At 37.5% G+C, this 57,671-nt stretch carries 56 protein-coding genes, 1 tRNA gene, 1 other RNA gene and 1 pseudogene (2 of these 59 only partly in view); 20 read left to right on the forward strand and 39 right to left on the reverse strand.

The features are described from left to right. Both NITER_RS06595 and NITER_RS06600 read left to right on the forward strand, forming a co-directional pair. Window positions 1-1,451: the 3' portion of an ATP-binding protein gene (locus NITER_RS06595; RefSeq protein ID WP_084275295.1), read on the forward strand. 484 nt of this gene lie to the left of the window's left edge; the window shows 1,451 of its 1,935 coding nt (coding positions 485-1,935); its start codon lies off the left edge, out of view; it ends in the stop codon at window positions 1,449-1,451. After that, window positions 1,369-1,860, forward strand: a complete 492-nt coding sequence (locus tag NITER_RS06600) for a hypothetical protein (protein ID WP_084275294.1) — start codon at window positions 1,369-1,371, stop codon at window positions 1,858-1,860. The genes NITER_RS06595 and NITER_RS06600 overlap by 83 nt, the downstream gene beginning before the upstream one ends. On the opposite strand, the gene NITER_RS06605 is transcribed toward NITER_RS06600, so the two are convergent. The 3 genes from NITER_RS06605 to trpA all read right to left on the reverse strand — a co-directional run bounded on the left by NITER_RS06605 (window position 1,857) and on the right by trpA (window position 5,346). Continuing rightward, window positions 1,857-3,968: a serpin family protein gene (locus tag NITER_RS06605; RefSeq protein WP_084275293.1), complete on the reverse strand. Its 2,112-nt coding sequence runs from the start codon at window positions 3,966-3,968 to the stop codon at window positions 1,857-1,859. The two genes, NITER_RS06600 and NITER_RS06605, sit on opposite strands and share 4 nt — an antisense overlap. A 244-nt stretch (window positions 3,969-4,212) precedes the next feature. Then, window positions 4,213-4,586: a transfer-messenger RNA gene (gene ssrA, locus NITER_RS06610) on the reverse strand. A 19-nt stretch (window positions 4,587-4,605) separates the two neighbouring features. Further along, entirely contained in the window at window positions 4,606-5,346 is a 741-nt protein-coding gene (gene trpA, locus NITER_RS06615; RefSeq protein WP_084275292.1) for a tryptophan synthase subunit alpha, read from the reverse strand. Between the two features lie 74 nt (window positions 5,347-5,420). On the opposite strand from trpA, the gene panB reads away from it, so the two are divergent. The 3 genes from panB to NITER_RS06630 are packed head-to-tail and all read left to right on the forward strand — an operon-like array spanning window position 5,421 to window position 8,254. After that, complete coding sequence (gene panB, locus NITER_RS06620; protein ID WP_197685292.1) at window positions 5,421-6,200, forward strand: 3-methyl-2-oxobutanoate hydroxymethyltransferase; 780 nt, start codon at window positions 5,421-5,423, stop codon at window positions 6,198-6,200. Then, window positions 6,200-7,207 carry a Holliday junction branch migration DNA helicase RuvB gene (ruvB, locus tag NITER_RS06625; protein WP_084275290.1) on the forward strand — a complete coding sequence of 336 codons (1,008 nt, stop codon included), beginning with the start codon at window positions 6,200-6,202 and terminating at the stop codon, window positions 7,205-7,207. The genes panB and ruvB overlap by 1 nt, the downstream gene beginning before the upstream one ends. A 9-nt stretch (window positions 7,208-7,216) precedes the next feature. Next, entirely contained in the window at window positions 7,217-8,254 is a 1,038-nt protein-coding gene (locus NITER_RS06630) for an AI-2E family transporter (RefSeq protein ID WP_084275289.1), read from the forward strand. On the opposite strand, the gene NITER_RS06635 is transcribed toward NITER_RS06630, so the two are convergent. From NITER_RS06635 to hemB, 13 genes are all read right to left on the reverse strand, one after another. Further along, window positions 8,251-9,423 carry a glutathionylspermidine synthase family protein gene (locus tag NITER_RS06635; RefSeq protein ID WP_084276568.1) on the reverse strand — a complete coding sequence of 391 codons (1,173 nt, stop codon included), beginning with the start codon at window positions 9,421-9,423 and terminating at the stop codon, window positions 8,251-8,253. The genes NITER_RS06630 and NITER_RS06635 overlap by 4 nt on opposite strands. After that, window positions 9,401-9,529, reverse strand: a complete 129-nt coding sequence (locus NITER_RS06640; protein WP_269456997.1) for a hypothetical protein — start codon at window positions 9,527-9,529, stop codon at window positions 9,401-9,403. The genes NITER_RS06635 and NITER_RS06640 overlap by 23 nt, the downstream gene beginning before the upstream one ends. Window position 9,530: 1 nt before the next feature. Continuing rightward, complete coding sequence (locus NITER_RS06645; RefSeq protein WP_084275288.1) at window positions 9,531-10,133, reverse strand: UPF0323 family lipoprotein; 603 nt, start codon at window positions 10,131-10,133, stop codon at window positions 9,531-9,533. Further along, on the reverse strand, window positions 10,108-10,938 hold the full coding sequence (gene lgt, locus NITER_RS06650; RefSeq protein WP_084275287.1) for a prolipoprotein diacylglyceryl transferase: 831 nt from the start codon (window positions 10,936-10,938) through the stop codon (window positions 10,108-10,110). The genes NITER_RS06645 and lgt overlap by 26 nt, the downstream gene beginning before the upstream one ends. A 44-nt stretch (window positions 10,939-10,982) precedes the next feature. Next, a complete protein-coding gene (locus NITER_RS06655) occupies window positions 10,983-12,455 on the reverse strand; it encodes a methyl-accepting chemotaxis protein (protein ID WP_231988932.1) in 1,473 nt (490 codons plus the stop codon). A 69-nt stretch (window positions 12,456-12,524) separates the two neighbouring features. After that, the gene (locus NITER_RS06660) at window positions 12,525-13,274 is read right to left on the reverse strand and encodes a carbonic anhydrase (RefSeq protein WP_084275285.1); all 750 of its coding nucleotides are present in this window, start codon (window positions 13,272-13,274) and stop codon (window positions 12,525-12,527) included. Between the two features lie 49 nt (window positions 13,275-13,323). Then, entirely contained in the window at window positions 13,324-14,625 is a 1,302-nt protein-coding gene (locus tag NITER_RS06665) for a heterodisulfide reductase-related iron-sulfur binding cluster (RefSeq protein ID WP_084275284.1), read from the reverse strand. Then, the gene (locus NITER_RS06670) at window positions 14,600-17,179 is read right to left on the reverse strand and encodes a RecB-like helicase (RefSeq protein WP_084275283.1); all 2,580 of its coding nucleotides are present in this window, start codon (window positions 17,177-17,179) and stop codon (window positions 14,600-14,602) included. The genes NITER_RS06665 and NITER_RS06670 overlap by 26 nt, the downstream gene beginning before the upstream one ends. Continuing rightward, complete coding sequence (locus tag NITER_RS06675; RefSeq protein ID WP_084275282.1) at window positions 17,176-19,371, reverse strand: PD-(D/E)XK nuclease family protein; 2,196 nt, start codon at window positions 19,369-19,371, stop codon at window positions 17,176-17,178. Before NITER_RS06675 ends, NITER_RS06670 begins: the two co-directional genes overlap by 4 nt. After that, on the reverse strand, window positions 19,368-20,735 hold the full coding sequence (gene hemN, locus NITER_RS06680; protein WP_084275281.1) for an oxygen-independent coproporphyrinogen III oxidase: 1,368 nt from the start codon (window positions 20,733-20,735) through the stop codon (window positions 19,368-19,370). Before hemN ends, NITER_RS06675 begins: the two co-directional genes overlap by 4 nt. A 2-nt stretch (window positions 20,736-20,737) precedes the next feature. Beyond that, complete coding sequence (locus NITER_RS06685) at window positions 20,738-21,232, reverse strand: DUF2603 domain-containing protein (RefSeq protein ID WP_084275280.1); 495 nt, start codon at window positions 21,230-21,232, stop codon at window positions 20,738-20,740. Further along, entirely contained in the window at window positions 21,233-22,159 is a 927-nt protein-coding gene (gene argF, locus NITER_RS06690) for an ornithine carbamoyltransferase (RefSeq protein ID WP_084275279.1), read from the reverse strand. Window positions 22,160-22,191: 32 nt separating this feature from the next. Further along, window positions 22,192-23,157 (reverse strand): porphobilinogen synthase, encoded by a 966-nt coding sequence (hemB, locus tag NITER_RS06695; RefSeq protein ID WP_084275278.1) that lies wholly within the window; start codon window positions 23,155-23,157, stop codon window positions 22,192-22,194. 66 nt (window positions 23,158-23,223) lie between these two features. Between hemB and ribA the strand changes: the two genes are divergently transcribed. The 4 genes from ribA (at window position 23,224) to NITER_RS06715 (ending at window position 24,954) form a co-directional block, all read left to right on the forward strand. Continuing rightward, the gene (gene ribA, locus NITER_RS06700) at window positions 23,224-23,787 is read left to right on the forward strand and encodes a GTP cyclohydrolase II (RefSeq protein ID WP_084275277.1); all 564 of its coding nucleotides are present in this window, start codon (window positions 23,224-23,226) and stop codon (window positions 23,785-23,787) included. A 72-nt stretch (window positions 23,788-23,859) separates the two neighbouring features. After that, window positions 23,860-24,399, forward strand: coding sequence for a 16S rRNA (guanine(527)-N(7))-methyltransferase RsmG (rsmG, locus tag NITER_RS06705; protein WP_084275276.1), 540 nt, complete (start codon window positions 23,860-23,862; stop codon window positions 24,397-24,399). Continuing rightward, window positions 24,389-24,589, forward strand: a complete 201-nt coding sequence (locus NITER_RS06710; RefSeq protein WP_084275275.1) for a PP0621 family protein — start codon at window positions 24,389-24,391, stop codon at window positions 24,587-24,589. The genes rsmG and NITER_RS06710 overlap by 11 nt, the downstream gene beginning before the upstream one ends. After that, complete coding sequence (locus tag NITER_RS06715) at window positions 24,586-24,954, forward strand: hypothetical protein (protein ID WP_084275274.1); 369 nt, start codon at window positions 24,586-24,588, stop codon at window positions 24,952-24,954. Before NITER_RS06710 ends, NITER_RS06715 begins: the two co-directional genes overlap by 4 nt. Here NITER_RS06715 and NITER_RS06720 read toward each other — a convergent pair. The 7 genes and pseudogenes from NITER_RS06720 to NITER_RS06750 form a co-directional block, all read right to left on the reverse strand. Beyond that, window positions 24,931-25,935: an alanine racemase gene (locus NITER_RS06720; protein WP_084275273.1), complete on the reverse strand. Its 1,005-nt coding sequence runs from the start codon at window positions 25,933-25,935 to the stop codon at window positions 24,931-24,933. The genes NITER_RS06715 and NITER_RS06720 overlap by 24 nt on opposite strands. Window positions 25,936-25,937: 2 nt before the next feature. Next, complete coding sequence (locus tag NITER_RS06725) at window positions 25,938-26,360, reverse strand: type II toxin-antitoxin system VapC family toxin (RefSeq protein ID WP_084275272.1); 423 nt, start codon at window positions 26,358-26,360, stop codon at window positions 25,938-25,940. Then, complete coding sequence (locus tag NITER_RS06730; protein ID WP_084275271.1) at window positions 26,357-26,596, reverse strand: ribbon-helix-helix domain-containing protein; 240 nt, start codon at window positions 26,594-26,596, stop codon at window positions 26,357-26,359. The genes NITER_RS06725 and NITER_RS06730 overlap by 4 nt, the downstream gene beginning before the upstream one ends. Before the next feature lie 140 nt (window positions 26,597-26,736). After that, the gene (gene istB / locus NITER_RS06735) at window positions 26,737-27,525 is read right to left on the reverse strand and encodes an IS21-like element helper ATPase IstB (protein ID WP_143779667.1); all 789 of its coding nucleotides are present in this window, start codon (window positions 27,523-27,525) and stop codon (window positions 26,737-26,739) included. After that, window positions 27,518-28,594 carry an IS21 family transposase gene (gene istA, locus NITER_RS06740; RefSeq protein ID WP_281847534.1) on the reverse strand — a complete coding sequence of 359 codons (1,077 nt, stop codon included), beginning with the start codon at window positions 28,592-28,594 and terminating at the stop codon, window positions 27,518-27,520. The genes istB and istA overlap by 8 nt, the downstream gene beginning before the upstream one ends. A gap of 236 nt (window positions 28,595-28,830) precedes the next feature. Further along, a pseudogene (locus tag NITER_RS06745) lies at window positions 28,831-29,411 on the reverse strand (transposase); the annotation flags it as partial. Next, window positions 29,404-31,152 carry a DUF262 domain-containing protein gene (locus NITER_RS06750; protein WP_084275268.1) on the reverse strand — a complete coding sequence of 583 codons (1,749 nt, stop codon included), beginning with the start codon at window positions 31,150-31,152 and terminating at the stop codon, window positions 29,404-29,406. The pseudogene NITER_RS06745 and the gene NITER_RS06750, both read right to left, overlap by 8 nt. Window positions 31,153-31,401: 249 nt before the next feature. Here NITER_RS06750 and NITER_RS06755 point away from each other — a divergent pair, with 249 nt between their 5' ends. The 6 genes from NITER_RS06755 to NITER_RS06780 are packed head-to-tail and all read left to right on the forward strand — an operon-like array spanning window position 31,402 to window position 36,003. Further along, a complete protein-coding gene (locus tag NITER_RS06755) occupies window positions 31,402-32,340 on the forward strand; it encodes an agmatine deiminase family protein (RefSeq protein WP_084275267.1) in 939 nt (312 codons plus the stop codon). Between the two features lie 10 nt (window positions 32,341-32,350). Then, window positions 32,351-33,184 (forward strand): metal ABC transporter solute-binding protein, Zn/Mn family, encoded by an 834-nt coding sequence (locus tag NITER_RS06760; RefSeq protein WP_159445309.1) that lies wholly within the window; start codon window positions 32,351-32,353, stop codon window positions 33,182-33,184. Continuing rightward, on the forward strand, window positions 33,165-33,896 hold the full coding sequence (locus NITER_RS06765) for a metal ABC transporter ATP-binding protein (protein ID WP_231988931.1): 732 nt from the start codon (window positions 33,165-33,167) through the stop codon (window positions 33,894-33,896). The genes NITER_RS06760 and NITER_RS06765 overlap by 20 nt, the downstream gene beginning before the upstream one ends. Further along, window positions 33,862-34,680: a metal ABC transporter permease gene (locus NITER_RS06770; protein ID WP_281847539.1), complete on the forward strand. Its 819-nt coding sequence runs from the start codon at window positions 33,862-33,864 to the stop codon at window positions 34,678-34,680. Before NITER_RS06765 ends, NITER_RS06770 begins: the two co-directional genes overlap by 35 nt. Further along, window positions 34,677-35,576, forward strand: coding sequence for a carbon-nitrogen hydrolase (locus tag NITER_RS06775; RefSeq protein WP_084275264.1), 900 nt, complete (start codon window positions 34,677-34,679; stop codon window positions 35,574-35,576). The genes NITER_RS06770 and NITER_RS06775 overlap by 4 nt, the downstream gene beginning before the upstream one ends. Continuing rightward, a complete protein-coding gene (locus NITER_RS06780; RefSeq protein WP_197685288.1) occupies window positions 35,548-36,003 on the forward strand; it encodes a globin domain-containing protein in 456 nt (151 codons plus the stop codon). Before NITER_RS06775 ends, NITER_RS06780 begins: the two co-directional genes overlap by 29 nt. A 2-nt stretch (window positions 36,004-36,005) precedes the next feature. Here the strand turns inward: NITER_RS06780 and NITER_RS06785 are convergent, their stop codons facing one another. From NITER_RS06785 to NITER_RS06795, 3 genes are read right to left on the reverse strand one after another with little or no spacing between them, the layout of a single operon-like run. Continuing rightward, a complete protein-coding gene (locus NITER_RS06785) occupies window positions 36,006-36,548 on the reverse strand; it encodes an NUDIX domain-containing protein (protein WP_084275262.1) in 543 nt (180 codons plus the stop codon). 1 nt (window position 36,549) lies between these two features. Continuing rightward, window positions 36,550-37,908, reverse strand: coding sequence for a magnesium transporter (mgtE, locus tag NITER_RS06790; protein ID WP_084275261.1), 1,359 nt, complete (start codon window positions 37,906-37,908; stop codon window positions 36,550-36,552). Then, window positions 37,895-39,070, reverse strand: a complete 1,176-nt coding sequence (locus NITER_RS06795) for a peptidoglycan DD-metalloendopeptidase family protein (protein WP_084275260.1) — start codon at window positions 39,068-39,070, stop codon at window positions 37,895-37,897. Before NITER_RS06795 ends, mgtE begins: the two co-directional genes overlap by 14 nt. A 144-nt stretch (window positions 39,071-39,214) precedes the next feature. Between NITER_RS06795 and NITER_RS06800 the strand changes: the two genes are divergently transcribed. From NITER_RS06800 to NITER_RS06810, 3 genes are all read left to right on the forward strand, one after another. After that, the gene (locus tag NITER_RS06800) at window positions 39,215-39,898 is read left to right on the forward strand and encodes a plasminogen-binding N-terminal domain-containing protein (protein ID WP_159445308.1); all 684 of its coding nucleotides are present in this window, start codon (window positions 39,215-39,217) and stop codon (window positions 39,896-39,898) included. Then, window positions 39,895-41,271: an FAD-linked oxidase C-terminal domain-containing protein gene (locus NITER_RS06805; RefSeq protein ID WP_084275258.1), complete on the forward strand. Its 1,377-nt coding sequence runs from the start codon at window positions 39,895-39,897 to the stop codon at window positions 41,269-41,271. The genes NITER_RS06800 and NITER_RS06805 overlap by 4 nt, the downstream gene beginning before the upstream one ends. Window positions 41,272-41,337: 66 nt before the next feature. Beyond that, window positions 41,338-42,162 carry a YihY family inner membrane protein gene (locus NITER_RS06810; RefSeq protein WP_084275257.1) on the forward strand — a complete coding sequence of 275 codons (825 nt, stop codon included), beginning with the start codon at window positions 41,338-41,340 and terminating at the stop codon, window positions 42,160-42,162. Here the strand turns inward: NITER_RS06810 and NITER_RS06815 are convergent. The 4 genes from NITER_RS06815 to NITER_RS06830 all read right to left on the reverse strand — a co-directional run bounded on the left by NITER_RS06815 (window position 42,088) and on the right by NITER_RS06830 (window position 45,994). Then, entirely contained in the window at window positions 42,088-43,329 is a 1,242-nt protein-coding gene (locus NITER_RS06815; protein WP_084275256.1) for a ComEC/Rec2 family competence protein, read from the reverse strand. The two genes, NITER_RS06810 and NITER_RS06815, sit on opposite strands and share 75 nt — an antisense overlap. Further along, complete coding sequence (locus NITER_RS06820; protein WP_084275255.1) at window positions 43,329-44,747, reverse strand: replicative DNA helicase; 1,419 nt, start codon at window positions 44,745-44,747, stop codon at window positions 43,329-43,331. The genes NITER_RS06815 and NITER_RS06820 overlap by 1 nt, the downstream gene beginning before the upstream one ends. Before the next feature lie 48 nt (window positions 44,748-44,795). Beyond that, on the reverse strand, window positions 44,796-45,881 hold the full coding sequence (gene ispG / locus NITER_RS06825) for a flavodoxin-dependent (E)-4-hydroxy-3-methylbut-2-enyl-diphosphate synthase (protein WP_084275254.1): 1,086 nt from the start codon (window positions 45,879-45,881) through the stop codon (window positions 44,796-44,798). A 36-nt stretch (window positions 45,882-45,917) separates the two neighbouring features. Then, a tRNA-Arg gene (locus NITER_RS06830) sits at window positions 45,918-45,994 on the reverse strand. Between the two features lie 52 nt (window positions 45,995-46,046). Between NITER_RS06830 and NITER_RS06835 the strand changes: the two genes are divergently transcribed. Next, the gene (locus NITER_RS06835; RefSeq protein WP_084275253.1) at window positions 46,047-46,697 is read left to right on the forward strand and encodes a phosphoribosyltransferase; all 651 of its coding nucleotides are present in this window, start codon (window positions 46,047-46,049) and stop codon (window positions 46,695-46,697) included. Here NITER_RS06835 and mqnP read toward each other — a convergent pair. Continuing rightward, window positions 46,665-47,522, reverse strand: a complete 858-nt coding sequence (gene mqnP, locus NITER_RS06840) for a menaquinone biosynthesis prenyltransferase MqnP (protein ID WP_084275252.1) — start codon at window positions 47,520-47,522, stop codon at window positions 46,665-46,667. The genes NITER_RS06835 and mqnP overlap by 33 nt on opposite strands. Before the next feature lie 54 nt (window positions 47,523-47,576). Here mqnP and miaA point away from each other — a divergent pair, with 54 nt between their 5' ends. Further along, window positions 47,577-48,470: a tRNA (adenosine(37)-N6)-dimethylallyltransferase MiaA gene (gene miaA, locus NITER_RS06845; RefSeq protein WP_084275251.1), complete on the forward strand. Its 894-nt coding sequence runs from the start codon at window positions 47,577-47,579 to the stop codon at window positions 48,468-48,470. On the opposite strand, the gene nuoN is transcribed toward miaA, so the two are convergent. The 8 genes in view from nuoN to NITER_RS06885 are tightly spaced (at most 12 nt apart) and all read right to left on the reverse strand, a layout consistent with a single transcriptional unit that may run on beyond the window. Continuing rightward, window positions 48,467-49,954: an NADH-quinone oxidoreductase subunit NuoN gene (gene nuoN / locus NITER_RS06850; RefSeq protein ID WP_084275250.1), complete on the reverse strand. Its 1,488-nt coding sequence runs from the start codon at window positions 49,952-49,954 to the stop codon at window positions 48,467-48,469. The genes miaA and nuoN overlap by 4 nt on opposite strands. Continuing rightward, complete coding sequence (locus NITER_RS06855; protein WP_084275249.1) at window positions 49,951-51,477, reverse strand: NADH-quinone oxidoreductase subunit M; 1,527 nt, start codon at window positions 51,475-51,477, stop codon at window positions 49,951-49,953. Before NITER_RS06855 ends, nuoN begins: the two co-directional genes overlap by 4 nt. A gap of 11 nt (window positions 51,478-51,488) precedes the next feature. Further along, on the reverse strand, window positions 51,489-53,378 hold the full coding sequence (gene nuoL, locus NITER_RS06860) for an NADH-quinone oxidoreductase subunit L (protein WP_084275248.1): 1,890 nt from the start codon (window positions 53,376-53,378) through the stop codon (window positions 51,489-51,491). 9 nt (window positions 53,379-53,387) lie between these two features. Further along, window positions 53,388-53,690: an NADH-quinone oxidoreductase subunit NuoK gene (gene nuoK, locus NITER_RS06865; protein WP_084275247.1), complete on the reverse strand. Its 303-nt coding sequence runs from the start codon at window positions 53,688-53,690 to the stop codon at window positions 53,388-53,390. After that, window positions 53,687-54,247 carry an NADH-quinone oxidoreductase subunit J gene (locus tag NITER_RS06870; protein WP_084275246.1) on the reverse strand — a complete coding sequence of 187 codons (561 nt, stop codon included), beginning with the start codon at window positions 54,245-54,247 and terminating at the stop codon, window positions 53,687-53,689. The genes nuoK and NITER_RS06870 overlap by 4 nt, the downstream gene beginning before the upstream one ends. 12 nt (window positions 54,248-54,259) lie before the next feature. Further along, complete coding sequence (gene nuoI, locus NITER_RS06875) at window positions 54,260-54,871, reverse strand: NADH-quinone oxidoreductase subunit NuoI (protein WP_084275245.1); 612 nt, start codon at window positions 54,869-54,871, stop codon at window positions 54,260-54,262. 11 nt (window positions 54,872-54,882) lie between these two features. Next, window positions 54,883-55,875 carry an NADH-quinone oxidoreductase subunit NuoH gene (nuoH, locus tag NITER_RS06880; protein ID WP_084275244.1) on the reverse strand — a complete coding sequence of 331 codons (993 nt, stop codon included), beginning with the start codon at window positions 55,873-55,875 and terminating at the stop codon, window positions 54,883-54,885. Window position 55,876: 1 nt separating this feature from the next. After that, window positions 55,877-57,671, reverse strand: the 3' portion of a protein-coding gene (locus NITER_RS06885; RefSeq protein WP_084275243.1) for an NADH-quinone oxidoreductase subunit G. It continues 692 nt past the right edge of the window; only the last 1,795 of its 2,487 coding nucleotides appear in the window; its start codon lies off the right edge, out of view; its stop codon occupies window positions 55,877-55,879.

Below are 57,671 nucleotides of genomic sequence, written 5' to 3' on the forward strand. Positions count from 1 at the left end.
CACCAAGCAAAGAGATACGTGATGATATCGATAGCTATAGCTATCTCCTCTCATCAAGTGCCAGCTCACTCCTTGCACTCCTTGGCAAAAATCAAGAAAAAGCTTCAAATGAATTCATACTTCTATGCAATATTCTCGATTTTTACTGGAAAAAAGGGGCAAGTATAACTCTTGAAGAGCTTATCGCCAATATCATTAATCCCCCTTTTAAAAAGATAGGAGTCTTACCTCTCGAGGGATTTTATCCAGTAAGGGAGCGCACGCAATTGGCTTTACAGCTCAACAATCTCATCTCTAGCCCTTCTTTTAGCAACTGGATAGTGGGAGAGCCTCTAGATATTGCAAAACTCCTCTACACTGATGAGGGAAAACCGCGTCTGAGCATTATGTATATTTCCCACCTCAATGACAATGAACGTATGTTTTTTGTCACTTTCTTGCTCAATAAACTCATATCCTGGATGCGCACGCAAAGTGGAACATCTACCCTTCGAGCGCTTCTCTATATGGATGAGATTTTTGGCTATTTCCCTCCAAATGCAAATCCTCCATCCAAAGAGCCGATGCTGCTTCTTCTCAAGCAGGCACGTGCTTTTGGTATAGGAGCAGTGCTCTCTACTCAAAACCCAGTAGATATCGACTACAAGGGTTTGGCAAATATCGGTACATGGTTTTTGGGAAGATTGCAAACAAAACAGGATATTGCCCGCGTCATTGATGGACTTTTAAAAAATAGTCCTGATGCACTCGATAAGCAGACCATAGAAAAGATTTTATCCAATCTTCCAAAACGCACATTCTTGCTGCGCAGTATCCACAAAGAAAATCTTGAGATATTCAAAACTAGATGGGTGCTCAGTTACCTCAAAGGACCACTGAGTAAAGAGGAAGTGGCAAAACTGATGGCTCCTAAAAAAAAGCAAACAGACAGAACCACACAACAGCAAAAACAAAAAATCACTCATACCCCTTCTCTCTCTCTCAAAGCCTTAGTACCTCAAGGAGTTACACAACTCTTTGAGATCTACAATCCAGGTGTAGCATCTTTTAACTTTTTACCCTTTATACGTACACAAGCAACACTGCACTACTATAGTGCCCCAAGAGGTATAGATTTTACTCAAGAGCTTTGCTATGAGTTTGAGGCAGAAAATATCAGCCTTGCAGATACAGAGCCATGTGATGCAAAAGAGTTGAGCACACAAGCTCCATCAAATGCTATGTATGCAGATCTTCCATCAGAACTTTTACAAAAAAGTGGGTGGACAGCTCTTAAAAAAAGATTGCGCGATGAGCTCTATCTCAAAAAACGCCTTACTCTTTACAAAATACCCAAACTTGGTATCGAATCACATCTGGATGAATCTCTTGAAGATTTCCAAGCAAGAGCAAGAGCACTTTTACGCGATTTACAAGAGCAAGAGAGAAAAGATCCAAAAACGCTACGATAGTAAACTCAAACGCCTCCATCAAAAGCTTGATCGCCTCTATGAGAAACTGCAAAAAGAGAAAGAGGAGGCAAAAAGCAAAACAACAGATACTATCATATCCCTTGGAATGACACTGCTTGATTCTCTCTTTGGGCGCAAAAGAGTAAAAAGTTCAACCATCTCTAAAGCTGGCTCAACACTCTCTAAAGCAAAACGGGCATACAGTGAGTATGATGACATAAAGATAGTAGAAAAGCGTATAAAAGATCTAGAAGAGGAGATAGGAACGCTTCAAGAAGAACTTGAAAAAGAACTAGATAAGCTTGAAGAAAAATATACGCTGCAAAACTATTCACTCAAAGAGTTCTACATCAAACCACGTAAAAACGAAATCAAAATTAATCTGCAGCTTGTGTGGAAACAGGCCTAAGGCCTGCTCACTACACCCATAAAAAGAGGTGTAAGGGTTTTATTGTGCACAATCATAAAAACAAAAGGTTTGTCGCAATAGAAAGTATAAACAGGTGGTATCTGCGCTGATGTCTCTACTATAGTAGTGGCTGTGGCTGCTGCGGCTTCACTTCCCTCTTCTGTTACTTCAATGAAAGTTTTGTGAAAGATACCACTTACAAAAAGATTTGCATTTGGATTGATAGGCTTGCCAAGTAAAGAGAGGTCAGCACGTACAGGATCAAAAATATCTACAATACCCAATGCTTGCAACTCTTCAACAATATTTTTTGTCCCCCAAGTGAGTTTAAATTTTGGCATTTTAAACAGTACATCAAACATCTCTCTTTTTGTACTATTAATTTGCTGCATAGATGTTTTGGAGAGATTTTCTAAAAGTCCTTGTATATTAAAATCTTCATTTGGCAAAAAGAGCCACATGCTCAGCTCTGCATTTTTATAGGGCAACTCTAGCGCACGAAATCCATCCATTTCACTAACATTAAAATCACCCTCCATATTCATCATATCCACTTGGATACTCTCTTGCGATGCAACATAAAAAGGCTCTTTTTCTGTTTTTGTTTTATTGAACTCCTTTTGCCATTTGCCATAAAAATAAAGGGCATTGACAAGCACCATTCTTGTATCTTGTTGTACTGATCCTTGTGGTAAGAGGTCTTTGATCTTCTCATGCGTCTTCTCTTCAACCCAACTATTTATCTCTTGGCGTACCTCTTCGCTTTTTTCTAAAAAGTTTGCACTATAAATGGAAGCATCAAAGAGATCCTCTATCAAATAGCGATAACTTTTATAAAGATGAAATTTTTGCTCTACCCATGCAGCATTTGCAACAGCCAGTGTAGCATCACGAACCTGCAGCTGCTTTTGCAGCTCTTCATACGAATCGCCAATGGCAAGATTTGATGGATAGTCTAAAGCTTTTCTTATTTGCGTGCGACTCTCATCATGAGCTCCAAAGTAGAGCATATCCAACACCCCTACAATACTAAAAGGAGAGATAAAAAGATTTTGCCCATCGTAAAGCTTTTGTGTTAGATGCATGCCAAATTGATAGATAGATGTTGCAAGTTTTGTTCTGTTTGTCTCTTTGATATTTTCACATGATCCACTATGCAAAAAGCGAGCCTGTGAATCTGCTTTGAGTACACAGTAGTTGGGATATGTCTGTTGTAGCGGTTCACAAGGTGTTGTAATGCATTCAATCTGCTTCAACCCACATACTGGTGCTTGCGGTTCATCATCACAAGAAGTTATTTGCTGCAGTAAAGCTACATCTTCTCTGTTGCCATAATCAAAGACCACTTTTTGTGTATCTTTACTCACTGCAAAAGCAGCTATGTAATATGCCATGTCGGCAGTGCCAATCTCTGGTCGTATAATTTTTACTGGGATCTTTATCACACCACCAAAAAATTGTGGATCCTTAAAAATAATGCGATTTGAACCGCTTGTTTGCACTATTTTATACAAAAGCAGCTTGTAACTTGTAAAATCGATAGGATAATCAAACCCTGCATCTTTTGCCTCTTGGTAGTGAGTAAATACCTGAAACTTTGGCAGATTTCTATATTCGTGATTGCGTTTTAATCCCAAATATTTAATAAAGCCTTGAGAGAAACTTATCGAGTTTGGTAAAAGCGTGTAATTAAAAAATCCTAAATCTTCATAGCGAAAAAAGTCTCCTGGCTCCACTGGAAGCAATCTATATACTCTCTTGTTTTTTGTGTCTGCAGAAATAGCAATAAAATCAAACCGCGTATCCCCATCATTATCAAGATCTCCAATGTAGTAAAAAAGCCACACTGGTGGAGTATCGCAAGAGAGATTTATCTTTTTCCAGCCAAAAACATTAGTTCGGCTTGGCGTTACACCATGCAATCTATAGCAGTTTCCTCTGGGTGTCTCATAAACCCAGTTATAGGCACTATTTTGAGAAGTTTCGGGATAAAAAGCAAAATATTTGAATTTCCCAGAAAGATTAAAACTCCTATATTGTAAACTTAAAGGATGAAATTCAGCAAATAGCGAAAAAACCAGCACAAACAGTAACCATAAATGTCTCATGGAAGATCCTTCTTTGGTAGGGTATACAAGATTATAACTATATAACTGTTAGTGGAGAGTTATAAGAGAGACAAATAGTGAGATTTGGCATTGGGAAGCAACCCAACACCAAAATCTGCAGCACCATTACAGAAGTAGCGACTCAAAAGAGTTACACTTCCTTGAAGTAAATAATAGCAAAAATTTTGTTAAAAGTATGTTAATGAAGGGAGATTTGGATAGTATGTGTAGATTCGATACATTCTGGTGGAGGTGTCGGGAATCGAACCCGAGTCCGGAAACAACCGACCATAGGCCTCTACGTGCGTAGCAGCGCTGATTGATCTCGACTACTACAGGCTCAGCGCCCGAAACCTGCAGTAGTCCAGCCTCAAAGTGTCGATAAGCGGCTAGGCAACCGCTTATCCAAGCCCTCTTGCATGTGACCCCACAAAATCCTATCCCAGAGGGCAGGGATAGGTGCGAGGGACCGTAAGTTTCTTAACTTACGCAGCTACTGCGTAAGCCGGTCTGTAATCTGTATTGTTTGCGTCTATTTTTTTGAGGAGTTTTTACGGCGTTCCTCAAGCCGGCACGCAGCCTATGACCGACTGCTCCCGTCGAAGCCATGTCACCCCCATACTATGGGGCAACCAGCCTAGGAGTTGATTAATTCCTTAATCTTTCCTGAAAGCTCGGCTATTTTAGCAATTTTTTGGCTATTTGTCAAGGCTTCATCTAGTAAAATTTTTACAAAAGCACTTCCAACAATAACCCCGTCTACATCTTTTGCTTTCTCTTTTGCTGTCTTTTCATTCACGCCAAACCCTATATAGACTGGAGTTTCGGTAGTCTCTCGGATCCATGCAATTATTTGAGAGAGATCTTCACTCTTTTGTGCTCCAGTAATTCCAGCATATGCAACAAGATAGATAAATTTCCTCGCATCTTTGCAGATAATTTCAATACGCTCTTTTGTATCTGTTGGTGCAACAAAATCAATAAGTGCAATACCCTTTTCATCAAAAAGTGGTTTATATGCAATCGCCTCTTCATAAGGAAGATCTGGAATAATAAAACCACTTGTTCCCAACTCTTTTGCTTCATCTATGCTTCTTTGCACACCTCTATGGTAAAAAGGATTGAAATAACCCATCCACAATGTATCCACCTCGTTGGCTACAGCGCGTGTAATATCGAGTACATCAGCAAATTTAAACCCCTTTTGCAATGCCCTCATATTTGCCTCTTCGATCACAGGACCATCGGCGACAGGGTCGCTAAAAGGAATACCCAGTTCCACACTATCAAGCCCCTTTTCTTTCATGGCCAAAATGAGATCGATAGTAAAATTCTTATCGGGATATCCACTTGTTATGTAGCCTACGAGTCTCTTCACTGCAATCCTTTGCTTTTTGATTGTAATTATACACTTTTTTTGATAAAATGAATTTAGTTCACAAAGGGGAGGATATGGCGAAAAAGCACACAATTGATACTATCAAAGCTGCTAAAAATAGTGAAAAACTCGTCATGATTACTGCATACGATGCTCTTTTTGCAAAGCTTTTTTCACCTTTAGTAGATATGATCTTAGTAGGTGATAGCCTCAATATGATTTTTGCAGCCAAACCAGATACCCTCTCTGCTTCAATGGAGCAGATGCTCTATCATACCCAAGCTGTATGTGCAGGCGCGCCTGAAAGTTTTACTATTTTTGATATGCCTTATGGCAGCTATACGAACAAAAAAGATGCGCTCAAAAATGCTATAAGAGTCTATCAAGAGAGTTATGCTGATGCAGTAAAACTAGAAGGCGGTAAAGAAAAGTGCCATATTGTCTCCCATCTTACCAAAAATGGTATTGCTGTCATGGGTCATATCGGGCTCTTACCACAGCATGTGCGAGGAGCAGGCGGATACAAAGTAGCAAACAATAAAGATAAACTCATAGAAGATGCAAAAGCACTCGAGGATGCAGGAGTATTTGCCATTATTTTAGAGGGCGTTAAAGCTGACATTGCCAAAGATATCACTGCAAGTGTAGAAGTTCCTGTCATTGGTATAGGAGCTGGAAAAGATGTCGATGGACAAGTACTTGTATGGAGCGATATGCTAGGATTTTTTGAAGATTTCAAGCCAAAATTTGTCAAGCGCTACCTCAATGGGGCAAAACTTGTCAAAGAGGCTGTAGCGGCGTATGCGCAAGAGGTCAAAAACGGTAGATTTCCTACAAAGGATTATAGCTACTGATGGAACGTATAATAGAAGTAGAAAAATTTAGTGAAGAATCAAGCTTTGAAAACAGACTGCGACCCGCTACGTGGAATGAATATATTGGTCAAGAAAAGATCAAAAAAAATCTCAAAGTTTTTATTGAAGCAGCAAAGAAAAGAGGTGAAAGCCTCGATCATATCCTCTTTTTTGGTCCGCCTGGACTTGGTAAAACCACACTTGCTAATATCATAGCAAGCCAGATGCAAAGCAATATTAAAATCACAGCTGCCCCGATGATTGAAAAGAGCGGTGACTTGGCAGCAATCCTTACCAATCTTGAAGAGGGAGATATCCTCTTTATTGATGAAATTCATAGACTCTCGCCAGCAATTGAAGAGATCCTCTATCCAGCTATGGAAGATTTTAGACTCGACATTATTATTGGAAGTGGTCCTGCAGCACAGACTATCAAAATCGATCTACCTCGTTTTACTCTCATAGGTGCAACAACACGTGCAGGAATGCTTAGCTCTCCTTTGCGCGATCGTTTTGGGATGCATTTTCGCTTAGAGTTTTATACTCCCGAAGAACTCTCTCGTATCATTGATAATGCTGCAAAAAAACTTGGCAAAAGTATTGAAGAAGACGCTGCAGTTGAGATAGCAAAACGTAGCCGGGGTACTCCTCGAATAGCTCTACGCCTCCTCAAACGTGTAAGAGATTTTGCAGATGTAGCCGATGAAGAGAAAATCCTCCATAACCGTACACTTGAAGCACTGGAGGCTTTAGGAGTAGATGAGCGTGGATTTGATGAATTGGATCTGCGCCTTCTTAAGCTGCTTGCAGAAGCAAAAGGCAAACCTTTGGGTCTTAGTACTATTGCAGCAGCTTTAAGCGAAGATGAAGGCACTATTGAAGATGTGATTGAACCATTTTTGCTAGCCAATGGTTTTATTGAGCGTACAGCAAGAGGAAGAGTAGCAACTCTCAAAACCTATGAGCTACTTAAGCTCTCACCAAATATCCAATCAACACTTTTTTAGGTGGAATATATGAAACCTATCCATTTTCTTGGAATTTTAATTGTTGTCATAGGCTACTATCTTTTTAAAGTCTTCTCACCCTTTATTGGCAATATCACCATAGCCACTCTTCTTGCACTCGCTACGTACAAAATACATCGCTTTTTGCTATTAAAATTTCCAGGGAGAATCTTACCAGCACTTTTAAGCACTATAATACTTGGTGTGCTCTTTTTTGCACCACTTATCTACATCATTACAAATGCTGCTACTTTTGTGGCACAAATCGACTTTACTCACCTCAAACAAACAATCACAGAGACAAAAAAGTTGATAGAGTCAACTATTGCCTCCCAAAACTGGCTCTCCTCTATTAATATGCACGAGTATACCGCGCAACTTGATGTCAATAAAATTATCAATTGGCTCATCTCTACTGCTACATTTTTGGGAACCAAAAGTGCAAATTTTATAAAAGATACGCTTTTGATACTTATTTTTTACTTTTTTGCAAATCTCTATGGAAAAGATCTGCTCCAATATTTTCAACGCATTATCCCATTGCGTTCTGAAGACAGCATTACCATCTTTGAAAACCTTACGGGCGTAATGGGGGTCGTATTCAATTCAATCATTGCTACTGCTATTTTTGAAGGAGCACTTTTTGGAATTATTGCCCACATTTATGGATACAACGGTCTTCTTTTTGGGATCCTCTATGGCTTTTCATCTTTGATACCGGTAGTTGGCGGGATGCTGATGTGGCTGCCTGTGAGTATAGATCTCTACTTTAGTGGCAACACCTCTGGAGCTATAGTGTTGGCACTCTACTCCATCATAGTTATATCTGTTATTGCAGATACATTTATAAAACCTATCATTATTAAATATATTGATGATATCATGAGTGAAGAGGAGCACACCCGCGTCAATGAGCTTCTTATATTCTTCTCAATTATTGCAGGGCTCTCTAGCTATGGCTTTTGGGGCATGATTATAGGACCTGCAGTTATTACACTTATGATAAGTGTACTTAACCTCTATCCAAAACTTGCCCTGAAGAGTTAATTTTCTACCATATGCGCTACAAACTTGCTTATATTATCAATGATTTCGCCACCCCTGCGAAATCCTACACCGCACGCCTCAAAAGCAAAAAAGACTCCAGCTTGATATTTTCTACCTAATGAATCCTTAGGAAGTTCAACATACTCTTGATAGATAGATGGGAAGCTTTCATAATCTCCATCTCTTTTAGCCACTATATTTCCATTGGCATCGTAAATTGTAGTGTTTGCTCCCTCTCTTCCAAAACATTTTTTCTCTACATAGGAACGATCTTGTAAAGGCTCAAAAGATGTCTCAAGCAATAAAGGGTGATTGGGAAAGAGATCCCAAAGGATTTTGAGCATTCCTTTGCTTTGAAAAAGAAGCGTATAGGCAGGATTGAGAATAATTGCTTGATGATGCTTTACAATTTCAGTAAGCAAAAGGGCAAGTTCTGGCTCTTCGATAGCGATATTTTCCCAAGGAATAAGCTTAAACCAGTATTCATAACCCTTGTCTTGACAAAAAATCCCATCCTCCGAAAAGCCGACCTCATCTGCATAGCAAAAATGCGTAGCAAATCCAGCTTCAGCTGCAATAACTTCAAGAAGTCTTGTAGTGTTTTCATCCTCTAAACTTCCTCTAATAGAGCTAAAAAGAATCTTCCAACTCTGATAGAGCTCCTCAAATTGGCTTACATCCAATGTCACAAGTCGTTTAAAATTGTCACGCAAAGCCTCATAGATAAAATTAAACTGTTTTGCTTCTTCAAGTTGGTTGTATTTAAGCATTGCCCATTGCAAGATTGCAGTCTCAAACAAAGATGTTGGGGTATCTGCGTTAAATTCAAGAAGCTTAATAGGTTTACCATCTATGCCACCTGCAAAATCAAACCTTCCATACAGATGCCAGTGCACATCCTCTTCCCAGCTCTGCTTGATAAGATCCACTAAGTTAAAAGGGATCCCTATCTCAAAGAAAAGATTGTTTTTTATTACATACTCTCCAGCTTCAACAAACATATCATAGAGCTCATTTGCCGCATCTGCATACCCTTTTGCCTCTTCCTCAGTGATTACAAGCACCTCATCAGCTACATAATCACTCCCATCACTATCAGTATGCCAGACAAAGCCAATACTTTCTAGATACCCTTTATCAAGAGGCTTAATCTTTTTTAACTTCACTATCTCTACCACACTTTTTCATATATTTAATGACCACATAGGGCATAATAGCAAGAATGATCATGAAAAAAAATGTAGCATAAAGACCTATCATATGTGTATCATTCATCTTAGCCTCCAAATCCAAAAAATGATCGTTTTGTAGATGGAGTAGACTTTTTGAAAAAGCCACTTTTTACATTAGAACTCTTTTTAGGTGTCTGCGCCTTTTGAAAACTTTTCACGCTTCTTTGGTAGGCACTTGGATTTTTAAAAGTCTGCTCTCTTCTTTGCTGATATGTAGGATTGTTAAAAAGTTTGTTTCCAAGCCAGCTTCCAATAATAGCTCCTGCAGCACTTGCCAATATCACCTCACCTAAGCTCATCCCACTATGAAGCTCTGGATTAACAAGAGGACTTTGGTTTGCTTCAATCTTTTTTGCTTCTTGGGCAACCAGTTTATCAAGCTCCTCTTCACTTAAGATTCGCTCTTTGCCATTGAGTTCACGCAATATCACTCGCGTTGTACTGCTTGGATACTCTTCAGCTATCTTATACTCTCCAGGAGCTGTCTCTTCAATAACAACAAAAGCCCCCTGCTTCTTCGCAGCTTCGCTAAAAGCGTTAGTCTCTTTATGCTGCTGCTTCTCTTCACACCCTGTAAGTCCTAAAACTAGTAGAGCACCCAATCCTCCCACCATAGCATAACTAGAAACTTGTTTGAGTAACTTCACCTCTCCTCCTCAAATAGATATAAAGAATTATGGCTGTACCCATCATCGCAAGGCACAGCAGTTGTCCCATTGTCATCCAGCCACAACAGATAAATCCAAGCTGCATATCGGGCTCCCTGAAAAACTCTATTAAAAATCGAAAGAGTCCATAGAAAAATCCATACAACGCTATCAGCTCTCCATCGAAGTGTTTATGTTTTCTATACCAAAAAAGAATAACAAAAAGTACAAAACCTTCAAAAAATGCTTCATAGAGCTGTGAAGGGTGCCGCAAGACATCTCCTACGTAGATACCCCAAGACACATCAGTAGCACGTCCTATAAGCTCTTGGTTTAAAAAGTTGCCAATACGGCCAAAAATATATCCTACAGGAACAGAAACTGCAGCCAAGTCAAGAAGTTGCCAAAAGTTTTTGTGATACTTCTTTGCATAGAAATATGTTCCTAGTAAAAACCCTATTATTGCCCCATGGTAGCTAAATCCTCTAATTCCTACAAAATGACCGTTGAGAAATGGATTGAAAATTTGCCAGGGATGGGTAAGGTAGTACGATGTATGAGGATCGTAAAAGAGAATAAAGCCAAGTCTTGCACCTAAAATCACTCCCACTTCAACCCAGATAAAATAGATATCAAGCTCTTTTTTGGAAAAAGGGAGACGATCATGCTTTACAAGCCATTCAGCAAAGAAAAGTGCTGTGAGGAGTGCAAGCACATACATGATCCCATACCAATGAACAGGAAAACCAAAAATATGAAATGCTACAGGATCGAAATGCTCGTAAATATGCTGCCAAAACTCCATCTACTTCCTTGAATGAAAATTCAAGGAATTATAGCGAAAAATATTTAGGCAGCAGCTTGCTGTATCTCTTCCTCGCTCATCACTTTTTGCTCATAACTCTCCAACAATTTATCGAGCAGTTTGAAAAGTGTCTCTGAAGTAGTTTCAAGCTCTTGAAACTCTTTATAAATCTGATCTTGATGCTCAATAAGATACTCTTCAAAATCTGGTTTTTGCACAAGATCTATAATACGTTTTGAGTAGTCATGAATAGTTTTATGCGGTTTTTCTATCTGTTTATAGACGTCTAAAATACCATAGAGTTTTTTACCCTCACCGTAATACCATTTACCAAAATCGCAATGATGTTCATCTGTATATGGAGTCTCAATTTGTGCACTAAAGAAGTTGCGATATACCACTTTATTTTTATAAATAATGTGATCTAGCTTGAACTTCGTAATTGTCAGGATATTTTGTATTAAATTCGCTAGCGTGGTTGTTTTGAGGGCATTTTCGGTAAACTCATCAATGGATGTGCGAAATTTTCCAAGCACAACAGCAGACTCATTAGCAATACGCTCCATTTTTGCAGAATTATTCATACTATTTTGACTCTCTACTTGCAACTCATTAAGTACACCTCGTACCTCATCAGTAGATTGCTGGGTCTTTTCTGCTAATTTGCGTACCTCTTCAGCAACGACCGTAAAACCTTTACCCATCTCTCCTGCGCGGGCTGCTTCTATAGCAGCATTAAGTGCTAGGAGATTGGTCTGATCTGCAATATCATCAATGAGTTTAATAATATTATTAACATTTTCCGTCTTTTGATTGAGCTTTTCTATAACAGTATGGGACTCTTTTACCATATCAATGAGATTGTTAAGCTTTGTTACAATCTCATCAAGTGCATGTGAAACCTCTTTTGAATTACTTGATATCTCGTTACTATTTTCTACAATATCTTTTACCTTATCGATTGAACCCAAAAGATCTTGTTTAATAATAGATAAACCTCCAGCAACTCCTCCTCCAAGCTGCCCCACTTTGGAGTTGAGCTTCTCCTTTTCAACAAATTTCTCTTTTACCATCATATTATCTACAGAGGTATTAATTGATTGAGCAATACTTTTGAATATTCCTTGATATTTTTTTTCATCGAGTTTCGTAAAATGCTTCTGCTCTAAGCTTTTCAATACACCATTAACATCTGTCAAGAAGCCTTCCACCTGGTGCATAAATCCCATAAGATTTTCAAACATATTTTTGAGTGTTCCTGTATCATTGATGCTCACATCATATTTGAATATCCCTCCTTTGGCTTTTTGTAAAACCAAGGATATGGTATTGAGGGATTTACGAATATTTATCACACTTAAAAATATGATAATCGCACAGATGAAATTGACAATATTGAGTACAAAAATGGCATTAAATCCATTTTTGTAAACTTCAAAACCCAGCGAAATAGAAAACAGAACAATAGATATTATATTTGCATATTGGATCTTCTGTAATGAGGATATCTGTTTCATTGCCCAACCTTTTTCGTTTTTTACCATTATCGAAAAGGTTGGACAAAAATTTAAGATAAATTATGAAAACTATTTGAGGATGACTCTAGCATGAAGTGGCTGCGTAGGACGATTATTGCTTCCCATGATTTTGTGCATTTTCGCAATCTGCTCTTTTGATGCTTCAACTGCATTTTTGAGTACTATCCAGCGTACACCTTCTGTACATGGAGGGGTAGTAAAAGATCCATCATAGCGGTAGTAGTCAAGCTTTTTTGGAAAAAAATCACCAGGATTGAACATCTCTTTAAGAGGCTGCTTATGTCCTACTTTTGGATCAAGATATGTTAAAACCTTCTCTAAAGCTCTATTTTTCTTTCCTTCTTTAAACATCAAAGCAATAACAAGATACTCACCATCTTTACTTTTGTGTACAAAATGCGCCTCCATTGGAAAATGCTTTCCATTTATTGTATTTTCGCTTGGAGTATGGAAATGGTACTGCAAAAGTACAAAAGGTATTCCATCTACCACTACTTCATTTTTCCCTTGGGTTGTCACTTTTATAGTATGCCCATTGTTCACTACATTTTGGCTAATGCCTGCATAGATGATTTGAAGCTTTGGAAGCTTAGCTTCAATAAATCTTGTCATATCTACTGGTGATTGATTAACACCAAATTTACACATACGAAATTTGGGATCTATTTCACCCCAGTGCTTTGGTCCTTCGCTTCCACTATATCCCCAATGCTTATGTTCTGCATGATGCCCTTCACCACTTACTCCTGCAAAGAGCAGTCCCGTTAGAATTCCTGCTATGACAAACACTTTTTTCATTATCACTTCCTTTTTATTTTTTACAGCAATAATTATATATAGTTGTAATTTAATCCTCTTTTAAAGCTTCGGCTATGAGCTCAATTGGATTTTTAAAAATCACATCACTTCTAGCTTGTACTAATGCATTACTTAGTTGTACGCGACAGGCACTACACTCTGCAGCTACAACATCTGCTCCACTTTGCTCTATCATAGCAGCTTTTGGCTTTCCTGCAGCCTCGGCTAAATGATACTTCTCAGACTGTATGGTCACACCTCCAAAGCCGCAGCAGCGGTTAGGATCTTCCATCTCTTTGATAGTAAAGTTTTGTGCCAAAAGTGCTCTTGGTTCCCTCCAGATACCTTGCACTTTGCGCGCATGGCATGGATCGTGATACGTCACACTTGTTGGCAGCTTCTTCCCACGCTCTTGTAAAATTTGCAAAAGTGGCGTTTGCTCATAGAGCCATTGAGTAGCAAGAAAGATTTTTTCATTAAGTTTTGCTGCCCTCTTAGCCCACTCCTCTTCACCTCTATTGCGAAAGTAAACCTCCCAATCGTGTTTGATCATTGCACTACAGGTAGCTTCTGGAACTATTATTGCTTCCACTTCATCTATAAAACTCTCAAAATACTCAATATTTCTTTTTGTAAGATACCCTACTGTATCAAAATCACCAGTAAAATATGCTGGAGCACCACAGCAAAGCTGCTTTTTGGGGATAAAGATCTCATAATCTAAAGCTTTGAGAATAGCAACAAGGCTATCTCCAATTTCAGTATAGTTATAGTTTGCTAAGCACCCAATAAATATTGCTACTTTTTTCTTCTTCCCTTCATTGAGATGCTCTGGATATTTATTAAGAAAACTTACACTCTTCATAGAGGGCAACAAGCGCCCTTTTTTAAGCATCGGAAGATTAAATTTCGCTAGTAACCCCCGCCCTTTTGGATCAGGAGCTAAAGCACAGCTTTTAAAGACAAATCCAAGTTTACTAAAAATATCCATCATCGTGCGGTGGCGCAGCAGCCAAAAAAAGGCTCTTTTATACCATGCAATTCCATATTTTTTGGCGATATCGGCGCGCACCTCTTCTATTACCATATCTGTTGGCAAGGAGTTAGGGCATACATCGACACAGTTTGTACACAAAAAGCAGCTCTCAAAGATATCTTTTGCGGTCTTGTCAAGCTCTAGTTGCCCTTTTTCATAATCGCCCAAAAGCTCGATAAATCCCCTGGGACTTGTTACTTCATCTGGATTTACTTGGTGGATAGTACACGTAGGAATACACTTTCCACACTTGATGCAATCCTGGCTTACTTTAGTAAACTCAAACACTTTATACCTTTTTGAGAATATTTTCATCGAGATAGTAGAGAAATCCTTGCACCTTTTTACCAGTAATCGCAGCTACCGCATCTTTATAAAATGTAACCTGCTTTATATAGGTGCTCTCATCTGCTGGTTTAGTGCTTTTATAATCGATAACAATAAAGCTATCCTCATCTTCAATCAAGAGATCAATTATACCAAGCCTCTCTCCATGCACAAAGGGGATCTCTTTGTAAAAATCTCCTTTAAACAATTTTTCAATCTTCTCTCTTGCTTCTTTTACTCGCTTTTCCAAATCATCTAGCTCATGAAAAAGTGCATACCTACTCTTGACATAGTCACACCCGATCTCAAAACTTTTATGGTAGGCCTCTCCTTTGTATATTGCCTCATAGTCGTTTGGCTTATACTCTTGCTCTTCTAAAAACTCCTGCTTGCCAAAAAACTGGAGTGGGTATGCAAACGGCTCTACTTCTAAAGAGTCTTGCGAAGATGATGCTACCTCGATTGCACCTCTTTTAGTAGTATGCAAAAATCCAAAACGTCTGCTTTTTGGTTTTTTAAGTACAATGAGTGAATTTACTGCCCGCGTAAGCGCAACATAGGCCACATTGCGCAGCTCTGCTTTCTCTTTTTCTTGCACCTTTTCTAAAACTTTTGCATACTCCTCATCAAAATACTCTCTTCCTTGCTGGCGTAACCGCAGTCCCTGCAACTTCACCCCATCATACTCAAATATAACACTCTCGCTTCTTGGTCTATCTACACCTATGACATCAAGCACAATAGTGTGGGCAAAATCGAGCCCTTTTGATTTATGGATTGTCAAAACCTCCATACCGCTACTGCTATTTGGCATCTGTGTGGTTGAGCCTTCAATACCAAGCAAAAACTCTTCAATATCTTTATACATGAGAGCCTCTTGCATCAATGCTACAGTCGATGCATCCCATAACCCGTAGCGATCACAGATTTTGCGAATAAGATGTACTGGCTTATCAAGCTCCATCTGCTCAATATCACTCACTCCAGCTACTGCGCAAAAATGAAAGTGAGCAAGAGTGTTTTCATTATTAGCAAGGTACTTGATAGCTTCAATAACCGCTCTTGCAAATGGTTGGTGAATAATGAGTTTCGATGTGCTTGTAAGAGGACGTATCCCAAAGGTTTCTTCTATAAAATCTGCTACTTTTAAAATATCCTTATTTGTAGGCACCAAGATGGCAATATCTTTACTCGCAACTCCTGCATCAAAAAGCATCTGAAGTTTTTCTTTGAGTGTTTGGAGTATATCTTCACTTTCACACACCTCTACATAGCCACCATCTTTTTTCCATTTTTGATGAAGTCCGAACTCCTCATTTACATAGGCTACAATCTCTTTTTTTGAGCGATAATTGACATTAAGCTCTTCTATATCCATACTGTAGCGCTGCGCTACATAATCAAAAAGCTCTGGCATCCCACCACGAAATCCATAAATAGACTGTTTCGTATCTCCCACATAGAAAAAACTGCGAAAATCTTTAGCTCCCTCTCCCGCAGCTATCTCATCTACAAGAGGTTCAAATATTTCCCAATCCTCCACAGAAGTATCTTGAAACTCATCAATCATAATATGTGCTAAGCGGCTATCAAGACGAAAATAGAGAAAATCTTTTTGCAATGAATGCTGCAAAAGATCATAAGTGATATGCTTAATATCGGTAAAAGAGAGGATGTTCTCTTTTTTGATAAATGATAAACGCATAGCGCGAAAACGCCAATAAAAATGAAAGAGTTGCGCGAGGAATTGAGACTCTTTATAGGCAAAATAGTCTCTGAGCTCCCTTTTGAGATCTTGAAAAACTGTTTCAATCTCTTCACATTTTTTTACTCCTGGGATCTTGCAACTATTCTCTTTGAGCCACGAACGAATACCGTTAGAGGTTTTTACAAATTCATCGATACTCTCTACCTGCTTAAAAAGCCTCTTTTTTGCATCACTTCCAAACTCTTGCACATGCGCAGCTATTTTGTGGTAAAGCTGCAGTACTTTTTGTGTATTGTCCTGTAAAGGCTTAGGAGCTTGTAATGGTAACTCTTTATCTTTTTCATAAAGTAATGAAAAAAACTGCTCCAGTTTACTGCCGTGCCATAGAGTAAAAGAGATGAACTCTTTTAATTCATTCTCATCCATCGATTCAATAAACTCTTCAAAAAGATCAATCTTTTCTGTTACTTCAAAATCGGTTGCAACTCCTCCATAGTAGGCAAATTTGCGTAAAATCTTTTGCACAAAAGCATCAATTGTCATGATCAAAAGATCTTCATGCATAAATTTTTGCAAAACTTTTTCTCTGCTTTTTAGTAGCTCCTCTTGCGCAATGCCAGCTACTTTGGAGAGATTACAAAGAAGCTCTTCATCCATGTTTTTTAAAAACTCTGCCACACGCTCTCGCATCTCGTTGGCTGCTTTATTAGTAAATGTAATTGCTAGCACATCATAGGGTGAAGATCCCTGAAAAAGCCGTGCGAGATAACGCAAAGCCAAGGCATAGGTTTTCCCTGTTCCTGCACTAGCTTTTAGTGCCAATAACTCTCTCATACTTCACCCTTGCAGCCAAATTTATATGGACAGTAGCGGCATACATCTCTCTCTTGGCTCTTTACTGTCTGCGTGCAGATTTTATCGAGTGCATTTTTGAGTTTCTCTTTGCTGTGCGTAGTATCGAAACGTTGAAGTTTCGTATTGCGCAGATCCCAAAAGTAGACTCTCTCTGTTTGCCAGATATAGGCATAAAACTCCGCTTGAAGCTTTGCAGCATCCTTGTTGTAATCATTGAGATAGTTTGAGGTTTTGTTTGTTTTATAATCAAATATATAGACTCCATCATCCTTTTTTACAACCCGATCTGCTCTAGCAAAAAGCTCTACGCCCTCCAATACTCTACTTTTTTGCACCTCTGTCTCCACTTCACCTTGCAAGTGAATAAAATCCTCTTGGGCAAATTTCTGAAGAGGTTTATACCACTCAGTAGTGAGCCTATATCTCTCGTACTGCGAGACTCCTCGTACAAGCGCTTGCCAAATGAATGCAAAATACTCCTGCGGATTTTTTGGAGATCGTTTGATAGCCTCTTCTATTGCACTGTGAATAGATATGCCTCGATACCCCACTTGTGGAGCTTTTATAGCTTTATGATAGTGAAGATAGTAGCGCAAGGGACATTTTAAAAGAATTTCTAGCATTGTAGGAGAGAGCTTAGTTGGTGGTGCGAAATCCTCTACTATTTCAAATACTGAGGGCTGTCTTGTTTGGCGGTAAAGCACATGTGCAAAGCGCAAAGGAGGTTCTTCCTCTTTTATAAAAGGCAGCTCCCATAAAAATCTGCTTGCATCACTTACATCACTTTTGACAAAACTTACCGCAGCTCTCTTTGCACCCATAAGCAATCTATAGTAGTAGTGCTTTTGCAACGACTTTTTCTCTGCAGTTGTAGGCAGTTTGGCATGTTTTCTTGTAGCTGTGTTGAGAAAAAGATCCTCTTGGGAAATTTGCGGGACAAACTCTTCATTGAAATCAACGATGATTACTCCATCAAACTGCGTTCCTCTGCTCTCCAATACCTCCATAACAGTGACTTTTCCACCTCGTATATCATCAAAGCTCAAACTTTGCAGTCTTTGGAGCAGCAACTTTACAACAAACTCCAAAGAGATATCGATCTTTTGCATAAATCTATCAAAACGGAAGAGATCCTCTTCAATGACTCTCTTCTCTTTATCACTGGCTTTTGCAAAAAGATAGCTTTGCAGTTCGCTCCAGGAGCTTATCTTTTTAAACTCCTCAATATCTTCATCTGTAAGTTTTGCACCATACTCCTCTTCATAAAGATAGATATATCGATAGAGTGCTTCAAGCTTACGATAGAGTGGAGAGTAGATAAAGCTCTCTCCCATACTGAAATTGAGGTTTTCCAATCTATCAAAACTCTCTAAAAACTCCTTAAAATCTGCCTGTGGTAAAATGACAACAATATTTTCTGGCTTGATACCACTGCGTACAAACTCTTCAATCTTTGCAAAAACATAGTTACACTGCTCAATGCGCTCACTAAATGCAGAGTATTCGATCTTTTCTAACTTTGGAAGCTCTTTTGAAGAGTGTATTACACTCTCTTTTGTAATAGTGTATCTTCCTGGCTTTTGAATAGCAAACATCTTTTTAGCCAAAGGGAGATTAAATGGACTTACCAAGAACTCAATACGCCAAGGAGTTGTAATTTTTGCTAAAACCTCCCTATCAAAACGGGTAAGATAGCCACTAAGATGTATCTCTATCTCTTCAAACTCATTGAAATAATCATTATTTATCCAGTACTCATCAAGCACAATAATATCTGTTAGCCCCTGAGAGTGCAAAATATTTTTATAGTTACTGCGGATCTCTTGGAGGATCGCAAGATGCTCACTATATTCTGCATAGGTATCACTGCTTTGAAGCGAATCAAAATCGACTCTTTCTAAAAACATCTCTTTCAAAAAAGCGTAAAGCAGATCCCCTTCATGCAAAAACTTCTCAAAACTCTTCTCAATACCCAGTTTTTCTAATTCAACATCCTTACATGCCTGGTAAAAATAGTAGCTGCGTAGCTCCTCTTGAACAAATACATACTCACTCAGTATCGCTCTATCAAGGAAATCACCGATTGTCAGCAGCTTTGGCAAAAGGCGCTGCGGATGCTTAGCAGCATATTGACGTAGCTCCCTTTGAGTAGTAAAGACGAGAAGTTTCATACTGTCTTGCTAAAAACCTTCTTGCCTTCGCCATGCTTTTTCATATAAGCATCAAAAGGCATAACGATATTGCGTATGAGTAATGTTCCCGTTGGACTTACTTCAATTGCTTTGTCACTTACTTTTACAAGATCTTGTTCTTCAAACTCTTTGAGTTCTTGTAAAGCATCAGCAAAGTACTCTTGAAAATCGATATTAAACTCTTTTTCTATGCGAGGAATATCAAGCTTGAAGTTTGCCATGAGCTCCATAATAACAGCTTTGCGTACTCTATCATCAAATGTGAGTTTTACGCCTCTATGGTAAGGAAGCTTTCCGCTATCAACCGCTTCTTCATAGAGCTGCATCTCTTTATAATTTTGTGCATAGTAGTCTTCACCCTCACCAATACTAGTAAGCCCTATTCCTATTAAATCTGCTCCCCCTTTTGTGGTGTAACCTTGGAAGTTTCGATGAAGCTCTCCTTTTTCAATTGCTTGAAAGAGCTCATCTTCAGGTTTTGCAAAGTGATCCATTCCAATCATCTTATACCCATGCGTTGTAAAAAAGTCGATTGTATATTTGAGGATGGCAAGCTTTACTTCAGGAGTTGGGAGTGTGGTCTCATCAATTTTGCGCATTGTCTTTTTGAGCCAGGGCACATGGGCGTAGTTAAAGACTGCAAGGCGATCGGGATCGAGCTCCAAAGTCTTTGCAAGTGTCTCTTTAAAGCTCTCAAGAGTTTGATAAGGAAGCCCATAGATAAGATCGATATTGACGCTTTGCATACCATATTTTCGAGCAAGATCTACTGCGTTTTTTGTTACCTCAAAACTTTGCAGGCGATGAACTGCTTGCTGCACCTTTTCATTAAAATCTTGCACACCAAAACTGACTCTATTAAATCCCCCTGCTGCAAGGGTTCGCATATGATCTTCGCTGAGGAATCTCGGATCTATTTCGCAGCTTACCTCAGCCTCTTTGCTCCAGTGAGGGAATACCTTTTTTATCTCTTCAATAATGATTTGGAGTTGCTCAGGTGAAAAAAAGGTAGGCGTCCCTCCTCCAAAATGGAGCTGAATGACCTCTCTTGAGGTATCGAGATGACGCTGCAATATTTGTAGCTCTTTTTTGAGATACTCTATATAGCGATCTTTTTTCTCCTCTTTTGATGTGAACACAACATTGCAACCACAAAAGTAGCAAGCACTGCGGCAAAATGGCAGGTGAAAATAGAGTGAAAGAGGTTTTTGCGAGTCTTGATTTTCTAGGCTTTGTATATACTCTTCATAAGTAAAATCTTCACTAAACTCCACAGCAGTGGGATAGCTTGTATAGCGGGGACCTGGACGAGAGTATTTGACGAATTTCTCAAAATCTATCATTATTATCCTTGCATTGGTGGAAATTGGAAATCTTTAAGTCGCATAAAGAGATTAGGATGGTTTTTCTTGATATCTTGTACAAGCTTTTTGATATCGATATCAAGGAGATTTTTGTTTTTAGATTCTGCAAGACGCTTTTGGATCTCATTCATTGCTACCACCCACACATCATTAAAATCTATCGGAAGATTTTCTAAGATCGCTTTTTCTAGTTTAAGATTGAAATTCTCATACTTTGCTTCATTGAGGGATTTTATAAGATGCAGCATCGCTTCAAGACTTGAGAGTACAAAGACTTTATTCTCTTTGCCAATAACAAACCATGGTGCATTATTCTCCCAACTTCCTTGTATCAACTCAAGTGTTTTTTTGTTAGGGTCTTCTGTATCTTCAAGTTTAACTACTGTTACGTTTGCAGGATTTTCAATACCAAGTTGTCCTGCCATCTTATTTATCTGACTCAGCAGATTTTCACCCGTTATTTTTACCGGATCCATTTATCCTCTCCTTTTGCGATCAAGCCATACCATAACACCCTTTTGGGCATGGAGCCTGTTTTCCGCCTCTGTAAAAATCTCTTCAGCATGTGCTTCAAAAATCTCTTCACTCACTTCATATCCCCTATATGCAGGGAGACAGTGCAAAAAGATTGCATCAGGTTTTGCTAATGCCATCATCTGCTTATCTACCATATATCCTTGAAAATCTTTAAGTCTCTTCTCTTTCTCATCCTCTTGTCCCATACTAATCCAAGTATCAGTGGTTACAACATCAGCATTTGCAACAGCCTCTTTGGGATCGTTTGTAAATTCTATCTTCGCTCCACTCTCTTTGGCAAAACGCAATGCATCTTCTACCACATTTTTTGCTGGCTCATACCCTTTTGGCGTTGCGATACGGAGTGTAAATCCTAGTTTACTTACTAGCATGAGCCATGAGTGCGCCATATTGTTCCCATCGCCCACATAAGCAACTACGGGATTTTCGGCTTTTCCAAACTCTCTCATAGTCAAATAGTCAGCCATGAGTTGCACAGGATGGTACTCGTTTGTAAGACCATTAATAACAGGCACTTTACTATAGGCCGCAAACTCTTCAAGTTTTGCCTGCTCGAAGGTGCGGATCATAACCATATCACACATACGGCTCACTACCCGCGCGGTATCTTTCATAGGCTCGCCACGCCCTAGCTGCAAATCGTTTTTACTCAAAAAAAGACCAATACCTCCAAGCTGATAGATCCCCACCTCAAAACTTACTCGCGTACGTGTAGAGCTCTTTTCAAAAATCATTGCAAGAGTCTGATTTTCAAGATATGGCACAAACTCTTTGCGTTTTGTCTCTGTTTTTATCTGCTCGGCTAATGTAATAATTTCTAAAATCTCTTCTTTCGTAAAATCTTTGAGTGTCAAAAAGTGTCTCAAAGGCCATCCTTTTAGCAAAATAGAAACAGTTATTATAGCAGTTTTGCTGCCTCTTTGGCATGATAGGTAATAATGATATCTGCACCAGCCCTCTTAAAGCCTAGAAGCGTCTCCATCATCACCCGTTCATAATCGATCACACCAGCGCGCGCTGCCATTTTGAGCATCGAGTACTCGCCACTAACATTATAAACCGCTAAAGGAAGCATACTTGCTTCTCTAATATCACGCACAATATCAAGATATGCTAGAGCTGGCTTTACCATCAAAATATCTGCGCCTTCTGTTTCATCTTCGATACTTTCCAAAATCGCTTCTCGTCTATTTGCAGGATTCATCTGATAACTGCGTCTATCTCCAAAGCTAGGAGCCGACTCAGCCACATCGCGAAACGGACCATAGTATGAGCTGGCAAACTTTGTTGAATAACTCATAATAGGAATATGGCTAAAACCAGCTTCATCAAGTCTAGCACGAATAGCTGTAATCATCCCATCCATCATACCACTTGGAGCTATCATATCGGCTCCCGCTTTTGCATGGACAATTGCCTGCTCAGCTAAAAGAGTGAGCGTTGAATCATTATCTACCGTTTGCAACTTTGGATCAAGCACACCACAGTGCCCGTGATCGGTGTATTCACAAAAACAGAGATCTGTCACCACAAACATATCAGGATGTGTTTCCTTAATTGCTCTTACAGCTCGTGCAATAATACCATGCTCACAGAGCGCTTCACTCCCTACACTATCTTTTGTATCTGGGATACCAAAGAGGATAACTGCTTTGAGTCCCAAAGATTTGAGCTCTTCACACTCTTTGAGGATCTCATCAATACTCATCTGATAGACTCCTGGCATAGAAGCTATCTCATTTTTTACCCCCTCACCGTTTCTTACAAAAAGAGGATAGATAAAATCGTTGATATCGAGCCTTATCTCTTGGACAAGATCGCGCAATACTGGATTGATGCGAAGCCTTCTAAATCTTTTAAACATTTGCATTTCCTTTGCATATAAGTTCTTTTGATATAATTTCATTACATTTTACCAAAAGTAGGCTAAATGGATATAAAGGTAAGCGAAAAAGCCAATCTCCCAACAAAATATGGTGATTTCACAATACAGTGTTTTGCCCAAGGGTGCAAAGAGCATCTTGTGATTATGAAAGAGCCTCTCGGCGATGTACCGGTAGTGCGGGTACATTCAGAGTGTCTCACAGGAGATACCCTCGGCAGCAAAAAATGCGATTGCGGCGAGCAGTTAGAGTTTGCCCTTAACTACATCGCAAAGCATGGTGGTATGGTGATATATCTTCGCCAAGAGGGGCGCAATATCGGGCTTCTCAATAAAGTAAACGCCTATGCGCTCCAAGATAGAGGCTATGATACAATTGAAGCAAACCATCAGTTAGGTTTTAGTGCAGATGAGCGCACCTATGAGATGGTAGAGTTCATTCTCGACTTTTACGGCATCAAAAAGATAAAGCTCCTTACCAACAATCCAAAGAAGATCGAAAGCCTTAAAGATGTGGAGATTATTGAACGCATACCTATCAAAGTAACACCCAACCCCCACAATGAAAAATATCTTCAGATTAAAAAAGAGAAGATGGGGCATCTCCTATAATTTCGCTAAAAGCTTGGCAACTGCCGGCACATTGCACGCTATAATTATAAAAAGCTTGTATAAAGGAACAATTTGCAAGATAAGTTGGAGCTCTTTTCACAAAAATTGCTTGAGTGGAATGCCATTCACAATCTCACAGGAGCAAAAACTCCACAAGAGGTACAAAACAATATAAATGATTCGCTCTATCCTTTGCAGTTTTTAGACTCTACACCCCAAAAAGCCCTCGATATTGGCACAGGGGCAGGATTTCCTGGACTTGTGCTTGCAATTGCCATGCCACAGACTCATTGGATCTTGGTTGAGCCGCGAAAAAAACGTGCATCCTTTTTGCACTACATCAAAACAGCATTAAAGCTAGACAATGTCACAGTTATACCCTCTCGCATAGAAGAGATTGCGCCAACAAAAGTAGATCTCATTACATCACGAGCTGTAATGCCAACAAAAGATCTGCTACAATTGGCAAAAGATTTTATCGATAAAGAGACTACAATCCTTTTGTATAAAGGGGAGGAAGTAACAAGAGAGCTTGATGATATTACAAATTATCAAATCAAGCAAAATGGCAAACGCCGCTATCTTTTTTTAAAGGGAAAAGATGTTATTTAAAATTCTACTTTTAGCAGCTATTATTGGAGGAGTCTACTACTTCTTTATCAAAAAAAAGCCACTGCCAGATAAAGAGACAGATGTGATGGTCGAGTGTGATAAGTGTGGTACATATTTTAGTAGCAAAGAGGCAATTATCAAAGATGGTAAATACTACTGCTCTAAAAAATGCGCAGGAGTAAAAGAGTGATAATCTTTGGTCATCCCAAAATACCTAGTCCACCGATTATCACAATCAAAAGCAAAGAAGAGATCGCACAAATTCCAGCCAATGCAATTGTAGCTTTTGCGTTTGATTTCGATCTTTTGCACTACTGCCGAGACAACAACATCACTTGTGCAGTGTGGATCTCTTCTACCACTGAAGCAGTCTATGCAAATGCTCTGGAAGCAAAATTTTTGCTCTGCAACCTCCCTTTAGCAAAAGAGGTACAAAAAGTAGCTGAAAATTATCTTTTCGATGCGAAAGTGATAGCCAAAATCGATGAGAGACTCATAGAAAAAGCAATAGAAGCTGCAATTGATGGAGTACTACTCACAAACTATACGCGCTAAGTTGGGGCTTAGTTTCACAAGCACTTCGTAACTGATTGTACCAATCTCTTTGGCTACTCTTTTTGCATCATCAAAAATGCATATCTTATCTTGCTTGCCCTCTACGATAATATTATCCATACTCACACGCCCTAAAATCTTTCCATCTACAATGCTTTTTTGAGCACGAAAAATTCCATCACCATAGCCAATATCATAAGCTGAAACCACCATATCACGATCAGCTTCAAACACGCCTCCATACCCTACCCTCTGCCCTTTTTTAAGCACTCTTGAAGAGAGCCTCCTTGCCCAAAGAGAAAGAACCGGTTTTAATGGAGGAGATTTAAAAATCTCATCAGTTTCCAAATAGCCATACGCTGCAATACCGACTCTAGCAAAATCATCCTCTATTCTTTGCTTTCGAAAGAGCGCTGCTGAGTTGCAAGAGTGAAAGAGTGGCTTTGGTAATTCATACCTTTTAACAAGCTCCAAACTTCTCTTTTTTACCTCATCAAAATTTCTCTCTTGCCAAAAAAGCTCACTGCTTAGCTCATCTGCACTGCGAAAATGGGTAAAGACGCCTTTGAGATTGAGCGCTCTTTTTTGAATAATTTTAAAAGCCTCTTCCAATTCATCTGGCACAATACCGTTGCGGTGCATCCCTGTATCGATTTTAAGCTCAATATGAGAGCCAGTGGGAAATCTTTTGAGATCTTCTAAGCTATTGATGGTATAGTGGAACTTCTCTTTTTGCTGTGGAGCATCAGCTAAAATGAGAATATAATCAAAAAGATTTTCTATTTCTTTAGCTTCAGCGGTATTCCTTACCACAGCCCTTTTGATGCCATACTCACTTGCCAACTTGGCAATCTCCAAAAGCCCATGCCCATAGGCATTATCTTTTAAAACAATAGCAACCTTCTCATTGCCACCCGCTTTTTTGGCGATAAGCTCTAAATTGTGAAAAAAGGCGTTTTTACTAAGTTTTATATATGCCATATCTACTCTTTGATAAATCTATTAAAAAATTCTTTACTATTTAAAATCTCTATATCTTTACTAACAAAATTTTCATCATTTGATATGATCATATTACAATTTTGTTTTTTTGCCATTATATATTGAAGTGTATCTTCTAAATCTTTAAAATCCTTATCTCTTAACATCAAATCACACGCCTTTTCTACATCTTCATTTGAAAATTCAATCAATGTTAGTGTTTTTATAATTTTTTGAATGTTCAATATTGCCTTTTCTTTATCAATTTTTGCATTAATATAATATATTGTAGTAATTAAATCACAAGATGTAAAAATTTGATGATTTAAAATTAAATATTCATACGTTTTTACACTATATTCATGAAATTCTCTTTTAATATCCAAAATATCTAAAATAATATTAGCGTCTAAAAATATTTTCATATATTATTACCCATCTCCTCTTTTACAGATTGAATAGTTTTTCCAACTAAACTTCCAGGTTCAACTTGCATAATAGATTGAAAAGCTCTTAGTTTTTCCTCTTTGAGATACTCTTGATATTTTTCTTCTATAAGTTTTCTAATAACTTCCGATTGTGTGGTTTTTTCTTTTTTTGCAATCTCTTCCAAATGTTTGGCTATGATTTCATCTAATAAAAAATTTTTCCTCACAGTCATATTCTCTCCATATGTACAAGTTTATATGCATTATAGCATACATATTGCATACTACATATAATATGTATTATAAGCTATTATGTGTCAAGTGCAACCTAAAAATGTACCAAGATGCGAAGTGAAAATGTACCACTTTGAAACTAAAAATTGTTATCGAGTCTAGTAAGGACACCAGCTTTTCTTTTTTGCTTAAGCCTGTAGCTTTCACCTTGGATATTGAGTATATGGCTATGGTGAATAAGTCTATCAAGAACAGCAGTAGTTAACGCTTCATCATTGTTTAACACCTCCTTGAATTTTGTAAAAGATAGATTGCTTGTAATGATAATTGAACCTGTTTCATATCTTTTGTTGATTACCTGAAAAAAGAGATTGGCCTGGTTTTCATTGAGCTTGATATAGCCAAATTCATCGATAATCAAGAGTTTTACTGTATTGATAACCTTTTTGAAATAGTACTGCAATCTGTTTGTCTGCTGGGCTATCTCAAGTTGCAATAACAGATCTGCTGCAGTGATGAATTTTGTTTTTATTCTTGCTTGTGTAGCCAAATATCCCAAAGCTATGGCCAGGTGGGTTTTCCCAACACCGCTTGGTCCAATAAGCAGGATATTTTCGGCATTCTCTATAAATCTTAAAGTAGAAAGTTCATTAATAATATTTCTATCTACCGCAGAAGATGAGAAATCAAACATCTCCAGAGTCTTTACTTTTGGAAAGCCTGCCATTTTTAGTGTTGTTGCTTTTGAACGCTCTATCTTCTTTTGATGTTCATATCTAAAAAGCTCAAGCAAAAAGTGACTGTATGAAAGATTCTTTTTAGCTGCTTCTTGAGCTATGGATGAAAAGCTCTCTTTAATGGCAGGAAGTTTAAAAAGCGCAGCATACTCTTGTATCTGTTCATTTATACTGTGTATCTCTTTATGCATGGCAAACTCCCAAAAGCGCATCATACTCCTCTAAAGAACTCTTAGCTGTATTATGTATGTTTATGCTGTTTTTATACTTTTTATTTGACAAGGAAAGCTTTTTGTCTATGCAATTGTCATATTCATTTTTGTTATGCAAGCTTTTTGGCTTGGCTGAAATTATTAGCGGCAGCAGAGCTTTTTGCTCTTTTATAAAGAGCTCTTTTGGTTTTTGCTTCGTTGTTGCGTGCACTCTATTATGAACGATTTCAAGCCACTGAAATATCTGGCTGTTAAGAAGCTTTGTATCTATAACAAGCGAAGAGTTTTTGAGTCTTGCTTTCAAAGGAATATAGAAGTTTCCTTTCATATAGCCTATAACTCTCTCTACCTTCCCTTTTGTTTTTGCCCTGTAGGGTTTACAAAGTTTTGGAATAAATCCATACTCTTTGGAAAAATCCAAAAACCTCTCATTAAATCTGTGTTTTGCATTCCCGTAAGCGTTATGCTCTATCACCACGCTTTTGAGGTTGTCGTAAAGAATGGTTCTTGGCACTCCCCCAAAGAAGGCGAAAGCCTTTTTATGACAATTTATAAAACTATCAAAGCGCATATTGTCTGTAAAGCAGATAAATGCGTATCTGCTATAGCCCAAAATCATCGCAAAGGCATAAACGGGATTCTTCCCTCTTCGTATCACCGTCCAGTCAGCTTGCGCCTGCTCGCCCGGATCTGTCTCAAATCGTACTACCTCTTCCTCTTTTACGTTCATATGCTCTTTATAAAGCCCGCTCATAAACGCCTGCAATATTCTTATCTTCCCCTCATACCCTTTGGCTGTAATCTCCCGGTATATTACCGTTGAAGGAATTTTATCCGGCAACCCTTGAGCTATTCTCTTTTTTATATACTCTTTGTATGGATCGAGCTTCGATTTGTAAACTCTCGGTTTTCTTGGCAGAAGCTTATCCTCTTTGAGTCTTTTGGATACGGTTCTTCTATCAAGTCCTGTCATCCTTGCAATAGCTCTTATGCTGTATCCTTGTCTGTAAAGTGTATGTACCATCACAAACTCCTCGTATGTAATCACTATTGCCTCCAAATATTTTTGGAAGCGATTATATTCTTTTATATTTCCTCATCTCATGGATGGTACATTTTCATCTTGCGTCTGTGGTGTATTTTAACATTGCAGGTGACAATTATGACAAAAAACTCCTCTTTCGTAATAGCCAAAAAATGGATGATACCAAGTTTAGTTTTCTAAAAAGTTTTTAATCGTTTACACAGTACTCAATTAACCGTGAACAACTCACTTCCATGAAATTATTTAAATACTAAATTAAACTTGATTTTTGCTCTAATTGTTTGGATAAATGGAAATAAGAGTACAAATAGAGTTGCAAAAAAATAAGAGAGCAGTTTTTTATATGCTTTCTTAAACTTATTGTAAATCTTTTTAAGATTGTATCTATAAGTTGAAAATATTATACTGACTAGATTGCCATGCAATCCTTTTAAAAAGTTTCTTCCCATTCTATAATACTGTTTTGTATGAGAAAAAACACTTTCAATTGAAGAGCGTATTTTAAGATGTTTGTATCTTTTTTATTGTTGGGTGTTTCAATAAGCACTGTAGTTTCTGCTTTGTAATCGTGTCCTCTAAATCTTTTATCTGCCAAAAAATTGATTGTTTTATGAAAGATAGTTTGTGTCGTTTCATTTGCTTGATTGAGGACTTCTTTTAAAATACGATCATCATAAGGATTGCCCTTATACGTATCAGCATGGAGAATAAAGCACTCTTTTGCAGTTGTAATGAAAGTGGATTTATTACCAAATTCATGCCGTTTATGGGCTTTACCTTACGAAATACAGACAACTTCTGCTTCATGAAAGCTATAGAGTAAAATGGCCTCCTTTATCAAGAAACATCGCTCTTGTATTATAATTCCATTCTTCAAAAATAAATTCCTTTATTTTCTCTCGTCTAAATTCAATAAATCTTTTTACATCACCTAAATTATTCCAGTCAAAACTACCATATTTTTTTGATAACTCTTCAACAATTTTATCTATTTCATTATGTGAAATAAGTGGGGCTAAATTATACGCCTCGATTTTCTTATCAACAACATTATTGCCTTTTGATGAGTTAGAAGCAACTGTATCAATAACAAGATTACCTATATTATGTAAATATGACTCTTCAAATTCCTCTGTAAACTTTAAATTTTTTGCTTTTTTAGCAGTAATATGCTCAATTGATAATTTAAGACGTGAGTCATTTTCAAAGAAGGATTTTTTAGTTAATACAGGAAATCCTTTCTGCTTTCTTAGATAATTTTCATATTTGAAGAGTATATACTTCGTCACACCGTCATAGAAATCTATATTTGGCACATTTTCTTTAAATAAAGTAATTATCCTCCACCAGTTGTCACGAAAAATTATTTTTATATCGTTGTATAGTTGAACAAAATCTCCTTTAAAATCCCTTGCAAGTTCATAAAAATATTTAACTCCCGTATCAGCTCTTTTTCCTGCAACTAATGAAATAAATGCATAAAGTTCTGCTAGACTAGCTATCTCTCTAAAATTTCTTTTGTCATCATACTTATCATATTTAAAAGAACCCATCAGTAATGGATAAAAATTAGCTATTCGATTAAGCATAAATAGATCGTCTATTTTAGGAGCATTAATACTATTCATGACTATTTTTTCAATTATTTCAAAAGATTCCTTTAATTCTTTACTTATTTTTTTTATTAATTTTATTTTGTTATCGCTTGAATATGTTTGATTTATGATTTCTTTTATAAAATCTTTAGGATTTCTAAATTCCTGGCCTGTCCAATTTAGGCTCGAAATGACATAATACATAATAATTTGCTCTTCTTTTATCAAACCTTCAAGGGATTCGCTTTTTCTGTAGATTTTTGCGAAATTGTTTTCAATATCTCCTAATAATTGTTCTGATCTATTTAAAGTTATACTTACTTGGTACATCAAAAAGCTTTTAATAGCCTCTAAATCAGTTAATCTTTTCCCTCTATCATTAATCAATTCGAAAATCTGTGCTGCATCAGATTTATTGTTAACTGTATGGACCAGAACAAGAGAGTTTTCCAGTTTTTGCAATAGTTGCTCTGCAATTTCTGTGTTTAGTTTGTTTATTTCTTCCTCAAAGAATCTCTTTGCATTGAATAATCTAATTTGTGATTTAGTATCGAAATCAGTAGGCATATTATGATTAATAATATATGTATGAAAAAAGGAATTATCGTTGTTTGAAGTATTTAACTTAAATACTCCTTCATCTTCGATATATCGCCTATATATTTTCTTTTTTAATTGACCTCTACTATTAAGAAAATCAAGGATGGCTTTTATAAATATAACTGAGGTTGTAATTCTCTGTTGTCCATCTACAATATAAATCTTAGTAAATTCATCCATTTCTCCTGCTTCATGAAATAAGAAAGTACCAAAAAAATATGGCTTATCTATCCGTTGATTTTTTAAATCATGCAGAAAGTCAACTAATTGTTTTTCCTCCCAAGTATATGCCCTTTGATATTCGGGTATTTCGAAAATTTTATCACCATCGAATATATCTTTGAATTTCAATTTGCCTTCTTGCATAATTTTTTCACCTCAATTATTGCATAACATTTTAATATTATTGTACTCCAAAAACTTTAAGTTATAATATTGAAAAAGACTTTTATAGCAAGAAAAAACCTAACCTATTTTACGGTTAATAAAAATTTTTCATTAACTACACAAAATTAATCTTTAAATACAATTTTTTGCATAAAGCAGTAATAAATTTCATTTTTTGATTTTATTAATACCCCATTTTCGCTACCATAACAATTAAAAAGGCTTGGCATGAGACTCCCTGCAGAATGGGAAGAGCAAAAGGCGCTTTTGCTTGCCTATCCGCACGAAAAGAGTGATTGGCTACCCTATCTGGATGAGATAAGAGAGTTTTACAAAGAGTTTATCTCTATTGTAGCTCACTATCAAGATGTCTATTTAATCACACAAAAAGCTCTTAATTTCCCTCCAACAAAACATAATATACACATCTTCAAAGCCCAAACAAACGATACATGGGTGCGGGATTTTGGGGCCATCACTGTTTTTGAAAACAATAAAACAAAACTTCTTGATTTTACATTCAACGGCTGGGGGCTAAAATTTCCAGCAAACTACGATAATCAGCTCAATAGAAAAATTTTTCATACCAAAAAGATTGGCTTTGTATTAGAAGGTGGTAGTATCGATAGCAATGGAGAGGGAGTCTTGCTCACTACCTCAACATGCCTTTTGGAAGCCAATAGAAATCCCCATCTATCAAAAGATGAAATTGAAAAGCAACTCAAAACCTTCTTTGGACTTAAAAAGATTTTGTGGCTAAATCACGGCTTTTTAGAAGGAGATGATACAGACAGCCATATCGACATGCTAGCGCGCTTCGTCTCTGCTAATAAAATTGCCTATATCACTTGTGACAACAAAGATGACATACACTATATCGAATTAAAATTGATGGAAAAAGAGCTGCAAAGCTTTGGATTTGAGTTAGTTCCTTTGCCATTCGTCTCAGCTAAATATTTTGAAAATGAAAGACTTCCAGTAAGTTATGCCAACTTTGTTATAATAAATGGTGCAGTAATAATGCCAACATATAATGATCCAAATGACGAAGAGGCTTTGAAAATTTTTCAAAAACTTTTCCCATCACGAGATATTATTGGACTTGATGCCTCAGTGCTTATTCGCCAGCACGGCTCGATTCATTGCAGCTGTATGAATATATTTTAAAGGAGTATATGTGCGTTTTTTGCTTTTATTCTTTTTTGCTACACTTCTTTTTGCCAAAGATACGATACTTGTCTCAATTTTGCCACAAAAATTCTTTTTGGAGCAGATTGCAAAGGATAGTTTTGATATAGAAGTACTTATACCCCCAGGGGCAAGCCCTGCCACATATACTCTCAAACCATCACAAATAAAAAAGATCCGCAAAGCTCGCTGCTATTTTACTATAGGTGTTCCTTTTGAAAAGGCATGGAGAGATCGTATACAGGCTGCAAACTCTGAGCTTCATTTCGTAGATAGTGGCAAATATATTCGTCGCTATCCCCTAGCACATCATCACCACCATGAAGAGCATGAGCATGAAAAGAGCCTCGATCCCCATATATGGTTAGCCCCCAATCTCGTACCCCTTATTGCTAGAGCAATGCTTGATGAACTTCTAAAACTTGAGCCCAATAAAAAGAAGTTCTTTCTCACAAACTATCAAGAATTTGCCCAAAAAACTATAGAGATTGATTCCAAAATCTATTCTTTGCTTTTGCAAAAAAAATCAAAAGCTTTTTTGGTTTATCACCCCTCTTTTGGCTACTTTGCTAGAAGTTATGGTTTGGAGCAACTTGCAATCGAAAAAGAGGGGAAAGAGCCAAAAATGCAAGATCTTATACAATTAGCCAAAAAAGCAAAAGCACTGGGCATTAAAACAATTTTCATCGAACCGCAGTTTCCACAAAAAAGCGCCAAGTTTCTTGCCCAAAAAATTGGTGCTATGGTAAAAGTCATCGATCCCCTTGCATATGATTGGGAAAACAATATTTTAAAGGTAGCGCGTGCAATTGCCGGCGATTGAGGTTGATGGACTCTACTTTGCTTATGACAAAGAGTATGTCTTAGAAAATATTAACCTCACAATCTATGATAAAGAGTATATTGCAATTATTGGGCCAAATGGTGGTGGGAAGACAACTTTTCTCAAGCTCCTTCTAGGACTCTTGCAACCTCAAAAAGGTAAAATCTCTATTTATGGAAAAGAGCCATCTCAAGCAAAAAATCTCATTGGCTATCTGCCACAACAGACAAACTTCAATCTCGATATGCCCTTGCAAGCAAAGGAGATCATCTTGCAAGGAAGACTGAGTGCAAAGAAGTTTCGTTTTGATAAAGATGACCTTACACTATTGGATGAAATTGCACAAAAACTCAATATTGCCCATCTGCTTCATAAAAAGATAGGCACCCTCTCTGGTGGACAGAGACAGCGGGTACTCCTGGCACGTGCGCTTATTACAAAACCAAAAATCTTAATCCTCGATGAGCCAACTGCAGCAGTAGATATTGAAGCACAAAAAGAGATTTATGAAATTTTGCGAAATCTATCCATTACAAGACTTGTTGTAAGCCACGATGTAAATATTTTGCTCGAAGGTGTAGATCGGGTACTCTATATCAATCGCACACTCTATATCCATGATAATCTCAAGCTCAATATCCAAAAAAGAGATGGCCATTTTTGCGAAATGGAGCTTTTTGAAGAGCTTAAAAAGGCTTGCATCCATGATTGAGACAATCACTTTTTTTGCAAACTCTTTTCTTGCCACAGCTCTTCTTGCAATCGCTATTGCAATTATTGGATCCATCATGCTTATAAATCGCTACAACTATTTAGCTGCAAGTATCGCTCATGGTAGCTATGGTGGCGTCGGTATGGCTATTTATCTTGGTACGGGAGTAGTTCTGGGAGCGACACTCTTTGCAGTTGCTTTGGCGTTACTGCTTGCCTATATCACCTACAAAGAAAACCGCCGCACAGATATTTTAATTGGAGTTTTATGGGCTGTAGGAATGAGTATAGGCATTATTTTTATTGATCTTACTCCTGGTTACAATGTAGATCTGCTTGCTTTTTTATTTGGAAATATCCTTCTCATTCCAAAAAGCGATCTCTTTTTTATGGCTGGTGTGGATCTTGCACTGCTCATATATTTAAGCACCTTTTATCACCATATCTTAGCAGTGGCATACGACAAAGAGTTTGCACTTACACGCGGACTCAATGTCAAACTCATACACACTCTTACTCTCATACTCATTGCCCTCACAGTTGTGATGAGTATACGATCCATTGGGCTTATTCTAGTAATAGCACTGTTTAGTATTCCACCCTATATTGCAGAAAAGTATACAAAAAACTTTATATCTATGATGATTGTAGCTGGTATAATTAGCTTTATTATCATGTGCATAGGTCTCTTTGTAGCCTCATCACTCAATATTTCAGCAACTGCCTCGATTATAATTATTGCTGGAGTTCTTTTTATACTAACATTTATAAGGATAAAACAGTGAAAGTGGCCTTGATACAACAATGTTTTCATAAAACAAAAGAGGATACTATCAAAAAAAGTTTAGAACTCATTGATACAGTTAGTGATGCAGAGCTTGTAGTGCTCCAAGAGCTTCATCAAGGACCATATTTTTGTCAAAGTGAAGATACACAAAACTTTGCTTTAGCAGAAGAGTTTGCTGCTGATGTAGAGTTTTGGCGATGGGTCAGTGAAGAAAAAAGTATTGTACTGGTCACAAGTCTTTTTGAAAAGAGAGCTCCTGGACTTTACCATAATACTGCAGTGGTTTTTGATAAAGGAAAAATAGCGGGGATATATCGCAAAATGCATATTCCGGATGATCCCGGATTTTATGAGAAATTTTACTTTACTCCTGGAGATCTTGGATTTGAGCCAATTGACACTTCAGTTGGAAGATTGGGGGTACTGGTTTGTTGGGATCAATGGTATCCTGAGGCTGCAAGGATAATGGCGCTCAAAGGTGCGGAGATCCTTATCTATCCAACAGCAATTGGATGGTTCGATGAAGATAGTGAAGATGAAAAAAATCGCCAACTAGATGCTTGGATAACAATCCAACGCTCTCATGCCATTGCAAATGGATTACCACTTATTAGTGTCAACCGTGTAGGATTTGAAGAAGACCTGAGTGGATGCCTCAAAGGCATTCGATTTTGGGGCAATAGCTTTGTGTGTGGTCCACAAGGAGAGATTATTATACAAGGAGATAACAAAAGTGAACAAGCGTTAATATGCGAAATTGATATTAACCGTACAAAAGAAGTACGTGATATCTGGCCATTTTTACGCGATCGTAGGATTGAAGCCTATGAGTGTCTATTACAAAGATTTTGCCAAAGGAGTAGTATTGAAAATAAGTCCAATAAGAGAAAATGAAAAAGTAACATATAAAAATCCACCTTATGAGTTTTTTGAAGCAGTTGGTGGAGTAGATGGAATGAAAGATTTTATGTATAGCTTCTATGATAAGATTTATGAGAGTGAAATTGCCCACTTTTTCCCACAAGATGAGGAGGAGTTTGCAAAAGTCAAAGAGAAAAATACACTCTTTTTCATAGCTATTTGTGGAGGACCAAAGCTCTATGAAGGTGCAAGTGACAAAAATCTCAATGAATACATGATCGAATTTCACAAAAATTTTTCAATTGATGAAAAAGCCAGAATCGAATGGCTAGGAACTATGATGGAGACACTTGAAGAGCTTGATATTCCAAAAGAACTCAAGCAAGCATTTTGGGATTATGTAGACAACTTTTCCAAGCTTATGGTAAATCGCTCCAGTGAGCTATATAAATATGTCTAGCCTTACTGAGAGTTTCGTTCAAACCACCAACAAAGAGCAAAAAGAAGACCTGGCGTCTTTGGCTTGCTCTCATCATACATAAATTCTTGCGCTTTTGCTACAGGAAGATAGACTACCTCTATCACCTCATCATCTATACCGCCACCATCTGCTATCTGTGTACTCACTTCTGCGTAGTAGAGAGTCTGCTTCGATCCAGCAAAGCCTACTGAAGTAAAAAATGAAGTAATTTTTTCAATTTTTTCTACCTGGTAGCCAGTCTCTTCTTCTACCTCTTCAATAGCTATCTGCTCCAAGCTTTTCTCTTTATCTACTATACCAGCACACAATTCATAACTAAACTCAAAGCCGTGCTGCATATATAAAGCCGGCCGAAACTGCTTGACAAGCACAAATACATCTTTTTGTGGATGATAGAGCAATATAGCCACACTATCATGCGCTTTTACTGCTTCCCACCGCTTTGTCTTTCCATTTTGTTCATAAACAATTTCAACTGGCTCTATAAATTTTGGATTCTTTAAAACTTTAATCTCTTTTATCATCTTAGTGTACCAACATAACTTTTGCAAGTCCCAAAAATGCAAAAAATCCCACAACATCTGTGACAGTTGTAAGTAATACACTACTCCCCACTGCAGGATCTTGCCCAACTTTTTTGAGAAACAGCGGAATAACTGCACCAAAAAATCCAGCTGCCAAAAGATTGATAATCATTGCAAGAGCAATGACAACACCTAAAAGATGATTACCAAACCATATCCATGCAATCGCCCCCATAATAACAGCAAAAATGAGTCCATTCAACAATGAGACAACAGTCTCCTTCATGAGTGCCTTTTTTGCGTTTTGCCAGTCAATCTCTCCAAGGGCAAGTTTACGTACAACTACTGTGAGTGTTTGCGTTCCAGCATTCCCTCCCATAGAAGCTACTATTGGCATCAATACTGCAAGAGCTACATATTTTTGGATCGTCTCATCAAAAAGCCCAATGACAAAAGAGGCAAGTATCGCAGTACCTAAGTTTATAAGAAGCCACCAAGCTCTCTTTTTTGTTACCTCTTTAATATCCTCTTCCTCTTCTGCTTCCTCTTCAAGACCTGCAAGGTTATAGATCTGCTCTGTTGCTTGCTCTTCAATCAAGTCTATAACATCATCCGATGTGATACGCCCTAGCAATCTTCCTTCATCATCAACTACTGCCACAACAGCCAAGTCATAATCTTCAAACTTCTTAATAAGTTCAGCCACAGGTTCATTTACATGCACAGTAATAGGTTCATACTTTTTTTCATGAATAATGTCTGCAAATTTGGCATTAAAATCGTAAAGAATAAGATCTTCTAAAGGAATAATTGCTTTGAGTTTCTCATCTTTATCAACTACATATACCTGGTGAATATTTGACACTTCACCCTCAGCCTTAAGCTTTCTGAGTCTCTCAATTGCATCTTTTACCTTTTCATCTACATAGGCTTTAAATACCTCTGTTTGCATATATGCACCGGCGGTAGATTCATCATAAGAGCTGAGAGTCTCAATCTCTTCTTTATACTCTTTATCGATATTTTGTAAGACTTTTTGCTCTAAATCACTATCGATATCTTCAATATCTTTGACTAAATCCACCGCATCATCACTATCAAGCTCTTCTACCGCTTTTGCGAGCTTTTTGACTGAAAGCTGCTCGATCGCTTCATCTTTAATCGATTCTGGAAGCTCTAAGAGTACTTCACCAAGCACCTCTTCTGGAAGTTTGCGTAAAATCGCAAAAAACTCCTCTTTATTTTCACTATAGAGATATTTGAGAAATGCTGCTATTTCAGAAGGGTGGAGAGTAATTTCACCGCTTTTGAGCTCTGTTTCTAAAATATGTCGAATTTTTAGTACCTCATCCTTTTGCATTATCCCCTCCTTCTATACTTTTAAGCACTTCTAAAATTTTTGGTTTCTCTCTTTTTTGTACAAGCTCATTGAGTTCCTCTTTATATCTATTGACAATCTTTTTAAATTTTCTCAGCTCTTTGCCACTTAGCCTACTTTTGGTGATACGTACCACTTTGAGAGGATTTATAGCTCTACCATTTTTATAGAGCCCAAAGTGCAGATGTGGTCCAGTACTCAGCCCCGTACTTCCCACATATCCAATAATCTGTCCTTGCTTTACATATTTTCCAGCACGAATATTCCTGCGAAATTTTGATAGATGAGCATAGAGTGTTTTATACCCATCTCTATGGGCAATAATGATTACATTGCCATATCCACCCTTACGCCCAGCAAACACTACTCTCCCGCTGCCAGCAGCCATCACAGGAGTTCCCCGCCTTGCTCCAAAATCCACACCAAGATGCGCTCTATAGCGATGTAGTATTGGATGCCATCTACGAAGCGTAAAACGTGAAGTTATGCGTGCATGGCGCACAGGACGCTTGAGTAAAAAGCTCTCAAGCTCTTTACCATTTTGGTCATAATATCTTCCATTGTAATTAAAAACATAGTTTTTCTTTCCTCTTGTCTCTACTAAAGCAGCCTTAATCACAGGCATCCCAAAGAGCTCCCCTAGTCGCACTTTTTGCTCATAGATAATAGCCAGAGCATCATTTTTGCGAATCGAGTGAGAAAAATCGAGACTATTTTTAAAAGCTGCAACAAATTCGTGCGCTAAACGTAGATTTTTTGTTGCTTTAAGGATCTCGCTGTAAGGGTTACTTTGGATTGCAAGACTGAATCTATCACGAAAATTTTGATAAAAAATTGGCAAAAACTCCAACTTATAGCTGGTATCATCTTTGTAGATATGGATCTGCAACTCTTCATTTATTGGAATGAGAAGATGTTTAATGGCACTGCTGTTGTTATCTTCGTTTACTACAAAATATTTTACACCAGCATGGATCTCATCTGCTAGCTCTTTATCTTCTCTATCAAGATTGTAGTACAAGCTCGCATCGATCCCATGCTTGGCAAAAAAACTCAAAAGAGTCTCGCCCTTTTGCCAAATTGCCTCTTGTACAGTATCTGCTTGCAGTATCAATGCTATGAGCAATGCTAGCAAAATCCTCATTGCAAAAAAATCCCTTATGATGATGTAAAAAGGGTTTAATTTTATCTAAAAAAGGCTTAATATAGAGATACTTTAGTTGCAATTGCTAGCTAGATTTTATAAAAGTTTGGTATTATTATACAAATTCATAAAAGGAGATCTCTTTTGATACGTATACTTTTTTTTGCTTTTACAGCTCTTGTTTTATATGCACAAACCACTACACTTGTCAAAGTAGAGAAAAATCGAGGTATCATTGAGCCTGTGGCACTTCCAAAGGGCACGAGTGGGATTGTCGTTCACCACTATGATAAAAATCATACAAGTATAGTTGCTCGCGCTATTCTTGAAAAGAGTAATCAGATCCGTTTTGAAGTCTTTGATGCACTAGCACAAGAGGCTCTTCCTAAACCAAAAACACTGCCAGCTTCTGGTGATGAAGTGATATTAGGATACCTCTACGATAGAGCTACTATTATCGCACCAAATCTTACTACCTATCAGCAAATAGCAAAAGAGGTGCAGGAGGAGATTCTCCATCCAGATCTTTTTGCAACAGAACTCTCAAAAGCCAAACATCCAGCACCAAGTTATGAAGATTTCAAAAATTTTTGCAATAAATATGCCCTTGCAAAAATTTATTTAGCTCTTAAAGATGAAGTAGCAATAGTTGATTGCTATAGCTTTGAAAAAATAGATGCATTACCTCTACATAGCCGAAGTAAAAAAATCAAACTCCCTTTTTACTCAAGAATTAAGGAGATAGAGACATCAATATTCGATTTTTTTGGAACAAAAGAGATTGACAACTATTATAGCTACTATAAAAAACTGTTGGAGAAGAGATGAAAAAACATATCAAGGCACTGCAAAATCTTATAGGACAAGAAAATGTGAAAGCAGATAAACCCCATAGACTTGCCTACTCCTATGATGCTACGCGAGAGCATTTTGAGCCTGATGTTGTAGTTTTCCCAAAAGATGAGGAAGATGTAAGTAAAATTTTGCGCTACTGTAATGAGCATAAGATTCCAGTAGTGCCAAGAGGCGCTGGCAGCGGTTTTACAGGCGGGGCTCTTCCTGTAGGTGGTGGTGTTGTGCTAGCAGTTGAAAAATATATGAATAAAATTTTAGAGATTGATACCAAAAATATGGTAGCAGTAGTGCAACCTGGCGTCATCAATAAAGATCTCCAGCGTGAAGTAGAAAAGCATGGACTTTTCTATCCACCAGATCCTGCGAGCCAAGACTACTCAACTCTTGGAGGCAACGTGGCTGAAAATGCTGGAGGTATGCGCGCAGCAAAATATGGTATCACCAAAGATTATGTTATGGCACTGCGTGCCGTTTTGCCAAATGGAGATATTATAAGAGCTGGTAAAAGAACAATCAAAGATGTAGCAGGCTATAACATTCCTGGTATTCTCATTGCTAGTGAAGGGACATTGGCAGTTATTACTGAAATCACCCTCAAACTCCTCTCCAAACCAAAACTTACTAAAACTGTCATGGGCGTTTTTCCTACAGTTACTGCAGCAATGAATGCCGTCTATAAATCTTTAGCAGGTGGTGCAAACCCTGTCGCAATGGAGTTTTTGGACAATCTCACAATCCGTGCAGTAGAAGAGAAGTTTCATAAAGGCTTGCCAGTAGAAGCTGGAGCAATCCTTATCAGTGATATCGACGGAAACGTGGAAGAGGAGATCGACTACCAAATAGGACTGCTTGAAAAATTTTTCAAACAGAATGGTGCAACTGAATTTCGCATAGCAAAAGATGAGAAAGAAGCAGCTGATATCTGGTTTGCAAGGCGCAATGCAAGCCAAAGTATCACTATCTATGGAAGTAAAAAAATAAACGAAGATGTTACAGTCCCTAGAAGTGAACTCCCACGCTATCTTGAAGAGGTTGAAAAAATTAGTAAAAAATACAACGTCAAAATCCCATGTTTTGGTCACACTGGTGATGGTAACGTGCATACTAATGTGATGGTTGATGGAAGCGATCCAAAGCAAGTAGAGATTGGCTATAAAGCGATTGAAGAGATATTTCAAATGACTATTGATATTGGAGGTACTTTAAGCGGAGAGCACGGTATAGGACTGAGCAAAGCTCCTTTTATGAAGATGGCCTTTAGTGAAGCTGAGCTGGGTCTTTTTCGCCGCATCAAAGAGGCATTTGATCCCAATAATATTCTCAATCCTGGTAAGATGGGACTATAGCCCATTTGAGAGTGCTTCTAGCACTCTCTCAATAAAGCATTCTGCCCGTAGTAAAAAGGGAACTTCATGATTCAAAAAAGCAAAAAATTTTTTCAATCACTTTATGATCCTGATATCACAATGTACGCCTCTTCTTTGAGTTTCCATACCATTTTTTCCATTATTCCACTCCTGCTTGTTTCATTTTCTATCTTTATACGTTTGCCTAGTTTTGAAAAACACTATGGAAAAATCAAAGAGTTTATTTTCTCTAGCCTCATCCCAACACAGCAAGAAGCAATTACCCAACATATCGATACTTTTTTGCAAAACAGCTCAAAGCTAGGCTTTATAGGATTTGTCTTTATTCTCTTTGCCTCAATTATGTTTTTTCAAAACTACGAATATATTGTAAATAAAATATTCAAATCCAAACCACGCGGTTTTTGGAGCTCTTTGACAATTTACTGGACACTCATGACATTAGCCCCTATTGGATTAGCCCTTTCATTTTTTCTCTCTAGCAAACTCCAAGCGCTACTTAATAGTACCAGCTATACTAGTTGGATCGATTTTTTAACAATCTTTCCCTATCTTATTATCTGGATAATCTTCTTTCTTACATATAAAATCTCATCTACTGCTCTTATTAGTTTTAAGGCAGCTTTTGTATCTTCATTTATAGCTTCACTTATCTGGGATATCAGTAAAAATCTCTTTGTCTACTATGTCATACACAATAAAACATACGCGACAATTTATGGATCTTTTAGTGCAATCCTCTTTTTCTTTTTGTGGATCTATATCTCTTGGATTATTTTTCTCTATGGACTCAAACTATGCTATTTGATAAACAAGAATCAGCCCCACAATCAAAGCAGCTCCCCAGATAAATGCACGCCTATAAATTGATAGTAGTGTTAACAAAAGAAAAAGAGCAGTTTGCCATAATGGTACATCAACTCTAAAAGATGTAACATCACTCTCTAAAAAATATAGCATCCAATCCAAACTTCCTCCAATACCAATTATGTGCAACAATAGAGCCAAAGGATAGAAAACTGCAAAAGCCATACTAAGAAGTGGCGAGAGGAGCTGCAAAGGAGAAAACTGCCCAAAAATAGCTAAACTTAGAGGCAACATAAACCAAAATACCCAAAAATTGAGTGCTATAAAAAGTAGTAAAGGTGAACGAATTTTCACATGATACAAAAAGAGATATATCATATAAACTCCACTCACAGAAAGCCAAAAACCGTAACTAAAAACAAACCTTGGAAAAAGTGCTAGGACAATGAGCACAATCCAAAATAGCGTCTCAAAACTAAGAAGTTTTATATGCCTATCAAAAAGAATAAATCCCACTATCGCCATAATAAATGCTCGGGTTACTGATGGAAGATTGCCTAAAAGCAAAAAATAGCCACCAGCTACAAAGAGTGCTAAGAGTGTAGCAAAAGTGTAGATATTGCGATGAGGCAAAAATCGTTGCCATATACTGCGAAATAAAAAGAGAAAAATTGTCACTACAATGGCAACAAGAAAACCAATATGAAAACCGCTAATTGCTACAAGATGACTTATACCAAAAGAGGAGAGTTTTTGCCTAGTATTGTAATCAAGAGATGTAGCTAAAAAGAGTGCTCCAAAAATCTCTTTTGCTATTTTTGAGCTATGCTGCCTTACTATAAGATCTTTTAGCTTCAAAAACCTATCTTTTGGCAAAACTGCGATAATATATGCTGGAATATAAAAATTGTGAAGAAACTCTATAAATGAGACACGCTTTTTAGATGAGAAAAGAAGAACTTTCACTTTTCTATCACGCAAATCGCGCAACTGCTCATAACTTGTCGTATAAAATGTAAATCCATCCAAACTTTGCAGTTTGAGCACCTGCTTTTTGCCTTTTGCATACTGGTTTTTCACAGTAGCAGTTGTAAAATAGCGCTTTTTGGAAAAGATCTCATTATACTGGCGATACTCCCAAAAAAGATTGAAGCAAAAAAGTAAAAATACGAGGAAAAAGGCGATGAGACGCTGGGAGACATTGGAAAAGAGAGGGGTAGCTGCAAGCATCAAACGATATTGTCTGGAATCTCTATAGTACTTTCTCTAGTGTCATACTCTCTAATTGTCTCAGCAGCCTCCTCGGCAAATTTGACGTAATCTTTATGAAACCAGAGTTTTACTACCCCTGTAGGGCCATTTCTCTGTTTTCCGATGATGATTTCAGCCTCTTCTACCCTTTTTTCTTCTATTTTAATATCTAATAGCTCTCCTCTTGCCTGTGCCTCTTTCATCTTCTGCTTTGCCTCTTTGATTTTATACACATCATCACGATACACAAACAAAATCACATCTGCATCTTGCTCAATAGCACCAGACTCTCTTAAATCACTCAACATTGGCCGTTTATCAACGCGGCTCTCAAGAGAACGATTCAGCTGTGAAAGGGCAATAATTGGAATTTGTAATTCTCTTGCAAGGAGTTTGAGACTTCTACTAATTTCACTGATTTCTAAATGTCTATCTTTAGTTCCACTTCCGCTCATGAGCTGCATATAGTCAATAATTGCTAGCTCAATCTCAGGATGTTGAGATTTGAGCTTTCGCAGCTTTGCTCTTAATTGATGCACATTGAGATTACCTTCATCATCAATAAAAAGCTTTTTTTTCTCATAGTAATCACTCAATCTACTAATCTCATTCCACTCAATATCATTGAGATTTGCAACACGCAGTCTTTGCAGTGGAATGGAAGCTTTTGCACTAAGCATTCTTAACATCAACTGCTCTGCTGGCATTTCAAGAGAGAATATTACCACTCCTTTATTTTGATCGAGTACAGCTTGGGCTAAATTAAGAGCAAACGCAGTTTTTCCCATCGAAGGACGGGCTGCTATGATGATAAGATCCCCTGGATTAAATCCCGCTGTCTTTATGTTAAGATCATGAAAACCTGTATCAAGACCAATGAGAATAGAGTTACCCTTCTCTTTCATTCTTAAAAGATGTTGGAGGGTATCATACATTACCTCATCGGAGCTTTTGAAATCTTGTGAGCTTGTTTCTGTAGTAATTTTATAGAGTTTTGATTGGATTTCATCAATCACATCAGCTACAGGAAGATCCTGCTCAACTGTAACTTTTTTTATGTCAGTAGTGAGATGTACAAGCTCTCGCTTTAAAGCTTTCTCTTTGATCTCTTTTACATAAGAGGCGGTGTTTGAGAGGGGATTTGCAGCTAAAATATCTAAAAATGCAGCTTCATCAAAGCTCTTTTGTAGCTCCAACTTCTCTTTGAGAAACTCTTCATCAATGGGTTGATCCTCATTTGCTAGAGCTAACATCGCTTCAAAGAGCTTTTGATGAAAAGGGTGATAAAAATCTTTCGGCTGTAATACTGATGCTACCTCTTCAAAGATTTTTGGATCAAAGAGAATAGAGCTTAATACCGCTCGCTCTATGTTGAGATTATACAGATGTGCTTCCAATGCTACCTCTTTTTTATTTCATTATACTTCAAAAAAGTTAAATTCTCATTACTCTTTTGCTGCTTTTTCTACTTCCTGAATAAACCTCTCAACCAGTTTTTCTTCAGGAAGTTTTGCCACAACCTCTCCCTTCACCATAATAAGGCCACTGCCTTTTCCATAGGCTATTGCAACGTCTGCATGCTTAGCCTCTCCAATAGCATTAACCACACACCCCATTACTGATACATTAAGTGGCTTTTTGATATGTTTAATGCGTTTCTCTACTTCTGCAACTGCTTTAACAAGATTTGCTTCAATGCGGCCACAAGTAGGACAACTAATAATATTTACACCCTCTTTTGATCTTCCAGCATCTTTTATAATAGCTCGACCAACCTCTATCTCTTTTTCTAATTCCCCTGTAATAGATACCCGTATAGTATCACCTATACCATCAAGAAGTAAGGCTCCTATCCCAATAGCTGATTTAATGGTCGCATGAAAGACTGTTCCAGCCTCTGTAACACCAAGATGAAAAGGGTATGGCACAAGTGGGCGCAGTTTTCTATATGCTTCGACTGTGCGCTCTACATCACTCGCTTTCATACTTACTTTAATATCTGTAAAATCGAGATCTTCTAGTAACTTTATGTGATAGAGAGCACTTTGCACCATAGCCTCACTTGTAGCACCATACTTTGCTTCTATCTCTTTTTCAAGGCTTCCTGCATTAACTCCTATGCGTATAGGAATATTTCTCTCTTTGCAGGCTTTCACAACCTCTTTAATGCGCTCTTTACTTCCTATATTGCCGGGATTAATACGAATGCAATCTACAACTTCTGCTGCAATGAGAGCAAGGCGGTAGTTAAAATGGATATCTGCAACAAGAGGTAAGGAGATTTGTCGCTTAATCTCTTTGAGGGCTCTTGCATCCTCTTCTTCTGGAACCGCTACACGAACAATATCAGCCCCTGCAAAGTGTAGTCTTTTTATCTGCTCTACTGTTGCTTCTACATCAGCTGTGCGACTAAAGGTCATTGATTGCACAGAAATCGGAGCATCTCCTCCAATTGCTACATCACCAACGTAAATCTTTTTTGTAGGATAGCGCTGCATCTTTTCCTCATTCTTTTTTTGGCAATTATACAGAGCTTGAGGATTTTGTGCAAGTTTTTGGGGATATAGTGGCGCGCCCGCCAGGATTCGAACCTGGGGCCTTCAGAACCGCAATCTGATGCTCTATCCAGCTGAGCTACGGGCGCAAATTTTGTGGAATTATATCATATAATAAAAAAAATGCAAATGGAGAAGAGTATGTTTTATGACAGAAAAGATGCCGGTAGAAAGTTAGCTCTTACACTCGAAAAATATAAAAACAGAAACGATGTGATTGTCTTGGCAATTCCAAGAGGTGGCGTAGAAGTGGGAGCCGAAGTTGCAAAGTATCTTCATAGTGATTTTGATCTTGTAATGTGCAGAAAGCTGCAATATCCTTATACCACTGAAAGTGGCTATGGAGCTCTTTGTGAAGATGGGACAGTCTATATTAACGAATATGCTCTTGATGGCGTGACAGAGGAGGATATAGAAAGAGAAATTGCGCGTCAAGCAAGAGAGATTCAGCACCGCATCACAGTTTTGCGCGGTGGGAGAAAACTCAAAAATATAAAAGATAAAATTGTAATTTTGGTTGATGATGGTATCGCTATGGGATCGACTATGATCGCTGCACTATCTATGCTCAAAAAACTCTCACCGAAAAAAATAGTCGTAGCTGTATCTACAGCCTCTCCCCAAATTGTATCGTATTTGCAAGAAATTGCAGATGAAGTAATTGCTCTTTACACTCCATCACCATTTTATGCCGTTGCAGATGCATATCGCAACTGGTACGATGTAAGTGATGAAGAGGTGCTTGCAATTTTACAAGATTTAGAAAATTTCATCCAAAATGATAAAAAGTAAAAAGATGATACCTAAATAGCCATTGACGGTAAAAAAAGCTCTATCTATTTTTGTAAAATCTTTATCTACAATTTTATGTTCATAAGTGAGCATAATTGTAGCTACTGCTACTGCACTGTATGCAAAAAAGCCAAGGTGAGCTTCTATAACAAAAAATAGCCAAAAGAGAATTGTAAGGGCATGAAAAATTTTTGCAATAAAGAGTGTACATGCAGCTCCATAGCGTGATGGGATAGAAAAGAGTCCCTTTTGCTTGTCAAACTCCATATCTTGTAAGGAGTAGAGAAGATCAAATCCAGCAACCCAAAACATAATACCAAGTGATAAAAATATACTCCACATTGTGATAGTACCTTTGACAGCTATAACACCCGCAATCGGCGCAAGAGCCAAAGCTACTCCTAAAACGAGATGAGCCAATTCGCTAAAACGTTTAAAGTAACTGTATCCACCTAAAATGAGTAAAAAGAGTGGAGAGAGAATAAAAGCTAACGTATTAATAAAAGAGGCAGTAACAATAAACCCTATTGCATTAACTATAATAAAAAAAATTTGTACCTTTTCTGGAATTCTTCCATCAACACTTGGACGATTTGCAGTGCGTGGATTGAGTCTGTCAATGTCACGATCGAGGTAGCGATTCACACCCATTGCAAAATTTCTTGCAAAAATTGCTGCTAAGAGGCCTAAGAAAAAGAGTCTCCAACCAAACCAACCATCAGCTGCCACAATCATTGCAATAAAAATAAATGGAAGGCTAAAAATTGTGTGCTTAAACATTACAAATTCATTAAAATCGGAAAGAATCTTACGCAATTTGTTCATTTACTTCCTCTTATAAAAGTTTTGCAATTATACAAAAACTAGTATAATTTCTTTATGAAAGAGATAGCAATTATTGGACCAACTGCAAGCGGAAAGAGCTCTTTAGCAATTGAAATAGCAAGCAAATTTAATGCATATATTCTCTCGGTAGATAGCCTCTCTGTTTACAAGGAAATAGATATTGTTTCTGCAAAACCTTCAAAAAAGGAGCTGAGGAAGATCAAGCATTTTGGAATTGATATATGCAGCGTAGATAAGCATTTTAATGTAGAGCAATTTTTAGGAGTTTACAAGGAAGCTAAACAGACATGTAAAAAAGAGAACAAAAATCTCATCATAGTTGGAGGAAGTAGTTTTTATCTCAAAACACTCCTCACTGGGCTTTCGCCAATGCCTAAGTGTGATAGAGTAACTATAGAAAAATGCGAAAAAATGCTTACTGATATAACAGGTGCATACCAGTTTTTGCAAAATATTGATCCTGCCTATGCTAAGAAAATTACACAAAGAGATAGGTATCGAATCCTCAAGGGACTGGAAATTTACTTTGCAACAGGTATGAAACCAACTGAATATTTCTTACAACATCCCCCGCAAAAAATTGCAGATGTAAAAATATATGAAATAGTAATACAAAGAGATATTTTACGCAAACGCATAGCTGCACGAACAGAAGCTATGCTTCATTTGGGTCTCATCGATGAAATTTGTTATCTTGAAAAAAAATATACAAGAGCACCAAATCCTATGAAAGCAATAGGAATCAAAGAGACACTTGCATACCTCGATGGAAAAATTAAATCAATTGAAGAATTGGTACATAGTATTAATGTTCATACAAGTCAGCTAGCAAAGAGGCAACAAACATTCAATAAAACACAATTTGCGAATAAAATATCTCTTCCTCTGGATAATCTAAAAAAGAAGTTAGAAGAAGAGTTAGCTTAAAAGCCGCTAACTCTTACAATTTGTGTAATATAGCCAAGAATAGGCGAGATAAAAAATGAAGAGAGTATAGTAAATGTCGCAGAGATACCTACAATAGTTTTGAGTGAAAGAGAAGTGTTTTTAAAGTAAATAACTTGCTTTCCATCAATAGGATCTCTCATAAACATATAAACAATGAGTTTTAAATAGTAGTATGCACTGATAGCACTATTGATAGCCATAATAATTGCTAAAATTATGTATCCTGCATTGACAGCTGCACCCATAATGTAGAGTTTACCCCAAAAGAGACTAAAAGGTGGAACACCCGCAAGACTTAACATAAAAATTGCCATTATTGTAGCTGCTACTGGCATTATCTGTACAAGACCAGAAAATTTTTCATACGGATGATCAAATCTCGTATCCCATATATTTTTCTTATGGCGAGAAATCCAAAGCATTGTAAATGCACCGAGGTTTGTAAACAAAAAGAGAATCCAATATAAAAAGAGACCACTGTTTGCTTGCGTTGTACCTATCATAATTGCAGCCATTACAAAACCAGCATGACTAATTGAGCTATAAGCAAGCATACGTTTTACATCTTTTTGTACAAGTGCAACAATATTTGCAAAAGTCATTGTTACTACTACAGCTAGGTAGAGAATATCTCTCACCCATGTTACATCACTATGGATAAGAAACTCAAAAAGTCTCATTGCAACAACAAAACCGGCAATTTTCGGCACTACCGACATATACCCTGCAAGTGCTGCACTTGCTCCCTCATACACATCTGGCGTCCATGTATGAAACGGTACCATAGAGAGCTTAAAACCTAATGCTGCAATCATAAATGATACTGCAGTCAAAACAACCCAAATAGGCTCATATCCTCTAGCACTCAACACTTCAGCAATTTTATAGATCTCAACACTCCCAGTAAGACCATAAAATAGGGCCGCTCCAAATGCATAAAACCCTGCAGCTAACGCACCCATAGTAAAATATTTAATTGCAGCCTCAAACGATTTTTCTCTGTTATGCAATGCTATGAGAGTATAGAGCGAAAGACTTGCAGTCTCTAAACCAACAAAGATTAAAATCAAGTTATCAGATGCAACCATAAATTGGAAACCTGAAACCATAAATAAAAAGAGAGCAAAAAATTCAGGTAAACTAAACTCATGAAAACGTTTTGACGTAAGAGCAAGTGGAATAAAAAGCATAGAGGCTACCACTATAATTATTTGTGACAGAATTGCTATTCCATCAACAAACATTACATCAAAAAAACCTCTTGTATTTATTTGCAGTCCAATTACTGCTCCCAGATCAAGTGCTAAAAAAAGCTCTGCTATCATGACATAGAGTGATTTATGGAGATTCTCTTTGATAAGATCTACTATGAGTATCGTCAGTCCTCCAGCTATCGCAATAAGCATTGGAAAGAGCGATGGGAGATAGAGAGATTCCAAACTTACAGTAATGGGCTCCATTATTTTGCCTCCAATTCAACTTTATTGTGAGAAAGAATATCTTTTGCCTCTTTTGTAATGGCCTTCTTCTCCATGAGTTGCAGCATATTTTCTACACTTTTATTAATCGGCTTTAACACTGGATTTGGATTAACCCCAAGCCATACAATAACAACTACTAATGACACGAGCGATGTCAACTCTTTCCAGTTCAGATCTGGGAGATTTCTATTTTTTTCATTTGTAAGAGGGCCAAAAAAAGCCATTTTATAAAGTCTTAGCATATATGCTGCACCCAATATAATTCCTGTACCTCCCAGCAAAGCATAAGCAGTAGAAATTTTATAAACACCCATAAGACTTAAAAATTCACCTACAAATCCAATTGTTAGTGGCAAGCCAACAGACGCCATCAATACAATTCCAAAAATAGTTGCATATTTTGGCATAACAGAAGCAAGTCCTCCAAATTCAGTAAGGAGCTTTGTATGCCGTCTGTCATAGATGTTCCCTACGAGCATAAACAGAGCGCCACTTACAATTCCGTGACTAATCATGAGAAATATTGAGCCTGCAATGCCCTCAACATTCATAGCGAATGTACCAAGAACAATTACACCCATGTGAGAAATTGAACTATATGCAATAACCTGTTTCATATCTTCTTGAGCATAGGCAACCATTGCTGTATAGATAACCATAACAATCGCTAAAAATGCAACCACTGGAATTAGCGCAACTGAGGCATCTGGAAAGAGTGGTAGTGAAAATCGTACAAATCCATAAGTACCCATTTTCAAAAGCACAGCTGCCAAAATAACTGAACCTATTGTTGGAGCTTGTCCATGGGCGTATGGAAGCCAAGTATGGAATGGAAACATTGGCACTTTGATAGCCATTCCCAGGAAAAATGCCAAGAAGAGCCAAATTTGATAATTGTATGGCAAAATGAGTCTATGCCACTCTGGAATAGAAAAACTAATAGTGCCAGTGGCTAGATAGTAGAGATATGCCATAAAAAGCATACCAACAAGCATGATCAATGAACCAAAAAAAGTATAGAGGAAAAATTTAATAGCTGCATATACACGCAGTTCACTTCCCCAATAACCTATGATATAGAGCATTGGTACGAGAGAGAGTTCCCAAAAAACATAAAATACAACTGCATCAAGTGCAACAAAGACTCCCACCATAGTCATCTCAAGAAAGAGGAGGGAGATTATTAAATTTTTAAGATTCTTTTCAATTGTAAGTGAGATAAGCCCTACCAACGTAATGAAAGTTGAAAGAACAATAAGAAATAGTGAGATTCCATCAACTCCTAATTGGTAGTTAATTCCATAATCTGGCACAAGCGGTATGCTTTCTGCAAATTGAAAGCCGCCATTAGAGTAATCAAAACTTAACCATAATACAAGTGAAAGGAGAAACTCAATGGCTGCTACAGTAATCCCATACACTTTAATATTGTCTCTTTTCACTACAAATCCCAGCATTCCTGCAAGAGCCGGGAAAAATATCAGTAATGATAAAATATGATCCATAAACTCTCTCCTTACCTTACCGGGCTATAAATAATTACTAATACTAATAACACAAGCAGACCTATTACCATCCAACGAAGCATTTTGGATAGATTACCACTTTGAATAACACGGCCTGCAAAACCTGTCTTGTATATAACTGCTGCAATAAAATCGACTGTTGCATCAACTATACGTAAATCGAGTTGCTTCCAAGCTATTTGACTTAATTCTTTATAAGGCTGTGTAAAAACCTTTTCATAAATAATAGGAATATAGTATTGATTATAAAGAAGCTTATATAGCGGATTTTCTTTCCATTTTTCACTAAACCCGCCATGGCTATATTTATATATAGCAAAAGCAATACCACTTAATGCAATGAGAGTTGTCACACCAATGAGTGCAACTGTTGCAATACCGTGAACATGAAAATGGTATTCTGGCAAGATTTTTGTTACAAACTCTTCAAAAGCCTCTTCAAAAAAGCCAGCAATTATTGCCAAAATTGCAAGTGGTGTCATAGCTGCTAACATATACCAGTGCGCTTCATGTGGATGAAAGCCATATTTTTTATAGCGCTCTTCTCCAAAAAACACAAGCATAATGAGGCGGAAACTATAAAATGCTGTCATACCTGCACCCAACCACAGCATAAACCATAAGATATAGTGGTGTGAATCAAAAGCAACCTCTAAAATTTTATCTTTTGAGAAGAATCCGGCAAAAGGATAGATACCTGCTAATGCCAATGAAGCTATTATCATTAATATAGCAGTCCATTTCATTACTTTATGGAGACCACCCATTTTGAAGATATTGAGTTCATCATCCATTGCGTGCATAACATTTCCAGCACCCAAAAAGAGCAAAGCTTTGAAAAAAGCATGTGTCATAAGGTGAAAGAGTGCTATCCAGTACACGCCCAGACCAGCTGCAACAAACATATAGCCAAGTTGTGAAAGTGTTGAGTATGCAATAATTCTTTTAAGATCTGTATTGACCAATGCCATTGATGCAGCAAATACTGCTACAAAAGCACCAAGACTTGCAATAAAGAATCCTATATCCGGTATTTGTGAATAGATTGGAAATGCTCTCACTACAAGATATACACCTGCTGTAACCATTGTAGCAGCATGGATAAGAGCAGAAACTGGTGTAGGACCTTCCATAGCATCAGCGAGCCATGTATGAAGTGGAAATTGGGCAGATTTTCCCATTGCACCTATAAAGAGGAAGATACCCATAAGAGTAATTACTGATACATTAAACAAATCAACATGAGCAAATACTACATCATATTGCAATGAGCCAACATTCCAATAGATGAGAAAAAGGCCAATGAGCATACCAAGATCTGCAATCCTATTCATAATAAACGCTTCATTCGCAGCCCACGATGGACTAATAGAAGGATTGACATCACGTGACTCATCTTTCTTGTGATACCAAAATCCGATAAGAAGCCATGAGCAAAGTCCAACACCTTCCCAGCCAATAAAGAGGCCTGCAAAGTTATCACTCATAACTAGTACCATCATAGAAAAAACGAAAGCACTGAGATAACTAAAAAAACGATTAAAACCTTTGTCGTGCTCCATATAGCCAATTGAATATACATGTACAAGAGCAGATACTGTTGTAACAGTAACCATCATAATGACTGATACGTGGTCCGCTACAAAACCAAAAGGAATATTGAGAGAACCTACAGTTATCCAGTCAAAGAGTTTTACATGAATAACTTCATCTGTTTCACTCAAATGGCCAAGAAGAATGAGTGAACTGATGAGTGAGACAAAAAGCAGTGCAGATGTCACTATCCCTGTTATAAGTTTTTTTGGTTTTGCACCAAAAATTGCTGCAAACAAAGAGCCAACAAGCGGCGCAAAGAGTGCTGTTAAAACTAATTTCTCCATACCTGTCCCCTATCCATGCATTGATTGTAGGCTATCAAGATCAAGCGTATTTCTTCGCTTATACCAGATAATCAAAAGCCCAAGTCCTACTGCTACTTCACTTGCCGCAATAGCAATTATAAAAAAGGCAAAAAGCTGTCCTGTTAAATCTCCATAATATTTAGAAAAAGCAGCCAATGCAATGTTTACAGCATTGAGCGCAATCTCTGTAGCAAAGAAAAGCATGAGGAGATTTTTTCTACGCAATATACCTACTAAGGCTATACAAAACAGTATAGCTGCTAATACTAAATAGTGAGTGAGCGTAATCATTGAGCAACCTTTTCATCTTGTTCAATCTCTTGATCTATTTTAAGTGTAATACTCTCATCCATTCTTTTGCTAGCAAGTATTATTCCTGCAATCATTGCAACTAAGAGCATAACCGCAGCAACTTCAAATGGAACAAGATACTTTGTAAAAAGCACAATACCAACAGCTTCAGCGTTGCCAATCTCATCGCTTATAGGATGTAAAGCTTGCACTTTATCAGATATTATTGGAGTCAAAAGAATAATAACAAGCAATAGAGCAATCATACCGCTGAGAAAGAAAACAATCTTTTTAGATGGATTTTTCTCTTTAACATCTTTCGTGGTATCAAAAAACATCATAGCAAAGGCATAAAGTGCCATTACAGCACCACTATAAACAATTATTTGTACAACTCCAAGAAAATCAGCATCTAGCAAGAAGAAAAAAGCAGATATAAATATCATTCCTGCTGCCAATGAGCTGAGCGCATAGAGAGCATTTTTTGTCATGACAGTAATTGTAAACATCACTATTGTCAACGCTGCAAAAAGATAAAATGCAATTGCTTCAACCATCTCTATACCTTTTTAATACGCTAATGGCGTTTTTTTGATAAGTTTATCTGCAGCCGGCGTAGGCGCACCAAATCCAGGGTACTCTTTTTGTTCTTTAAGTTTATCAAGAGGTGTAAGCATGTCCTCTTTCAGTGCAAAATGAGCGCGCTGTTCACTTGCATTTTCATAATCTTGTCCATGGACAATTGCAAGCTCTGGGCACACTTCTGCGCAGTACCCACAAAAGATGCAACGTCCAAAATTGATTGTATATTCGGTAGGGATTTTTCTTCCAAATTCATCTACTTTTGTATCGATTCTAATACAGTTCGCAATACAGATCTTCTCACACAATCCGCATCCAATACAGCGCTCAGTCCCACTCTCAAGCAGTCGTAATAGTTTATGGACTGCTCTATAGCGTGGACCTATTGGTAATTTCTCTTTTGGATATTGAATCGTATGGATATTAAATCGCAACATCTCCATTAATGTGATTTTCAAACCTACAAAGAGCTCTAATTTTATACTTCTTTTAACTACTCGTTTGAACTTTTCCCAACCAGTTTTTGGATATGGCTCAATTTTGACTTTATAGTAGTTTTGCGAAACATTTCTATCTTTAAACTGCTCTAATCCACTCATCAATTCCCCCCTTAAAACATCATCACTATACCAGTGATGACCACATTTACAACAGCCAAAGGCATCAATACTTTCCAACATAGCCACATGAGTTGATCTGGTCTTACATGTGGCCAAGAAGCTCTTGTCCATAAGAAAAAGAAGAATATAAAAAATACTTTCAATAAAATCGCAATTGCGCCTGGGATAAACCAAAGATCGTTAAATCCTCCTAAGAATATAAGGCTAGCAAGAAATCCAAGCGTAAACATATTTGCATATTCACCTATAAAAAACATCCCCCAACGCATTCCACTATACTCTGTGGCATAACCTGAAATCACTTCTGCTTCATGCTCAAGTAAGTCAAAAGGTGTTCTGTTAGTCTCAGCAAATCCTGCAATCAAAAAGAGAATAAATGCTATTGGCTGCTTCCAGATAAGCCAATTACTCACTCCTCCTGTTTGATAATTATTAAAATCGATCAAAGAAAGAGAACCAACTATCATCACTGGTGCAAGGACAGACAAACCTGTCACAACTTCATAACTCAAAAACTGAATAGCAGTCCTTGCAGCACCAAGTATTCCCCATTTGTTCTGAGAAGCCATACCTGCTAGAAGTGGACCGTAAAGGCCTGTTGCCATTACACCCAAGACAAAGAGCAAACCTACATTTATATCAGAAATAATTGGTTTAACTGTATAACCACCAACAGTAAATTCTGGAAACATCGGTATTGCTGCCATAGCAATAAACGCAGTAGCAGCTGTTATAACTGGTGCAATCATAAAAATCGGTTTTACAGCACCCTGTGGAATAAAGTCCTCTTTAGTAAAAAGTTTGATACCGTCAGCCAATACCTGCAAAAGACCATATGGACCAACATGCATAGGTCCCAATCTTCGCTGCATAAATGCAAGTACCTTACGCTCTACATAGGTACCAAAACCGGCTAATGCCGAAAAGAGTCCTAAAACAATCAAGATCTTGATTATTGTCTCGATTACAAATGCCCCTTCCATCTTACACCTTTTGCAGTTTTACTTCTGTAAATCTATAGCCTTTAAATAAAGGCGCAATATCTATACTCTTATCAAAAGTCCCGATATATGCACCAGATCCAATTTTATCATCCAATGCTACTTCTACTGTTATGGTAATATCATCTTTTTGAATATTAACTTTATCACCCTCTTTCAGGTCAAATTCATGCAAAAATGTTTCACTTGCATACAACTTTCCGTGTTCTTGCAGCTGATGCGCTTTGTTCGTAAAAGGGCTAAACTGTAAAACAGGTTCACATCTATAGATTACTGTACCATTAAATTCTGGCAACTCCTCTATTGGCTCTGCATTTTTTCTTGATAGATTCACTTTTTGTATCTTTAATACATACCCTCTTTGCTCTGTCCCATCATTCAAAAACTCATTTGGCAAGTCATCAAATGCAACTTCTTGATACCCTTTTTCTTGCGGAAGCTCCTGGGTAAACTCTATTGTATACTCTTTATCACTCACTCCCAAAGCTCGTGCTATATCATTAAGTACATACCCCTCATATGGCAATGCAACATTTGTTGGTACTACTCGCTTATCGATATTTGTAAATGTACCCTCTTGTTGATTGAGTGCTGGCATATCAAGATCCCCATCTCCCAAAGCACTCAATGTAAAATCGCCTTTTATGTTATAGCCTATTGTATACTCCCCTGCCTCATCATCAAGTTCACATATTAATGCTACTCCCAAGCTATTTGTCTTTGGTGGTATAAGCATCACTTGAAAATCTGTAAATCTCTCTATTATCCCAGCCAACTTCGCTATATTCTCTGCCCTCGGATGAGTGTAGAGATCCTCGCCAAGAATGAGTGCAGCCTTTTCCTTTTTAGCAAGTACTTTTTTAAGTTTTTCCATAAGATCTTCAGGTGCATCAATCATTTCATAGAGTTTACTCACCTGATACTCAATCTTTTTCTTTACTTTTTTTGGAACCTCTTTTGTAATCTTTTTCTGTACCTTTTTCTCTTTTCCTGTTTTTTCATCTACAATGGTCTCTTCTACAACTTCAACAACTTTTTCTTTAATAGTCTCTTCAACCTCTTTCGTTTTCGTTGTCATTAGTGAATCAAGATATTCAGCAATATATTTTGGAAGTTCTTCTCTTTGGGCAAACTCTTGCAAAATAAAGTAAAGCACAGCCTCTTCTTTGAGAGGTTTATGGTAAACTGGAACTACTGTTTTTCCAAGAGCTTCGATAATAGGATCTTTTATTGGATGAAAATAGATACCACCACCTTTATTCATCTTCACTGCATTGTTAAATGCATAGCGCACGCGAGGATTATCACTCTTGAGTGCTGTTCCCACTGATATGACAAAATTGCTTTCATGCACATCTTTTACTTGAGCACTTGGTAGTGATTTGCCGCTGTAAGAAGAGTAGTTTTCTAAAAATCTTTTAAATCGTAATGCATCCTCATTGAGAAGTTTATAGCCATATTTTTCTTTGAGTTTTTGCAAAATGAGCGCTTCTTCATTAGTAACATAGGAATCAAAAGCGATAGTATCAGCTTTTTTAAACGCTTCTAATGCACTGTTAAATGCCTTTTCATCTTTTTTAACTTGGCGGTTTTCAAAATCAAATCCAAATCTTCCTGCCCCACACAATGGTTGATAATGAAACTCATTTGTTACACGATAAATCTTTGGCTCAGGATTTTCAATAGAGGTGTGTTTTGTCTCATAGTAGAGATGACATGCAGCACTACAGTGTGCACATGCAGCTGGGATTTTATTAAGCTCCCAAGAGTTTGTCGTA

This window comes from Nitratiruptor tergarcus DSM 16512, from assembly GCF_027946175.1.
GTDB lineage: Bacteria > Campylobacterota > Campylobacteria > Campylobacterales > Nitratiruptoraceae > Nitratiruptor > Nitratiruptor tergarcus.

What these genes read in the sequence shown, in the direction of transcription:
- NITER_RS06605 (WP_084275293.1), bottom strand. Translation starts at nt 3,968, where the DNA reads ATGAGACATTTATGGTTACTGTTTGTGCTGGTTTTTTCGCTATTTGCT.
- panB (WP_197685292.1), top strand. Translation starts at nt 5,421, where the DNA reads ATGGCGAAAAAGCACACAATTGATACTATCAAAGCTGCTAAAAATAGT.
- ruvB (WP_084275290.1), top strand. Translation starts at nt 6,200, where the DNA reads ATGGAACGTATAATAGAAGTAGAAAAATTTAGTGAAGAATCAAGCTTT.
- NITER_RS06630 (WP_084275289.1), top strand. Translation starts at nt 7,217, where the DNA reads ATGAAACCTATCCATTTTCTTGGAATTTTAATTGTTGTCATAGGCTAC.
- NITER_RS06640 (WP_269456997.1), bottom strand. Translation starts at nt 9,529, where the DNA reads ATGAATGATACACATATGATAGGTCTTTATGCTACATTTTTTTTCATG.
- lgt (WP_084275287.1), bottom strand. Translation starts at nt 10,938, where the DNA reads ATGGAGTTTTGGCAGCATATTTACGAGCATTTCGATCCTGTAGCATTT.
- NITER_RS06655 (WP_231988932.1), bottom strand. Translation starts at nt 12,455, where the DNA reads ATGAAACAGATATCCTCATTACAGAAGATCCAATATGCAAATATAATA.
- NITER_RS06660 (WP_084275285.1), bottom strand. Translation starts at nt 13,274, where the DNA reads ATGAAAAAAGTGTTTGTCATAGCAGGAATTCTAACGGGACTGCTCTTT.
- NITER_RS06665 (WP_084275284.1), bottom strand. Translation starts at nt 14,625, where the DNA reads ATGAAAATATTCTCAAAAAGGTATAAAGTGTTTGAGTTTACTAAAGTA.
- NITER_RS06670 (WP_084275283.1), bottom strand. Translation starts at nt 17,179, where the DNA reads ATGAGAGAGTTATTGGCACTAAAAGCTAGTGCAGGAACAGGGAAAACC.
- NITER_RS06675 (WP_084275282.1), bottom strand. Translation starts at nt 19,371, where the DNA reads ATGAAACTTCTCGTCTTTACTACTCAAAGGGAGCTACGTCAATATGCT.
- hemN (WP_084275281.1), bottom strand. Translation starts at nt 20,735, where the DNA reads ATGATAGATTTTGAGAAATTCGTCAAATACTCTCGTCCAGGTCCCCGC.
- NITER_RS06685 (WP_084275280.1), bottom strand. Translation starts at nt 21,232, where the DNA reads ATGGATCCGGTAAAAATAACGGGTGAAAATCTGCTGAGTCAGATAAAT.
- hemB (WP_084275278.1), bottom strand. Translation starts at nt 23,157, where the DNA reads ATGTTTAAAAGATTTAGAAGGCTTCGCATCAATCCAGTATTGCGCGAT.
- ribA (WP_084275277.1), top strand. Translation starts at nt 23,224, where the DNA reads ATGGATATAAAGGTAAGCGAAAAAGCCAATCTCCCAACAAAATATGGT.
- NITER_RS06710 (WP_084275275.1), top strand. Translation starts at nt 24,389, where the DNA reads ATGTTATTTAAAATTCTACTTTTAGCAGCTATTATTGGAGGAGTCTAC.
- NITER_RS06720 (WP_084275273.1), bottom strand. Translation starts at nt 25,935, where the DNA reads ATGGCATATATAAAACTTAGTAAAAACGCCTTTTTTCACAATTTAGAG.
- NITER_RS06725 (WP_084275272.1), bottom strand. Translation starts at nt 26,360, where the DNA reads ATGAAAATATTTTTAGACGCTAATATTATTTTAGATATTTTGGATATT.
- NITER_RS06730 (WP_084275271.1), bottom strand. Translation starts at nt 26,596, where the DNA reads ATGACTGTGAGGAAAAATTTTTTATTAGATGAAATCATAGCCAAACAT.
- istB (WP_143779667.1), bottom strand. Translation starts at nt 27,525, where the DNA reads ATGCATAAAGAGATACACAGTATAAATGAACAGATACAAGAGTATGCT.
- NITER_RS06750 (WP_084275268.1), bottom strand. Translation starts at nt 31,152, where the DNA reads ATGCAAGAAGGCAAATTGAAATTCAAAGATATATTCGATGGTGATAAA.
- NITER_RS06755 (WP_084275267.1), top strand. Translation starts at nt 31,402, where the DNA reads ATGAGACTCCCTGCAGAATGGGAAGAGCAAAAGGCGCTTTTGCTTGCC.
- NITER_RS06785 (WP_084275262.1), bottom strand. Translation starts at nt 36,548, where the DNA reads ATGATAAAAGAGATTAAAGTTTTAAAGAATCCAAAATTTATAGAGCCA.
- mgtE (WP_084275261.1), bottom strand. Translation starts at nt 37,908, where the DNA reads ATGCAAAAGGATGAGGTACTAAAAATTCGACATATTTTAGAAACAGAG.
- NITER_RS06795 (WP_084275260.1), bottom strand. Translation starts at nt 39,070, where the DNA reads ATGAGGATTTTGCTAGCATTGCTCATAGCATTGATACTGCAAGCAGAT.
- NITER_RS06805 (WP_084275258.1), top strand. Translation starts at nt 39,895, where the DNA reads ATGAAAAAACATATCAAGGCACTGCAAAATCTTATAGGACAAGAAAAT.
- NITER_RS06810 (WP_084275257.1), top strand. Translation starts at nt 41,338, where the DNA reads ATGATTCAAAAAAGCAAAAAATTTTTTCAATCACTTTATGATCCTGAT.
- NITER_RS06815 (WP_084275256.1), bottom strand. Translation starts at nt 43,329, where the DNA reads ATGCTTGCAGCTACCCCTCTCTTTTCCAATGTCTCCCAGCGTCTCATC.
- NITER_RS06835 (WP_084275253.1), top strand. Translation starts at nt 46,047, where the DNA reads ATGTTTTATGACAGAAAAGATGCCGGTAGAAAGTTAGCTCTTACACTC.
- mqnP (WP_084275252.1), bottom strand. Translation starts at nt 47,522, where the DNA reads ATGAACAAATTGCGTAAGATTCTTTCCGATTTTAATGAATTTGTAATG.
- miaA (WP_084275251.1), top strand. Translation starts at nt 47,577, where the DNA reads ATGAAAGAGATAGCAATTATTGGACCAACTGCAAGCGGAAAGAGCTCT.
- NITER_RS06855 (WP_084275249.1), bottom strand. Translation starts at nt 51,477, where the DNA reads ATGGATCATATTTTATCATTACTGATATTTTTCCCGGCTCTTGCAGGA.
- nuoL (WP_084275248.1), bottom strand. Translation starts at nt 53,378, where the DNA reads ATGGAGAAATTAGTTTTAACAGCACTCTTTGCGCCGCTTGTTGGCTCT.
- nuoK (WP_084275247.1), bottom strand. Translation starts at nt 53,690, where the DNA reads ATGATTACGCTCACTCACTATTTAGTATTAGCAGCTATACTGTTTTGT.
- NITER_RS06870 (WP_084275246.1), bottom strand. Translation starts at nt 54,247, where the DNA reads ATGGTTGAAGCAATTGCATTTTATCTTTTTGCAGCGTTGACAATAGTG.
- nuoI (WP_084275245.1), bottom strand. Translation starts at nt 54,871, where the DNA reads ATGAGTGGATTAGAGCAGTTTAAAGATAGAAATGTTTCGCAAAACTAC.
- nuoH (WP_084275244.1), bottom strand. Translation starts at nt 55,875, where the DNA reads ATGGAAGGGGCATTTGTAATCGAGACAATAATCAAGATCTTGATTGTT.